Raw genomic sequence first — 57671 nt, 5'->3', positions numbered from 1 at the left:
CCAAGGCATTGTGATGATGCTGATCAGCGCGATGAATGCGATGCATCAACCACTCAAAGCCTTTCAGTGGAGCTTCATGCGCTTGTTTGTATTCACATTGCCTTTCGCTTGGATAGGCAGCCAAATTGATGGTATCGAAGGGTTGTTTATTGGCTTAGCCTTGGGGAACATCATGGGCGGTGTTTCGGGGTATTGCTTTGCACTTCGTGTTAGAGCTAAAACAGATGCGGGATGCGAGTAATCGAGATGCGAAAAGATGTAAGAGCAGATGCGAGATTCGGGTATCGAGATTCAAAGAGCTTGAGAACAGAAAGAGACTAGAAGAAGGAAGATGACATGGAAGAAACCATTTACAAAATGCTTTATGACGCACCGATTGGCAAGATGATCATTGTTAGTAATGGTGTGTCGCTTATTGAAATTGACCATGTAAATCACGAAGAGCTAATGACTAGCAATCCAGATGAGCTTTGCCTACTGGCGACAAAACAGTTAGATGAATACTTCGCAGGAAAACGTACAAGCTTTGATTTACCTTTAAATCCACAAGGCACTGATTTTCAGCTCAATGCATGGGCAGCTTTAACAACAATTCCATATGGGGAAACCATCAGTTACGGTGAACAAGCGAAAAGAATGGATACCCCAAAAGCCGTAAGAGCGGCGGGTGGTGCAAATGGCAAGAATCCATTTAGCGTCGTTGTTCCCTGCCATAGAGTCATCGGTGCGAATGGCACATTAACCGGCTATACCGGCGGCATGAACCGCAAAGAGTGGTTGTTGGATTTTGAGCGTTCGGTTTTGAAAACAAGATGAGAGTTGCGAGTGACGAGATACGAAAAGAAACAAAGAAGGATTTCTTTCTCTGCTGTTAGTCCTGTCACAACCCGTATCCCGATTCCCCGCCTTCGCCCCTTATCATTACACTTTTGACAACGTCATTCCCTGCGGCGAGGTACGAGCGTGATAGGAAATCTCTCTTTATGTAGAACACCGAATATGGCAAGTAATACGTTGCATGAGATTCCAGATATTTCGTTCCTCTATTCTGGAATGACGGGATAAGAAGGTAACGAGTAAACGAGAGTCGGGATACGAAATGCAAAGAAGAAATGATCTTTCTGCTTTAGGCTTTATCGCTTTTCGCCACTCGTTTACCCACATCCCGTACCTGCCCTTTATCATTACACTTTGGACAACGTCATTCCCTACAGTGATAGGGAATCTCTCTTTATGTAGAATACCGAATATGACAAGTAATACGAGGCATGAGATTCCAGGTATTTCGCTCCTCAATTCTGGAATGACGGGATAAGAAGGTAACAAGTAAACGAGGATCGGGATGCGAAAGGCAAAAAGGAATTCTCTTTCTGTTTTTGGCTTGATCGCTTTTCGATACTCGATTACTCGCATCCCGTATCTGCCCTCAAGCTCTTCGAATCTCGTCTACCCGCATCTCGCATCTGCTCTTAAGCTCTTCGAATCCCGTTTACTCGTATCTCGCATCTATAAAAAAGCCCGCACTTTGAAGTGCGGGCTTTCAAAATCATTAAAGCTCAACGTGAACCGCTGAGCCAAACAACTATTTAACTACTTAACGATCACGTCACCTGACATCTCAGCCGGAATTGCGATACCAGATAGAGAAAGCATCGTTGGTGCAAGGTCAGACAGCTTACCGCCTTCTTTGAACTCAACATCTTTGCTGCCTACATAGATAAGTGGAACAGGTAGGTTTGTGTGTGCTGTGTGGATGCCGCCCGTTTCTGGGTTTACCATCATTTCCGCGTTACCGTGGTCTGCAGTGATAAGCAGTTGACCATCCGCTTCTTTGATTGCTTCAACCACTTTGCCAAGACATTCGTCTAGCGACTCTACGGCTTTAACTGCTGCATCGTAAACGCCAGTGTGGCCAACCATGTCACAGTTAGGGAAGTTACAAACGATAGCGTCGTATTTGCCGCCTTTGATTGCTGCAACTAGCTTTTCAGTGAGCTCTGGTGCGCTCATTTCTGGCTGTAGGTCGTACGTAGCTACTTTTGGAGAAGCAACAAGCTGACGCTCTTCGCCTTCAAACTCGTCTTCTTTACCGCCGTTAAAGAAGAATGTCACGTGCGCGTATTTCTCTGTTTCAGAGATACGTAGCTGCGTTTTGCCTTCTTTAGATAACCATTCACCGTAGGTGTTCTCTAGAGAAGCCGGTGGGAATGCACAAAGAAGTGGGATGTCGGCTGCGTATTGAGTCAGCATCACGAAATCGATCGCTGGGAATACGTTGCGCTCAAAACCGTCGAAGCTAGGCACGAATGCACGTGTGATTTCACGAGCACGGTCAGCACGGTAGTTCATGAAGATAACCGCATCGCCATCAACGATAGCTGCTGATTCTTCACCTTCCGCTTTGATTTCAGTCGCTTTAACGAACTCATCGTTTTCGTCACGAGCGTAAGCCGCTTCTAGGCCAGCAACAGCTGTATCAAACGTGAAGTCACCTTTCGCTTGAGTAAGCAGGTCGTAAGATTCTTGAACGCGATCCCAGTTGTTATCACGGTCCATTGCGTAGTAACGACCAATAAGTGAAGCAACACGGCCTTTACCTAGCTTAGCGAATAGCGCTTGGAAACGTGCCAGTGTGTTTTCTGCGCTACGTGGCGGCGTATCACGACCGTCTAGGAATGCGTGTAGATAGATTTTCTCTGCGCCACGCTCTGCTGCCATTTCAACAGCTGCGTAGATGTGGTCTTCATGAGAGTGAACGCCACCTGGAGACATAAGGCCCATGATGTGAACCGCTTTGTCTGCTTTAACCGCTTTATCAACAGCATTCACTAGCGCTTCAGTTTGGCCGAACTCGCCGTCTGAAATTGACTTAGTAATACGAGTAAGATCTTGGTATACCACGCGACCCGCACCAATGTTGGTGTGACCCACTTCAGAGTTACCCATTTGGCCATCAGGTAGGCCTACATCTAAGCCAGAAGCCGAGATTAGCGTGTTAGGTTGGTTAGCAATAAGACCGTCTAATACAGGTGTATTAGCGTTCGCGATAGCGTTGTCTTGGTTGTCTTCACGGTAACCGTAACCGTCAAGGATCACTAGAGCCATTGGCTTCTTAGCTGACATAGGACTGACCTCGTTCAATTCAAAATAAATCGGTATAAAAACAAATTAGCGTAATTTTACTACAGTTTACAGTCAAAACTGTAGCGGAAGATCAAGAAAGAGCGCAGAAAAGAATATCTTATGTGAAAATAAATAACATTCTATAGGTTTTTGCGCAAGTCAATAGTTTGACTTGTAATTTCCGGATACAACAACATAAGTCAGTTAAAGTGGCCAATACACACTAACAAAATATACATTATTACTCTTTTAGAGTATCATTTAAACATTCAAATAATTAGTACAATTGGCTAGAGACTATAATGTTATTAGAGCTATCTTTCGTTGGCTTTTTTTCCTTTTCTTCACTATTTCTCATGCGTAAAGTCGCCAAAAGTATAGGCTTAGTTGACAAACCAAACGCTAGAAAACTGCATAGCGGTACTGTGCCGTTAGTTGGTGGGATTTCTATTTGCCTTTCTATAGGGCAGTTCATTGCCTCTAATCCAGATGTGATTACGCATAGTTACTTATTCTTAAGCTGTATATCAACTCTTGTTATAGTTGGCGCTCTTGATGATAAGTTTGATCTTAACTTCAAAATACGTTTATTGATTCAGGGTGCTCTCTCTATAGGGATGATGTACTTCGCTGATTTACGTCTACAAAACATTGGCGACATCTTCGGTATTGGCGCTATACATCTAGGAATATTAAGTCCATTTGTTACTATTTTAGCTGTAATTGGAGCTATAAATGCTTTCAATATGGTAGATGGCATTGACGGACTATTAGGCGGATTGTCAATCGTAACCTTCGCAGGAATTGCAGTGTTACTACAAGTTGAGAGCCAACATGGATTAGCATATTTATGCGTTGTCTTTATTGTTGCAATTGTCCCATATATACTAATGAACTTAGGGATATTAGGTCGGAAAAGAAAAGTATTCATGGGCGACGCTGGTAGCATGATGATTGGCTTCACTGTCATTTGGTTGCTGTTGGGGGCAAGTCAAGAAGAAAAATCTTTCCTAATGCGCCCCATTACCGCACTCTGGTTAATCGCTATCCCTTTGATGGATATGGCAGCTATAATGTTCAGAAGAATACGACGCGGTGACTCACCATTTAAACCTGATCGAGAGCATTTACATCATATATTCCAGCGCTTAGGATTTAGCCCACGCCAAACACTTGCAATAATATTTATTATTGCAAGTGTTTTTGCAGGTTTTGGAATATACGGTGAGTTATCAAAGATTGATGAGTCGATAATGTTTACGTTGTTCGTACTTTGTTTTTCAATCTATACAATCACAATCAGCTATATTTGGAGGATTACAAGTTGGTATCGAAAATTCCGAGGGATGCCTGAAAAAAGCTATTGATTAACTCTAAATGAAACAAGGTGTTTAGCCTTGTTTCATTATTAATGCCTTATGCCTAATCATTCTTATAAGTAAAACTTATCAAAGCTCCTCTATAGCATGAATGAGATTGTCAATATTATCATCCATCTGACTAAAATGCATAACCTTAGCTTTTGTAGAAGGGTTATTTAAGAATACATCTTCTACAAAATCACTCATAGTATTCAAGACCCTTCCGTATTTCCAATAAGTTGGGTAAAGTGAAGAGTCTATATTAGAATCAACTAAGAATACTGCTGGAACCTCATTAAACAATAGCATTTCAAAATATTGACTGCTGACATCACCTAAGTATAAGTCAGCACATTGTAAATAAAACCCATTTGTCAACCTATCAGAATTGGTATCGATATGAATATTATCAAATTCATAAAAGGATTGAGGAATATTAATATCGAAGAACTTATCTAAATTGACATGAGGGGCAAAGATCAAATTATAGTTATTATTCTCGACAAAAAACTTTATCACTTGATTAAAAAAAACAAAATAACTACTTAACCCGTCCCGATTGTCCCAATGAGGATTATAAATTACAGTAGGATTACTATTTTTAAATAAATCAGACTTTATTTTTTTATCTAAAAGATCAAGAGAATTTTTCTTCAAGTATATCTTATCATATACAGATATATTTTCATTGGCGTTAGTATGAGTCAAAAGTTCATTTCTAAAATTTAACTTAGGACTAACAATAAGATCAGCAGTCCAATCTTTACTATAAGGGTAATGATTAGAAATTACACCATGGAGAAGCCAAACCAGTTTAACACCGTATTGTTCTAGTACTACTCCACCTTTTAATTCGGTTGTCATAACAACATCGAAGTTGGAAAAAAAATTCATATTATTAGAATAAAAATCGTTAAATGATTCAGTCTGGCTACGTGTATTTCCATAAGAAGATGCACCGTATATACGCCTTACTAATGGTAATAAAAATTTTGGAAAATAATTAATCACCAAATACTTCAACTTAGATTTTCTATTTGGAGGAAGTGCAACAAAATCGACCATGTCAATAAAATGGCTATATTTCCCAAAGTGCTCTAAGACATAATCGCGCAATAGCTTCAGGTTAGTTTCATTATCACTGTATAACTTAACATCAAATTTTCTAGATTCTACACAATGGAAAAATAACGGTAAGAAATGATTATACTGAGCGATATTTGAACTAATTTCAAACGCAACTTTTTTCATAAATTAATTCCTGTAATGATTCAAAACTATAATCTAGGCGGTAACGAGATAAAGAATCATACGCTGCAAAAGTTGCCGCAAACCTAAAATCACGTTCGTTGTCTAGCTCTTTAATGATTTTCGATAGCGTATTAATATCACCAACAGGAAAAAGCGTTCCAAACTCACCATTCTTAAGTATCTCTCGAGGCCCAACAGGACAGTCTGAACTAATTACTGGAATATGATGAGACATGGCTTCTATTAGCACCATTCCAAAACCCTCACTTTTAGAGGATAGAATAAACGCACGTGAGTCACTAATTATTTTGCTTGGGTCTTGAATAAAACCAAGAAACTTTACTCTTTGACTACACTTTAACTCATATGCTAATTTAGTTAAAAATAACCTCGAGGGACCATCCCCTATTATATATAACGGAAATTGACTATCAGAGTCAGCATATGCACGAATCAACGTTTCAAAATCTTTATTTGACTCATCTAGGCGGCCGCAGGAAACATAATATTCAGATTCACTTGGTTTAACCGACTCTGAAATATTATTACTAACCACCTCGAAGGGGTTAGGAATGACAACTAGATTAGCATTATTTTTTGGATAGCGTTTTTCAAAATCTAGTTTGGAACAGCCTAAAGGAAATATAATCGAATCAAAATGTGAAAACCTTTTTTCAATAATGCGCCCCAAAAATCGCCTAACTCCCGAATCTAAAGACTGGATACTATTATGGAAAAATAGTATTTTCTTCCCATTGCACTTACTTGCTAAATGGATCGGAAGCAATTGATAACCATAAATTATCACATCAAAATCATGTTTGATTTTACCTATTTTAAACGCTCCCACATATAAATCGATTAAATACCTAATAAACATCAGGATTATTTTCTTTGGGAAGTTTAATTTTGATTTTGAAAGAAGTGATAATTTTGAAATAGCCTTACTTTTCAAAAAAAACATTCCACTAACTTTTAACTTTTTAAAATCTGCATTCTCATTACCTATTTCAACCTCATCGTCAAAAATCAGTGTTACGTCATAATACTCACATAACTTTTCAATATAAGTAATACTAACTTTCTCTACCCCACCAAAGCCATTAGACGATAAATAAAATGCAATCTTTTTCATAATTACAACAACTCTTTATTGTTTTCCATCTTATGATAGAAGTAAATAGCAAATAATAATGTATAGTATGGCTTTGCCATTAATATAACATCACCTTTATAATGAAAGATAAATGTCAAAAAGGATAAAAGTAAAAAAGCCATTATCCTACTTGATTGCTCAAGAAACAACTCCCTTGATAACATATAACTAAACACAACATTAAAAATATAAATAAATAAGCTAAATAGGCCGAAGAAAAGAAAATTCCTCATGTAGCCTGCATCAGTATCGCCATAATAATGAAAGCCATCACTTTGCATATACAGCCCATCACCAAGTAATAACTGTAAGTCTGATAACGGATAGTACATTACGGCTAAAACATCTGTTGAATTAGTCCTCACTTCACCGTATAAGTAATAATTATAAATAAATTCAAAAGTAAACTCCAACTGCTCTATAATTCTTGAGAAGTAATCTTGATTTGTAGATATCAACACCGAGAATATAAAGACAATTCCAAGAGCTAGTATTTGCATTCGACTAAATGTCTTCCTATTAAAAAACCAAAGGGCAATATAAGAGAAAAAAACACCAACTAAAACTGTTCTAGCTATTGTAAATGAAGAGAAAAAGATTATTAGTATTATGAATAAATATCTATAATTTCTATTTTTATTTTTCATAGATAAGTATAGAAAAAAAACTGAATATGTAATTGCTAGACCAAAATATATAACACCACTTACAGCCAACCCTCTCACACCATCATAACGAGCTGATGACTCAACAGATTCTACACTACGAAAGATGTCAAATACGCTTTTAATATCAGCACTAAACATTGAAGTGATAATAATAATAGCTTGTAAACTAAAAGCAAAAATCAAACTATCCATCAGTGAGATGTTATTTTTACTTAAGTGACAAGAATAAATATACGAAATTAAAATATATACAGGGAATTTAATAAGATGATTTACATATGATACATCTAAAGCTCCCGCTATAGATGTTCTTATAACTGCCCCACTCAATATAAGAATAAACAGTAAGATCAAAAAAACAAGATCATAGGTTAATTTCAAACGTAAATAATGTTCTAATTTCTTATACCTTAAAAAATCGATAATTATACAAATTATAGGTACAACAAATAAAGAAGGTAATTTAACTAATGGTAAAGGAAAATTAAAAACGAGTAAAAATGTTATTATACCATAAAGAATCATACTCTAATCAACTCTGATAATTGACTTAACGTCTTAGTGCGTACGCAATCACTGTAAAAATCAAGGTTTTTTTCCTTATCAATAATGGATTGAAAGGAGATCAATTTTTCTGATATTGGAAAAACTAGCGGTTTACACCCGAGCTGAATACCCATAATTAGTGCGTGCATTCGCCCGCTAATGACTATACCATAGTTATTCAAAATATTATTTAGAGTGTTAATATCCGAAGCTTCTTTTATATCAAGTTTCACTTTATACTTACCTAGAACATACTTAGAGAACAGCCTGCTCTCTACAAGGTCATCGTATGTTGTGTGAAATAACTCTACATCGTTTAGATCTATTTTATTTTCTTCCAAAAAGCCCAACCACTTTTCGAAATAGGCGTCTCTTGTCAATTTATCATTGTATGTATTGAAAACATAAAGTCCAGGTATTGCTACCCCAACAGTCTTAGTCCTTATTAAACTTCTTTCTCTTTCTTTTTTTTCAGTAAAAACCACATCTCCGGTTAAATATGATCTAACACCAAATTTGTTATCTAGTATTTCTTTTGTTTCATCATCTCTAACCAAAATTAAATCAGATTTTTTAAGTGAATAATTAAATAATCTTTCATCGAGTCTAGTAAATTTAGTGCCAGCCCCAACATTGAGATAAATACAAGTATAACCTAGTCTTTTAGCTATAAAAACCCAAAGAAAGGCAGCAATAGGAAAGTACGTGTTTGATAATACTAACTGCCCACCGCCAATAAAAAGATATTTTGAATCTGAAACATTTAAAGTTTGATGAATTCTCTTAACATTTAAAATGGTCCAAATCAACTTTAATGGTAATAACTGTTTAACTTTACTCTTTAATGAACCCTGCCCTTTTGTTTGCTTTCGATTTAATACGGATGAAGCTTTAGACGTATAATCATGGCAGCATACATCTATAAATCCGAGTTCTTTTAATAACTTATTTGCAGATTGAGCTATAGCTTGGTCACCTAAGTTATCAGAATAACATTTATTAACTAATATTGCTTTTTTAAATTTTCTCATTTTTAATCAACTATAGTCTATCTTTTATGGAATTGGAATTGATGAACATTAAATAAAAGTAATATAAGCCAACAATGGGGAAAAATGCAAACAAAGAGTGACACGTTAAAACCAACAAATTATGCAACCGCTCCCCTTCATCATATATAAATTCAAAACCAACTAGGCCTCTAACTAATGAAATAATCGCAGTGGAGATGAAAAATGGCGGTATGATGTAACGAAAAAGCCATGAATAAAAACTTCGATTATGATGTTTTCTAAAAACAATCACACCACCTAAGAATAAGTATATAAATGCCCCTAACAACCATGAAACTGAAGCTCCTAAAACACCATATGATTCTATTCCAAAATACATACAGAAAACAAAAAACAAAAATAGAAATAAATGGAATGTATTGTGTAGTTTCAAATCGCCTTGAGAGTGCTGGAGATAATAAAATGAGTTGACTACCAACATTAATATAGTTGCCAACAAATAGAAGATAATATATCTATTACTACCATCAATTATTAGACTATTCTCAAGCCAAATATAAATAATTTCATTTGAATATAATAATATAAATATCGACACAGGAGCGACGAATGCATAAACCTTTAATACTACATCATCAAAAACCTTATAATAGCTATTTATATTTTTACCATAAGATAGTGCTAATTTAGGAAGAATAGCTTGTGCTGCAGGGGTAATCAATAAATACATTGAATTGAACAACGTTGCTGCAAGAGTAAAGTAAGCAAATTCTTTTAATGATAGATATTTAGTCAAAAGTATTTTATCTATTTGGCTAATGCCAATCCATAACCAAGATGATAACGCAACAGTAACGGCAAATGTATATATACGCTTACCTTCTTTAAGACGATTCAAAGATAGCTTTCTATTGATAAATGGGAATAGCTTATTAGCCCCCAAAAGTAAAACAATGAACTCGACCAAAGACAAAAATAGTTGAAAGGTAAAGTAGTGGATAAGTGCATTATCACTTACATAGAGCAATGGAATAACTCCAACATACTTAGTAATTGACACTACTATATTTATAGTATTTAGCCTGACTAAATATTGACACCCAATGTATATACTCTTTAGTGGACCTGATAGCCATCTCAAACCAACTACAAGTCCAATTAAAGATGCACTATCATATAATACTGATTTATCAATTTCATTGTTATCTGGAAAAATTACACTTACTAACCCAGAAGGGAAAATTAAACTCACAGTAGAAATCACTAGACATATTACAAAAAAAACAATAAATATAGCTTTTAAATGAATAGAGACTAGTTCTGATTTATTTTTATCATCAACAGACAATGCAACCTGACGAGTAAATGTACTCGATATTCCAGCATCTAATACAACCATCAACGTTTGTATCAACATGTAAACTGATATTATGCCATAAGACTCGATCCCGATAATACTAATATAAACAGGTGCACAGACTAAAACCAATATCGTATTAATAAATTTAGATAGATAACTAGAGATTACATTATATTTAAATTTCAATGTAACCCACCCTTACCCTTTATTAATTACAATTAGTATCTTTCTCTTAATAAAGCTTAATTTTTCCTTGATTGAATGAATCTGGTATCTAAAAGACTCGACTAAGTTAAATGAAGTGCTCTCTCTTGCGAAATTCCGACAATGCTCTTTATAAGCATAGTATGAATTTAACCTTTCAACAGTCCTTAAACTATGACTAATATTAGTTGAATGTACTCGGTAAAAAGCTCTTGATTTATTAGTATATTTAATCGGCAATACAGACTTCATTTTTATATAATATAGCCACTCGCCATACAAATTATACCTTTCATCCCATCCGCCAATATCTTTAAAGCACGATGTTTTATGTAGCATACCCACCACACTAATAAAATTGTAAATACTAATTTGGAAGTCAATATCCTTAGTGTACTCAACCTGTAAATGGTCATCTCTTATTAGACCAAAAGTCTCTCCAATCTCATTTATTTCAATACTGTTACAATGAATTAAAGATTCCGATCCTGACGCTTCTGTTAACATACTATCCACATGTTCTTCAGGTAATAGATCATCATGCCCCAAATATATAAAATAATCTGATTCTATACTGTTAACACCTCTATTTATTGAAGTAGGAAGACCCGAGTTTACTTCATTTTTTATTAATCGTATTTTGTCAACAAAATGACTTTGGCATAAGTTATAGGTATCATCAGTACTACAATCATCAACGACAACAATCTCAATGTTTTTATATGATTGCTCTAAACAACTGTTTATCGTCTCGACAATATATTTACTTCCGTTATATGTTGGTATGATAATCCCAACTTTCTTTGAGCAACGATTATTATCTTTCACAAGACATCTCCTCTTTCAATGATGAAATAAAACAAGGGAATTTATAACCGACTTCGCTTATTATCCGATTATTATTTAATATGACTTTATTCGGCCTATTTACTTTTGTTTTTAAACCGTAGTCACCTAATGTTACGATATTTGTTCTTTTAATTATATCTTTCTTAAACCTAACTAATGTTAGGGCTAGTTTGTATGGCGAAAGAACAAGCTCTCCACAAACATCATAAACACCAACTTGCATTGGAGATTTAATTGCTAAATAGATGATATTTAAAAAATCATTTATAAATATGTAGTTAGTTTTAAAGTCACTAACCAAGTTAAGTTCACCATCACCTAAAACGACATCTAATATACCGCTTCTTTGGTTTTCCTGTGAATGGAATAATATAGGTGTAGGTCTTAATATAATATAGTTACTGTTAGTCTCTTTTATATAATTATCTGCTAATAACTTCACCGTCCCATAATAATTCAACGGTATTTCTCTATTGATATTATCACTACTTGTTGAATATACCATAGCACTAGAGATGTGTATAAATTTCACTCCTCTAGATTGACACTCAAAACTAACATTTTTAACTAAAGAATAGTTAACATCAAAACATAAACTAGGATTTTCCTCGCAATATTCAACGCCACTAATACCAATACAATTGATAACTACATTTGGCTTGACTTTTTCAACAGTCTCTTTAATAGAGGTTGAAGTTAATTCGTCCACTTTTAAGATAAAAGCTGTGCTTTTGTTCCTAGATGTGCCAAAAACAGATAGGTTATCTATTTTTGACAACCGTTTAAACAACCTTGCTCCCAATAAGCCTGTAGCTCCAAGAATTAAGACTTTCATATCTAAACCTCAAGAGCCAACTTTCTAAGGTACTCACCGTAATTTGTTTTATTCAACAACTCAGATGTTCTGAGCAAATCTTCTTTCTCTAACCACCCATTTCTCCAAGCAATCTCCTCTAAACAAGCAACCTTTAACCCTTGAATATTTTCAATCGTTTGTACAAAAGATGAAGCTTCATGGAGACTATCGTGTGTTCCTGTATCTAACCAAGCAAAACCACGTCCTAATAATTCGACATTTAGAGAGTCATCATTTAAATACATTTCGTTCAGCGTGGTAATTTCCAACTCCCCCCTCTCAGAGGGTTTGATTTTTTTTGCCATTTCAATAACACGATTATCGTAGAAATATAGTCCAGTTACTGCATAATTTGACTTCGGGCGTTTTGGTTTCTCTTCAATCGAAATGACACTCATATTCTGATCGAATTCAACAACACCGAACCTTTCGGGATCTTTTACTTGATAACCAAAAACAGTCGCGCCAACTTCGATTTTAGAAGCATCCCTTAAAATTTTTGAGAATGATTGACCATAAAATATATTGTCTCCTAGAATCAAGCATACTGAATCATTACCAATAAAGTCCTCTCCAATAATAAACGCTTGTGCTAAACCATCAGGCGTAGCTTGAACCTCATATTGCAAGTTAATACCATACTCACTTCCATTACCTAATAGACGCTGGAAACTGGCTTGATCTTCAGGTGTCGTAATTATTAAAATATCGCGTATACCAGCTAACATTAGAGTGGATATTGGGTAATAAATCATAGGTTTATCATAAACTGGCAACATCTGTTTTGATGTACCACGAGTTAATGGGTACAAACGAGTGCCTGAACCACCAGCAAGAACAATACCTTTCATTATTTTTCTCCTTGTTTAGTAACAACAGGAGGTATGCATACTCCCAAACGTTCACCGATATATGAACCATCTAACACGCGCGACCACCATTGTTTATTATCTAGATACCACTGAACAGTCTTACGAATACCCGATTCAAACGTTTCTTCAGGCTTCCAACCTAATTCGCGTTGAATTTTTGATGCATCAATAGCATAACGAACATCATGCCCAGGACGGTCAGTAACATAAGTAATTAAATCTGCGTATTTATTCACACCTTTAGGTTTAGTTGGTACCAATTCTTCAAGCAATCGGCAAATGATTTGCACTACTTCAATATTTGCTTTCTCATTATGTCCACCAATATTATAAGTTTCACCGACTTTCCCTTCAGTCAGTACTTTATATAAAGCTCGCGCATGATCTTCGACAAACAACCAATCTCGTACCTGCAGACCATTTCCATAGACAGGTAATGCTTTACCAGCCAAAGCGTTCAAAATCATCAGCGGAATGAGTTTTTCAGGAAAATGAAAAGGACCATAATTATTTGAGCAGTTGGTGATTAAAGCAGGTAAACCATAAGTACGCCCCCACGCACGAACCAAATGATCAGACGATGCCTTTGATGCTGAATATGGACTTGATGGTTCATATGACGTTGTTTCTGAAAATTGGTCATCAGTGCCTTCTAAGTCACCATATACCTCATCGGTAGAAATATGATGAAAACGAAACGCAGCCTTATCACGTTCAGACATTTCATTCCAATAAGTGCGAGTCGCCTCTAATAAGGTATACGTACCAACAATGTTTGTTTCGACAAATGCAGCAGGACCATCAATGGAACGATCTACATGCGATTCAGCGGCAAGATGCATCACCGCATCAGGCTGATACTGCGCAAAAATACGGTCAAGCTCCGTGCGATTACAAATATCAACCGCTTCAAATACATAACGAGCATTTGATTCAACTTCAGCAAGCGACTCTAAGTTACCTGCATACGTAAGACTATCAACATTTATGACTCTATTAGATGTATTCTTGATTATATGACGAATGACTGCAGAGCCGATAAAACCGGCACCGCCAGTAACTAGAATTTTCATAGTTTTCTCTGTGTTTTTGAACATAATCACGAACGTGAAGATGTGTATTATTTTTAGGTAAAAAATCACAACACATATTTAATACGATAGAATCTCAACTTCGACATTAAAACAGAGTAGTGATAGTGTGATGAACATTTCTATTTATGTGGAACTTATCAAATTTTCGCTATTTTTCCCTAGGGACTATGTACCCGCTTTATTGTAATAAGCCCTAGCAAATTCACCTAGAGTTCACCAGGCTGCGATTTATCTACACTAAACGTTTTAGAATGGCGTCAGTAAGAATTTAGCAAAAAATAGATAGACGATATTGTATTCCAAACTCAAAAGGCAGATTAGCTTTTATGATTAGTTGAATAAACATAATTATAATAGCCATAAGAGCTTGATGCTTTCTTCTCGATGGCGTTGAATATGACCCCCTTCACTGCAATGCCCGACTGTTTGAAACGGCTACGAGCCACGTCGATCTCTTTAACAGTATTTTGACCGTAACGAGCAACCATCAATACTGTACCAGAAAAAGCGCCGACAATACTTGGGTCGGTTACCGCGAGTACAGGTGGAGTATCAACGATCACCAAGTCATACTCTTTTGTTGCCCATGCCATTAACTCTGCAAAACGTGGATGCATTAGTAATTCAGATGGATTTGGTGGCACTTGACCGCGAGTAATAATGTCTAAGCTCTCGACAGATGTTGCTTTAACGAATTGAGCAAACTCTTGCTTTTGACTCAATATATCAGAAAGGCCATTATCCCACTCCACACCAAAACTTTGGTGTAGATAACCTTTACGCATATCGGCGTCAATAAGTAGAACCTTTTGGCCCGTTTTAGCTGCTACTGCGGCAAAATTTGTTGAGATAAAGGACTTACCAATACCCGGTGCTGGGCCAGAAATCATCAAAATGTTATTTTTCGCTTCGAGCATCGCAAAGTGCAAGCTAGTACGCAGACCACGCAGCGCTTCAACCGAAAGATCCGCTGGGTTAGATTCAGCAAGCAGGGTTTGAGTCCCCTTAATTTGTTGTTTCTTCGATTTAACGCGGTTGCTTAGCTCAATTTGTAAATCAGATTTTGGCACTGCTGCGTAAACAGGCAAGCCAATTTGCTCAATTTGGTCTGGACTTTCAACGCCACGGTGGAACGCTGCTTTCATCAACACAAACGCAACACTTAACATGCCACCCAGTACCGTAGCTAATATCACTATCAATGGTTTGCTAGGTTTTACTGCTCGCGGATAAGATTGAGCGTCATCTAAGATACGAACATTACCTACAGTACCAGCTTTAATAATACTCAGCTCTTGAACCTTGTTTAAAAGCTGGATATAAATTTGTTGGTTTACTTCTACATCACGAGTCATACGCAGCACTTCACGTTGAGTCTTAGGTAGTTTTTGCACTTGCTTGTTTAAACGCTCTTTTTCACTCAATAAGACACTTCTTTTGTCTAGTAAAGCTCGGTATGTAGGATGATCTTTCGTAAACTTTTGGCTAACTTCACTTTCTTTAAAAGTCAATTCATTTAACTGAGCTTCTAAACCAACCATAACTTTTAACGTGGACTGAGCTTCTAACCCTAAATCTATCGATTCATTCTCTTGACGGTAGTTGTTCAGCGTGTCTTCATAACCAGTTAACTCATATTTAATTCCCGGAAGGTGTTTTTCCAAGAAAGAGAGACTCTTTTCAGCTTCCGCGGAATTTCGTTTCACATTTTGTAAGAAATAAATCTGACTAATGTGGTTCAATATTTCGGAATTCAGCTGTTTATTTTCACCAGTAAAGCTCAACTTCAGAACCCCAGTCTGCTTACCTTGCTCAGATAAAGACAAAGATTGCTTCAGCCATTCGATCGCTTCTAATCGGCTACGTTTGCTAATCAAGAATTCAAAATCGTTATGCGATTCAAAACCAGCCACAAACAAGCTGTATTCGCCTGCAGTTGCTAGTTCACCCACTTTGCCTTGCAAAATAATACGTTTATCATCACGAATTAATCGGTAAGTACCTTTTTCGGAATCAACAATCTGAATCGTGTGAGAATATTCATTTGCATAGCTTGGTAACATAAAACGGCTCACCACAATGTGGTTGATGCCACCGGTTAAGCGTGCAAAACCTTTACCGACGATTGGTGCATAATTAGGAGACGTTACGGTGGTTAAATTGAATTTATCAACCGTTTCACCTAAGATCATACGAGATTTGATGATCTCCACTTCTGTCGTCGCAGAAGACTCTTGCGAGAACATGTCACCCATGTCACCAACCATTGATGAAATACCGCCAGAGCTCTTCTCTTCAATTTGAATCAGCGCATCGGCTTTGTATATTGGGGTTGAAAGCAGAGCAAACGCGATACCAAACACAGCAAATGCAAATGTGGTGAGCATGACCAGCCATTTAGCATCCAATAAGATACCAATCAATTTCCCTAAATCTATCTCATCAGAGTTATCTGCGTGTGATTGCTGAGATGGTTGTGTTGTCATCAGATTACTACTTCCTAAACTAGTATTTTGAAGAGAAGTTAGATGCGGCTTATATGCTTCTCTCTTATATGATTCTATTAATCGCTATGTCTCATAGCTTAACTGGATATTTTATCTATAGATTAACTACAATTTCTTAGCCCAAGCTTGCGCCGCTTCGTCAATCAACTTATAAGCGTGTTCAAACGCCTCACGACTTTGACGGTAAGGATCGGGAATGTCTTTATGATCAATCCACTGACCAAATAGCATGGTTTTACCACGAGCCTCCGGTGATATTTGAGTAAGCGCCTCTAAATGGCCTTTCTCCATCACCAAGATCAAGTCATACTGGGCACAAAGTTGCGGCGTAATTTGTTGAGACTGATGATTTTCAACATCTACCCCATTTTCTGCGGCAATTAAAATGGCGGTTTCATTGGCAGGTTTACCGATTAAACGACTTTTCTCGGCAGCAATACCGGCAGAGGCAACTTCTTTACTAGGAAGCAAGTTTTGTAAAACTCGCTCTCCCGTAGGGGAACGACAAATGTTACCAACGCAGACCACTAAAATTTTATTAAACATAACTGACTTCTGACTGTAATGGACTTATAAGCTGAGCGTACTCATAAACCGAATGCACTTCTAAAAATAAAAAATCAGGCCACACGTGAAGTGCGACCTGATTACTGTTCAATCTTAGCCTAAGGCCAATTACGAACACGTAACGCACCTTCGGTTAAATTATTAAATCCGGTAATGGTTGGTAGCAACTGCCCTACAACACGGTTCCAACGACTGATAGGAGCTGCTGTAACGTATACAATATCATAAGGTTTTAAGCCGAACTCGGTACCAATCACCAAAGCTGAAGCATCTTCTATGTTGAGCTGGTAGATATCCGCCATACGTTCTGATTTATTATCAGAAGTACGAATCACAAACACACCCGTTGCATCAGCAGTCAGTTCATTAATACCACCGACATTACTCAGGGCTTCCGTTAGGCTCATCCCCACTCTGTCAATCTTCAAGAGTTTCGGTTCCTTAACTTCACCCATCACGAATACTTTCTGCTTGTCGTTTCGAGGGACGTGAACAATATCACCTGCTTGCAGCAAGCGGTTTTGAGTTAGGTCGCCACGTTGCATCAAGCCGTAAAGAGAAAGGTTTTCTTCTACGCCATTGCGCGTTAACGAAACGTTACGCCAGTCGGCATCTTCAGACAAACCTCCTGAACGGTTCACGGCATCCAACAAAGTTAATGGTATATTGGTGATGGCTTGCTGGCCAGGTTTTGAGACCTCACCAGTAATATAGGTTTTCTTAGAGCGGAAAGCCGCGACGTTAACATCAACCTGGGGGCTTTCGATGTACTTAGCTAAGCGGTTTGCAATATCAGTACGAACTTCGCGTACGGTTTTACCAGCTACTTCAACGGTACCAATATACGGGTAGAAGATTGTGCCATCAGCATGAACCCAGTTACCCGCTTCGGTACTACTACGGTAAGAGCCAGCCGGAATAGTCAGTTCTGGGTGATCCCAGATCGTAATGTTTAAGATGTCACCGACACCCACTTGATATTCATACTTTGCAATATCAACATCTAACGTCGGGTTAGCTTGGGAAACAGATAAAGATTCATTTCGGTAACTCGATACTGATTGAGCTGTCAGTGGGTAAAGGTTAACCACATCAGAGATATCAGATTCTTGCTGTTCCTCTGAAGGCTGAATCACATTCTTGTTGCCAGTAGAAAGGTGAGTTCCTGGAGTAGTACACCCTGCAAGCAATGCAGGAAGGAGCGCTAAAAGGAGACGATTTTTATTAATCTTCATGTTAACCAAGTCATAGAAACGGAATGTGTCGTGGTATCCCAAAGGATCCCCCAAAGAAGCTAGAACAAATAATTTTATCAGCTACGCAGTGTTTAATAGAGTTAAGGAAGGCTATTAGAGTGATCTCACTTCCAATTTCACATAAAATAGGAACGCTACCGCCCCTTGATATTCCGCGACATCACACTGCGTAGTTATGTTGCTCCTATCTGGATGGGATTTGATTAGGAGTTTTCTGTCTAAAATGTAGTAAAAAGTGTGCTTGCATACGGTTAGTTTAATCCGTAAGCATTATCCACAAATTGTGGTTATTATCAACCTAGTTGAATGGTTTAAGGTTAAAGAGCTAAGAGCAGGTAAAGTCGTGACGGGATGCTTTTAGCTCCTCTCCTTTATCACAGCTATTGCTTGGTAGAAAATACCAACACAAGTGGAGACTGGGAACGGTTGGTAACACATAGATTAACATCCGACTCTAACTCACCTTTTGATGAACTCACCCATCACAAACGGACGGCGTTCAAGAGGGAGAACCAAAAGCTAGGCTCTTCGCAGGCTTAATTACTCTCACCTGCTTTAAAGCTCTTCAAGACTCGATTACCCGAATCTCTTTACTGCTTTTTCCCTGATCTTCGATACTCGAATCTCAATACTGTTCTTTTCCTCGCTCTTCGCATCCCGATTACTCGTTACCCGTATCTGCCTCTATATCTATTTCACACTACTCGGTCTTTGGAACCAAGGGGAGCGAGCATCGGTTTGATCGAACAAGTTGTACTGCTTATTCAATACTTGGCCGCCGTCACGCGTGATCGGTAACCAGGTGAAGCCAGCGCGGCTTGAGCTTGGTTTCACGGTAACGAGATCAAACGGAATCGACACGTAGAAGCCTTTGGTGTAGCTGCCTTCACCGTACTCTTCGGTTGTCATGTCGGTTAAGCTGACAAACGCACCGGCAATCACGCCGCTCTTGAATTGCTTAGAGAAATCGACACGAGTACCGATATCACCCGCCAGGAATTTACCGACGCCGACTTTCAGTAAGGTATCGCTCAAGAAGTCCCATTGTGGGGTGTAGTAACCGGTAATAAAGCCAGTGGTGCCTTTATCGATCACTTTGTACGTTCGGCTGCTGTCATCTGGGTTGACTTGGATCTCTTGATCAAACGTACCAAACCAACTCTCGGGGTCTCGTTGACTGATCGCGGTCATGTCCGCGCCAATCGCCCAGTTTTGGTTGAATGGACGATACAGGATTTCTCCACCCACACCCGCGAACATGCTCTCTAGGTAACCGCCGTAGGCTTGGGTGTAGACACCGCTGCCGTAGTCTTCAAACCAAGTCAGTTGTAAGCGATCTAAACGAACCGGATCGTCAACGTAAGAACGGAACAAAGTTCTTACTCTTGGCGTTTGGTCAGTGCCATCTGATGGAATTTCGTAATTAAACTTGTCGTAGTTATCGACTAAGTTAACGTAAAGAGAACCCGACAGTTCGACATTGTTTAACGCCCAGAACGAAGCATTGGTGTATAAGCCCAAACTGTATAAGTAGAAGTTTTCAGCCGAACCGAACGATTGAGCTAAGTTTGGTGAAATCGACACATCGAATCGTTCACGCCCATCATGATAAATAACGGATTTCTTACGCTCTAATTCGTGAGTATCGGTTGCATCACTGGTTTGAGCGTTGAGGTAACTGTTGTTCGCCGCCGCTTTGAACGCTTGTGCATTTACCGTTGTCTCGGTGAGTTCCAATGACTTATCGTTTTCGATGATTTTGTAGGTATCGATGTAACTCGGCACCGCGTTGGCGATCACGGTCGCACCTCGCTCAAGGGCGATGTCTCTGTCTCGGTACTTAACCTGAGTACCCTTTACCACAATACTGTTATCGTCGACCAAGATTTGCGCTTGTTCATAGCCAGCGATCGTTTCAAGCTCTTCCGCGAGGGCTGCCATGTCAATATCATCAACCGTCTCGACACCGCTTGGACGCAATTCTGCGGTTTCAGTATCTCGCCACACAGAATACATTTCATTGAAGTTAGTCGAGAGATCAAAGCCAAGAGTCAGACTATCACCTCGCTCGTAGCTCACTTTCGCTGAGCCCCAATCAGTGAAACGGTACACCGCACCCACGTTCCATGGCGTGTGCTGTGTCATGTCTACACCACCACGTACTACTGGGAAATCTTGAGAGTAATCGTTGCCATCGTACTCAAGCTTCAAGGTTAGCGGCTTATAAGGGGTTTGGTATTCAAAACCGCCATAAATTGCAGCATCGCCTTTAAACCAACGCTCAAAATCGACACTGCCGCCATTACCTTTATAGTCAGACGGGCGTTCACAATACTTGTCACTGGCTTTACACAGTGGGTTAGTGAAGTTGCCACTGGTGCCCATGTATCCCCAAGCCATGCCCAAGGTAAAATCAACAGGGCCAAAGCGCTTGGTTGCCGCGACAAATTCGCCATCAAACAATCCTGTACCACCGAAGTCACGCACACCTACCGACACTTCCGGCAAGTAGTACCCTTCTTCGATTAAACGCAGTTTAAAGTCGATGCCTTTATCTGTGTATTTAGTACAACCACTGAATGAGTTTTGTGAGCAGTCTTGGTCTGCGCCTCCGCTATAAAGCAGATCTTGTACTTGTGTATAACGAATGGTGGTTTCAAGCCAAGGCATCACCTGTAGGCTCACGTTATAAAAGTAATATTCGTTATTAAACGAGGCACTAAAGTTAAACTCGCCTTCTGGTGCCATTCGGCCTGTCGGCATTTGCATTAAGCCAACACCACCAAAGTTCATTTGCGACGTTCTGTATTCTGTGTCGTCGAATGATGATTTATCTGCTCGAATCGAAGCGGAATCAATGGTTGTTTCTGCACGAGCTGTTTCTGCAAATGCAAAGCCACTGTTGGTTATTAACAAAGCGCAGGTAACCGCTGTGCACACTGTCGATAGAGGGAATGATTTCTGTTTCAGCATTACAGGTCAACCTTATGACGTAGCAAATCGACAATATCTTGGTTCAACGTTGAGTATTCCGATGGCAAAGAGTAAAACGCCATAAATACGATGGCACCAGGTGCTAAATAAACTGGCTGTTCGTTCCAGTAAGCGTATTGAATGGTTTGCACCACGCCATCTGGCTGAACAACATACGTCACGCTTTTATCTGCGGATTCACCAATAAAGCCGTTCGGCAATGCATCGAGATAATCATTCAAGGTTCCATGCTCAATCAGATCCATTGTTACCGACTTTTTCATTACACCCATCAACTGAATGGACATTGGTCGTTGTGGCAAGTACAGAGAAAAGGCTTGAGTTTGACTGGCTGACGGCTTGTTAGTATGAGAACTTGAAACAAGCAGTGGATTCTTATCTGATTGAGAGATAACCGCATTACGGTCTAACTCAATAAAAATTCGATTGAGATATTGGAAAGAGGCTAATTGTTGGCGCACTAGGTTTGCTTCTGGCTCTTCTCTTGCGAAAGCTTCAAGCTGGTTCAGCACATTGCGCTTTTTTGTTTCGATATCTTTGTTAGCTTTGTTGACTTGGTTAGCTTCAGTAGCTTTATTAGATTCATTAGCTTGAGTATTGGTTTTATCAAACAGTTGAGCCGAAAGGGGGAAGTAACCAATACTGCCGCTAGCATTTTCGTTAGAGCTAGCGTTAGCGTCGTCTAATACCTGAAGTAATCTAACGTTAGCTTTATACTCAAGCGTTACACCTTGAAGGGGAAGCTCAACCGTTGTCTTAACCGAAGGCGTAACAACGTTAGATGCCGCTGAAGCGTTGCTAACAGTGCACAGAGAGAACAGCGCGCTCAAAGCTAACAAGTTTCTCATCATTAACAGAGCTCTCACTACTGGCAACCGACGTCCCGTCATTTTTGATGCGTGACCAATATAATTCATCATTTTAGTTCATTACCCTGTTCGTTAATTGCTTTGATAATGCTTAAGGACGGTTAACTCAAGCCTTGTCATATCAGGGCCTAAATACTGTATGGTTTTGACCACTTTGCCTTTACTGTCGACCCAATATTCGTTGGTTATGTCTTGCTCTAACATTGGGAAGTTAATTTTTTCTTGGAACTTCTTGGTATCGATAGACGCTAACGGTGTTTCGACCGTTTCATTCCCTGCATACGTTCGGGTGATATTTGCTTTATAGCCGAATCGATAGTTAGGTTGCCAGTCGTACACCGCTTGCCACTTTTGGGCACCCGGATTCGCTGACACATCAAACGCAGAAGAAGAGTCTGGTGACGAGCTGCTTGCAGACGAGAACGTATTTAACGGTTGGAATGCCAAACCTGAAAGGTTTTCGTAAGGAAGCAATAGCGTTTGTACGATACGTCCATTTTCAGTGACGATCATCGCTTTGTCAGAAGACATCCACTTTAACTGCTCTGCGCCCGTGTGAGGGTTTTCACCGACGTACGCCAAAACCATAAAGATTTTACCTTGATCGTTTACTTCCGCATAAATGCTGGAATAAGGTAAGGCTTGAATATATTCCTTTGACAGCCCAACATCGGAGCTTCCAAAAAAGGCTTCATCAAAAGTGGCATTAACGTCTTTGGCTTTTTGAGAACAAGCCGTTAATAAGAGAGCTGTAAAGAGTAGTAAGATCGTTTTATTCATGAAAATCAGAACCAAGTATGATGGTGGCATAAAAAAGCCACTTTACACATATATGTAAAGTGGCCTTTCAGCTCAAAGATTGATTACTTTTGAGCTGTCACTGTCGTTGCACCGCTTTCATTAGAAGCAACCGCGACTGCTGCCGCTGCCGCTACTGCCGCGGTGGTTACTGCTACGGTAGTTGCTGTGCCAGCTGCTGCTGCAGATGCACCTGCACCAGCTGCTGTACCACTACCTGAACCAGCACCCGCTGCCGCTGTAGTTTCAACTGCAAATGCAGCACCGGAGAAGCTAACTGCTAATGCAGCTGCTAGAGCCATCTTTTTCATAATGATTTCCATTAATATAAACGTTTATATGTAGAGGATGATTTTCACACCCTCAATCAGTTGCTCAGCTTAAACAACTGATTGATCATCATAGATAATAACCACAATCAAGTAAATGAGTAAATCATAAGCAATACCTTATAACCCCTTCTTGAGATAACGCTTTTTGCACTACAGTACCCTTCCTCTGTATTCTCCTATCCTTTCTCGCTATACTCCGACCTAGAGTTTTTCGCCCAATAACGAATAAGAGTTCAAGATATGCAAGAGTTAGTGCCATTTGTTCAAGAGAATATGATTTTAGCCATCGTATGGATCGGCTTGGTTGTTGCCATCATTGCGAACGTTATCAAGACATCAAACGCAGCTTACAAAGAGATCACGGCAGCACAAACCACACACATGATTAACCGTGAAAACGGTGTTGTGGTTGATATTCGTACTAAAGATGAGTTCAAAAAGGGCCATATTACTGACGCAGTTCACATTTTGCCGTCAGATATCAAAGCAAATAGCTTTGGTAGCCTTGAAAGCCACAAAGCCGACCCAATCATCGTAGTATGTAAGACAGGTCAAACAGCTCAAGAAAGCGCTAACCTACTGGTTAAAGCTGGTTTCGAAAACGTAAGCGTGCTGAAAAGCGGCTTAGTGGCTTGGAGCGAAGCTAACTTACCTTTGGTTAAAGGTAAGAAGTAGTTCAAAGCAAAAAGTAAGCTGACCTGATTACGCGAATATGACTTTAAGGTTTTGTTCGGCTGATATGACGAACGAAACCTAATTATAAATTTTTAAGGACAAGAAAATGGCTGAAGCAGCACAACAAGACGCACAACAAAACTTCGCAATCCAACGTATCTTCCTAAAAGACGTCTCTTTCGAAGCGCCAAACTCTCCAGACATGTTTCAAAAAGAGTGGAACCCAGATGTAAAACTGGACCTGGACACTCAAAGCCGTGAACTTGGCGAAGGCGTTTACGAAGTAATCCTACGTCTAACGGTTACAGTTAAGAACGCAGAAGACACTGCATTCCTTTGTGAAGTTCAACAAGGTGGTATCTTCTCTGCAAGCGAAATGGAAGCTGGTCAACTGGCTCATTGCCTAGGCGCATTCTGCCCGAACATCCTGTTCCCATACGCTCGTGAAACAATTTCTAGCCTAGTGGTTAAAGGTACGTTCCCACAACTGAACCTAGCTCCAGTAAACTTCGATGCTTTGTTCATGAACTACCTACAGAACCAAGCTCAACAAACTGAAGGCGAACAGGCTTAAGTCTCAAAGTAGAACTTAACTCTAACGTTTCAAGCGCTAGTTAGCTTTTAAATGCACATCGTAGCTTCTGCGATGTGCATTTTTTATTTACACTGTACTAAGATTGAAAGCTCTTCCTATTTTAGTGGAAAGCTTTTCCAGAACTCTTCGATTTCCCTCATTATTTTTAGGTGGAAGCATGACAGAAACAACTCGCCCGACGAACACGACAGACGCTTACGGCAAAGACAGCGCTTACGGCAAAGAGATCACTATGACAGTGATTGGCGCAGGTTCTTATGGAACATCTTTAGCGATATCTCTAGCGCGTAACGGTGCCAATGTTGTTCTTTGGGGACATGACCCTGTTCATATGAATCGCCTTGAATCAGAGCGTGCGAACAACGAGTTTCTACCAAATATAGAATTCCCAGAAAGTTTGATCATTGAATCTGACTTAGAAAAAGCAATAACTTCAAGCCGAGACCTTTTGCTTGTTGTCCCGAGCCACGTATTCGGCGTCGTGCTTAACAGCATTAAACCTTACTTAGCCTCAGACTCTCGCATCTGTTGGGCGACCAAAGGCTTAGAGCCTGAAACCGGTCGTTTACTTAAAGATGTCGCGCATGATGTGCTTGGTGATGGCTACTCACTAGCTGTTCTATCAGGGCCTACCTTCGCCAAAGAGTTAGCGATGGGCATGCCAACAGCAATTTCAGTGGCTTCACCTGATGAAGTTTTCCTAGAAGAGCTTCAAGAAAAAATTCACTGCGGTAAAACATTCCGCGTGTACGCAAACTCAGATTTCATTGGTATGCAGCTTGGCGGCGCAGTGAAGAATGTTATCGCAATTGGCGCAGGCATGTCGGATGGTATTGGCTTTGGTGCGAATGCACGTACCGCGCTTATCACTCGCGGTTTGGCTGAGATGAGTCGCTTGGGCGCAGCACTTGGTGCCCAGCCAGAAACCTTCATGGGCATGGCTGGATTAGGCGACCTAGTACTAACCTGTACTGATAACCAATCACGCAACCGTCGTTTTGGTTTAGCGCTTGGTGCAGGCAAAGATGTAGATACCGCACAAGAAGAAATTGGCCAAGTCGTTGAAGGTTATCGCAACACCAAAGAAGTTTGGTTATTATCAGAACGCATGGGTGTTGAGATGCCAATTGTTGAACAAATTTATCAAGTGTTGTATCAAGGGAAAGATGCAAACTTAGCAGCACAAGATCTACTTGCTCGAGACAAGAAGTCAGAAAGATAATAAGAGCAGATACGGGATATGGGTAACGCAAGAGCAGTAGAGAGATTCGGATAAACGAGATACGAAAGATTAAGAGCACATTCAAAGTTCGACGGATATGCTTTTCGTTACTCGCATCTCGCGACTCTAATCTGTTCTTCTAAGCTCACTCGTATCAGCCCCTTAAAAATAATGGATGGTAAAATGAAACACTGTGAACAACAAAAAGTTTGGCAATGCATTGTGAAGGAAGCTCGACAGCAGTCGGAGCAAGAGCCTATGCTTGCGAGTTTTTATCATGCCACGATCATCAACCATGAAAGTTTAGGCGCAGCCCTTAGCTACATCCTAGCAAACAAGCTAAAGACGGCTTCAATGCCTGCAATGGCAGTGCGTGAAGTGGTTGAACAAGCATTTAAGCAGGATCAATCTATTATCGATGCGGCCGCTTGTGATATTTGCGCGACGGTAAATCGAGATCCTGCGGTCGAGATGTACTCGATGCCTCTGCTTTATCTGAAAGGCTACCATGCTCTACAAGGCTACCGAGTGGCTAACTGGCTGTGGAAACAAGGTCGTATTGCACTTGCCACTTACCTACAAAACCAAATATCTGTCGCTTGCCAAGTTGATATTCACCCGGCGGCTCGTATCGGTAAAGCTATCATGCTCGACCACGCGACAGGCATTGTGATTGGTGAAACCGCTGTCGTTGAAAATGATGTATCTATCCTTCAAGACGTGACTCTTGGTGGTACGGGTAAAGAAGGCGGCGATCGTCACCCTAAGATCCGCGAAGGCGTGATGATTGGTGCAGGTGCTAAAATCCTCGGCAATATTGAAGTTGGCGAAGGTGCTAAGATTGGCTCTTGCTCTGTGGTTCTGCAAGCCGTACCACCTCATACAACAGTCGCTGGGGTTCCTGCAAAAATTGTCGGAAAACCGAAAACAGACAAGCCATCTTTAGACATGGACCAAGGGTTCAATGGTCGCTCGCAAAATTTCATCCATGGTGATGGAATTTAAGAGCAGATACGGGATGCGAGTATCGAGATGCGAAGAGCTTAAAAGCAGATTCGGGATGCGAGTAACCGAGATACGAAGAGCTTAAAAGCAAATGTGGATTCGATTCAGCGAAATTCGAAAAATTAAAAGCAGATGAATACAACCAAATGACGATAATGATGAAACAAATTCGAGCCATTAGCCGGACTCTTCTGATATCTGCTAGCCTTTGTGTTGCTCTTTTATCGACATCGTCATTTGCCGCCTCTCAGGGCGAACTGAAAGGTGTATCGAGCGAAATATCTCGCCAACAAAAAAATCTTTCCTCACAGCAGAAAAAACTCGACAACCTACAGGCAAACCTCAAGAAACAAGAGCTGTCCATTGTTTCGCTTGAAAAGGCGATTCTAGACAGTAAAAAGCAACTCAATACCGCTAATGCAAATATTGCCAACTTAGACACCAAGATTAAAGCGCTTACAGCTCAGAAAAAAGTTCATACCGACAAATTAGAACAACTGATTCAGACTTACTACATGACAAGCCGAGCTAAAGCTTCTTCTCACATTCTCAATACTGGTGTTGAAGAAGATCGCATCAGTCACTACTACCAACACCTTGCCAAAGCTCGCTCCGCAACAATTAAAACGATTGAACAGACGCAACTTGAATTAGAAGAGAGCCATAAACAGCGTCAACTCGAGCAGGAACAAATTGCGACCCTGTTAAAACAGCAAACAACAAAGCGCGATACGCTAGCCAAAACCCAAACACAACGTAAAAAAACCGTTGGCAGTATTAAAAAGAACATCTCGGGTGACAAAAATTACTTAGCAGAGCTTCAGCGAAATGAAACTCGCCTTAAAGCTGAAATAGCGAAAGCGGAGAAAGCGGCTCGCGAAAGACGTAACGCTGTTCCTATGGATGGTTTAGCTAAACGCAAAGGCAAACTACCTTGGCCGATCAAAGATAAAGTTCTACATAACTACGGTTCACGTCAAACGGGTCAAATTAACTGGAAAGGCATGGTGATCAACGCCAAGTACGGTCAGCAAGTAAAATCAGTTTACTCAGGCACGGTGGTATTTGCCGAGTATCTACGTGGTTATGGCTTAGTAGTACTGCTTGACCATGGTAAAGGCGACATGACGCTCTATGGCTTTAACCAAGCGCTTTTAAAGAAAGAAGGTGACAAAGTTAAAGCGGGTGAAGCCATCGCGCTTGCAGGTGACACTGGTGGTCAAACACGGCCATCGCTGTACTTTGAAATTCGTAGAAACAGCCAAGCTCAGAACCCGAAGAGTTGGTTGATTAGATAGAGAAGATTCGGGATTCGAGTAATCGAGATGCGAAGAACTTAAAGAGACGCCGGGTTCGAGTCACCTAAAAACGAAAAGCTTAAAACCGACACAAGGTCAGAGTAAAACGTGACATGAAAAACGCTAGCCTAGTTGCCGCTCTACCCTGCTTTTCGTTTACTCGAATCTGCTCTTTCCCGATCTTCATTACTCGTATATTTCTACTTTGAATTCAACGCCCTTACACCATCTTCCAGTAATGTCAGTTGCTCAAAACCTTGGGCAGTCGCAATAGGCTTCACAGTAGCTATCATCTGTAGCATACCTTGATGTACCACTTGCTCTGTAATTTGAGCTTTTGGAGACATCGCAGACTGATAAGCTAACCAGCCTGATGCGATCAAGTGAAGCGACGTTACCATCGACTTCATTTCCGCATCCGTTGCTTTGAGCAAGTTCAACTCAACAAAGGCTCTCATGATATCGACAAGGTTGGTTTGTAATCTTTCTTGTACTGCCATGTAATCAAGGTGGAGTTTTTCATCACGTGACAATATTTCAGGCAGATTCGCATAGAAAAATCGGTACTTCCACATCAGTGTGAAGATAGAATCTAAGTAGGTCTTTAGTAGCGTCAGGCTTTCTTGTTGGCCTTGAATTGGCGTGAACCTTTCAAGCAACTCTGTTGAATAGAGAGTGAAGATATCACGGACAATTTCTTGTTTGTTACGGAAGTGGTAGTAGAGGTTACCAGGGCTAATCTCGATATGCTCAGCAATATGATTGGTCGTAATACTGCGCTCGCCATGCTCATTAAAAAGCTCTAGAGCAGCGTAAACAATCTTGTCACGTGTTTTCATTAGTAATTAGTATCCCTATCCGTTTAGTGGTTCAGTATATCGCCACTAAACAGATAGATCGAGCTGTTAACATCTGGTCTAATTAGCAAGTGCTAAAATTCAACTGTAATCAATCACTGCCAAAGAGGTCTCGTGTGTAAACCTTATCTGCAACGTCTGCGATTTCTTCTACCATTCTGTTAGAAACAATCACATCTGATACGGCTTTGAACTCTTCTAGGTCAGAATAAACCTTCGAGTTAAAGAAATGCTCTTCTTCTAATACTGGTTCGAATACGACTACTTCGATACCTTTAGCTTTCAAGCGCTTCATGATTCCTTGAATCGACGACGCACGGAAGTTGTCCGAACCAGCCTTCATGATCAAACGATAAATACCGACAATTTTAGGCGAGCGCTTGATAATTGAATCAGCAATGAAGTCCTTACGAGTGCGGTTAGCATCGACAATGGCACCCACAATGTTGTTTGGTACATCTTGATAGTTAGCTAACAGCTGTTTGGTGTCTTTTGGTAAGCAGTAACCACCATAGCCAAATGAAGGGTTATTATAGTGATTACCAATTCGAGGGTCTAAACCAACGCCTTCAATGATCTGACGTGAGTCCAAACCATGCGCTTCCGCGTAAGAATCAAGCTCATTGAAATAAGAAACACGCATCGCTAGGTAGGTATTTGAGAACAGTTTTACCGCTTCTGCTTCTGTTGAGTTAGTAAACAAAACATCGATGTTCTCTTTTTCTGCGCCTTCAACCAGCAGATTCGCAAACACTTTAGCGCGCTCAGAGCACTCACCAACGATAATACGAGACGGGTGTAAATTATCGAATAAAGCCTTACCTTCGCGCAAAAACTCTGGTGAGAACATGACGTTTTCACAGTTTAGCTCTTGCTTAACGCGCTCAGTATAACCAACAGGCACCGTTGATTTGATCACCATGACAGCATTTGGATTGATATCCATGACGTCTTTAATGACCGATTCTACAGAACTGGTATCAAAATAATTATTTTTTGGATCATAATCGGTTGGAGTAGCAATGATGACAAACTCAGCATCTTTGTAAGCCGCTTTATCTGTTGTCGCTCTGAAATTCAGAACCTTACTTGATAGAAAGTGCTCAATCTCATTATCTACAATCGGTGACTGCTTATTATTCAGCATTGTCACTTTTTCATCGATGATATCTACCGCGACTACTTCATGATGTTGTGCTAACAGCATTGCGTTTGATAGACCTACATACCCAGTACCGGCTACTGCAATCTTCATGATAATACCTATAGTTTTGAGTAATTAACTCAACATAATTTATAACTTAGCTTGCCGTATCATACTCTGGTTGGGGAATTATTCCACTAGCCCGCTTTATCCATTTCTTGCTATACTCATGACAGTTTTGTATTCAAAAGAGTTAGAAATTATGATTATCGTAACTGGTGGTGCTGGCATGATTGGCAGCAATATTGTTAAGGCGCTAAATGAAGCGGGCCACAACGATATTCTGGTCGTCGACAACTTAAAAGATGGTAAGAAATTTAAGAACCTTGTAGACCTAGACATCACGGATTACATGGATCGTGATGATTTTTTAACTCAAGTTATGGCCGGTGATGATTTCGGTCATATTGAAGCTATTTTCCATGAAGGTGCATGCTCTGCTACCACTGAGTGGGATGGCAAATACATGATGCTTAACAACTATGAGTACTCAAAAGAGCTACTTCATTACTGTGTTGAGCGTGAAATTCCCTTCCTATATGCCTCTTCCGCTGCAACGTACGGTGAAACTGATACTTTCATTGAAGAGCGAGAATATGAAGGTGCATTGAATGTCTACGGCTACTCAAAACAGCAGTTTGATAACTACGTTCGTCGCCTAACCGCGGATGCCGAAGCGCATAACGAAACACTTCCACAAATCGTTGGCTTCCGTTACTTCAATGTTTATGGTCCACGCGAGCAACACAAAGGCAGCATGGCCTCAGTAGCATTTCACTTAAACAACCAAATGAATGCCGGTGAAAACCCTAAGTTGTTCGCAGGCAGCGAAACCTTCAAGCGTGACTTTGTGTATGTCGGTGATGTAGCAGCAGTAAACCTATGGTTCCTAGAAAACGGTGCTTCAGGTATTTTCAACCTAGGTACAGGTAACGCAGAATCTTTTGAAGAAGTCGCAAAAGCAGTAATCAAGTACCACGGCAAAGGTGAAATCGAAACGATTCCTTTCCCTGAACATTTGAAAGGCGCTTACCAAGAATTCACTCAAGCTGACTTAACGAAGCTTCGCAGTACTGGTTGCGATATCGAGTTTAGAACAGTGGCAGATGGTGTCGCTGAATACATGAAGCTCGTAAACGCATAGTTGTAAGCTTTATATTTCAGATTAAGACTAATAGTGCCCCCTACTTTTAGGGGGCACTATTGGAGAATCTAGTAAACATAATAATTCCCTGAGTGACCGATATAAAGTTAACTCTCTGATTTAAATAATGTAGTGAACGAATGACCACACAACGCAATGATTTTGATCCAAAAGCTTACAATCCTGAGTTTGAATGGGGATTTCTAGCACCTAAATACTGGGGCACTTGGATTGCTGTTCTGTTATCGTCTTTAGTCTGCTTCTTACCTAATAGCATTCGTTTAGCACTCGCTAAGTTTATGGCTAAACAAGCTGTAAAAATCAAGAATAAGGCTAACCGCCGAGCTCGCGTAAACCTTGAGATGTGCTTTCCCGAGCAATCTGTAGAACAACGCGAAGAAACTCTCTATCAGTCATACGTTACATCTATATCGTTTTTGATGGGATTTGCTTCACTGACACTCAAGAGTAAAACTTGGCTAGAGAACAACACTTCGATAAACGGCCTGAGTAACCTAACCGATATTACGGACAGCGGCGAGAATGTGATCTTGCTGGTACCACACACATGGGCTATCGATATCCCAGCGGTATTATTAGCATCACGTGACCTTCCGGTATCTGCGATGGCGAAAGCTCAGAAAAACAAACTCAGTGACTGGTTGATGCACCGACAGCGCGTGCAATATGGTGGTCGTGTTTATGATCGCAGTGGTGGTATCAAACCTTTCATCAAGTCAGTGCGTGATGGGTACCTTGGCTACTACCTCCCTGATGAAGATCTTGGCCGTGAGCACAGTGTCTTCGTTGACTTCTTCGCGACTCAAAAAGCAACAATTTCAGGTCTTGGTCGGCTATCGAAACTGAGTAAAGCTAAAATAGTTCCTTTGTTTGCTCAATACGATAGCAGTATTGGCCAATACACCTTGGACTTCTACCCTTCTCTACCCTTCCCAACAGGAAGTGAAGAAGAGGACGCACGCATGATGAATCAATGTATTGAAGATTACGTGAGTAAGAACCCAGAACAATATATGTGGATCTTAAGACTGCTTAAGACTCGTCCTGAAAACAATATCAACCCTTATAAATAATATGTTTCGAAAACTAATACAATTTATACACTTACTGCCACTTTACTGGGCTATTAGTGGTCTTTTCATTATTAACAACGGTGATAAGATCTTAGTTACGTTGATAATAATATCGTTAGTCACAAAATTAATATTTTGCCTTTTCGATGATAATGAGAACCTTGTTTTTAATTTCAACAATATGGTTGGGATAGTCTTCATATGTGCCATTTATGCTTCATTAAAGTACCACCAAACTGGATATAGTTCTTCCGAAATAAGAGTTCTAATCAGTACAGCTTTATACTCACTAATATCACTCCCTAAAAATATTCGTTACAAGTCATTAATATTTGTTATTACGTTGAGTTCTATATACATATCTTACCAAACTATAAATATAATCGAGATAAAAAATTTAAGTCGGATGAATCTCCCTTTAAATGCGATCCCTTACTCAAATTATACCGGTTTATTATCGATAATTGCTCTTTATCTAAGCTACACCAGCAAAAACAGGTTATTATCCGTACTATCAACTCTAAGCTTCATTCTTCTTAGTATTAATGTCATACTTATCGATACAAGAGGTACATGGCTTGCTTTGATCGCAGTATATATCACAATTATTTCTCTCATATTTATAAAAAAAAGAAACTGGAAACTTACTCTTATTAGCCTACTATTATTTACAACAGTCATTGCCTTGAGCTACCCCGTTATTGAAAGTAGAGTTGACCGCTCAATGAAGGAGGTTGAACTTCTTACAAAAGGGAATCTAAATTCATCATGGGGAATAAGGGTACAATTATGGACCGCTGGTTATGATATTATAAAAACTGAGAAGTCATGGTTAGGATTAGGTCAGACTAAACACCTAGAACTCATTCAGGAAATGTATAAAAAAGGTGACGTTAAAAAATCTCTCGCTAGGTTTGATAATAAGAACTTTCATAACAGCATTATAGACAGAACGGTAAAATATGGATTCATTGGTCTAATTTTATATATTGGAGTTTTGGTAATTCCATTTATTTATGGACTTAAAAACTTTAACTCTGACCATTCCTCACTACTGATAGTTATGCCAGTATTTATATTTGTAGCAGGACTTAGCTACGTGCCGCTGTCTCACCCTGGTACTTACTTTCTTTATTTACTAACGTCTATATTTTTAATTAATAAATTAAAAGCAGATAGGACGCACGCATGAATCTCTATGTTTGTTCTACACTAAGACACTTTTTATTTTCAATATCAAAATCTTGTTACCAACCAAGTGAACATTCTACTATTTTGTTTTTCTATGATTACCAAGGAATCGACAAGGACAAGATAAATAAAAACATTAAAAGTGAAAACATAGAAATAATATTAATCAGTCGAAAAGAACTAATTTTCAATTTAAAAAAGTCTTGGCTTGGAAAGTTAACATTATTCCTATCCATGAGAAACATACAGCCAAACGAACAATTAATAAAATTAGTATCCTATCAACTAATAAAATTAAAAATATTGAAGCCAAGTGATTTTAATAATTTATCCTTGTTTATTTTCAATGACAAAAACAAAGTTGCTCGCATTTTTAAGTTGTTAATAAAAAATTATGAAATTATAGAGGATGGAGTTGGGAATTATTATAAGATACCAAAGAAGGGGATAAGTAAATACTTAAACCCAATAAACCTTAAGGGCCTTAATACTTGGGTTATGGGGGAAAGCAAACGCTGTACTACTATCAATGTAGTGTGGCCAGAGAAGTTACCGATTTCAGTAAGAGAAAAAGGAAAAGCTATTGAATTTCTTGGGAAATCAGAAGGTTTACCATCAATAAACACTGTTTTTAAGTTCACTCCAAAATTAGTAAATGTTCAAAACAGTATCGTTATTATCGCTACTCAACCACTATCATCAAATCTTGCTAACATGCTTAAAGATGAAGATTACTTTTTCTATATACATCAATGTATAGCAAGATATATGGAGAGAGAAGGGAAGCCTTACTTTATAAAGCTTCATCCTAGTGAAGACATAAAGAATTATCTTCCTTATTTTGATGAAGATAAATTTCTTTCAGTCAAACACCCATTGGAATTAGAGCTTCTTAATAGCCCTAAGAAGGTGATTGTTGCTTCTATTAATTCAACAGCAGGGCTAGGGTTTGAACAATTTTGTGAAAGGCGAAAACTGATCAGAGATGAAGAAATGGGGCACTTTAACGAACAGATTATATCTTGGAAAGATAACCCTAGCATCTTAAAGGAACGTCTAGAGGAAGCCTTTAGCTTCCTCTAGAGTTTGTGGCTAGTAGTGCTTAAAATCTAAAGGGGTTCCAAATCTAAGATCTTGTGTTGCCTTGCTTCCCAAAACATCATCAAGGTATTTTGGCAATATGCCATTACCTGGACGGATTGAACGAACATGCTCTTCTGTAAATACTTCACCTTTCTTAATGTCTTTAACAACATAAAGTGAACGGCGATGACATTTAGTCTGTAGCTCTGCCTCTGTGCTTACAAAATTTGGAGCTCCTATAGCTTCAAAAGCCATAGTACAATTTGTTACTAGTGACTTTAGCTCTTCTTTTTCTAAAGAGAAAGCCGAATCAGGGCCACCATCTGCACGCGCAAGCGTGAAGTGCTTTTCGATCACACATGCTCCCAATGCTACAGCAGCAACCGATACACCAATATCCATAGTATGATCTGATAAGCCGACTTCTACTCCGAAAGCGTCACGCATAACAGCCATTGTAGAAATATTTGCTTGAGATGCTGGAGTTGGATAACCACTTGTGCAATGAAGAAGTACGATATTTAAAGCGCCTGCTCCTTTCGCTGCAGCAACCGCTTCTTCAATTTCAGCCAAATTCGCATTACCAGTCGACATAATCATCGGCTTACCAGTTTCAGCTACTTTGCGAATCAATGGTAAGTCAATTAGCTCAAATGATGCGATTTTATACGCAGGTGCGTTCAAACTTTCTAGGAAATCGACAGCTGTATGATCAAATGGAGAGCTAAAGATAGTGATCCCAAGCTTTTCTGCCTCATCAAACAGTATCTTATGCCACTCCCAAGGTGTATGCGCCTGCTCGTACAGGTCAAATAGTTTGGCACCATCCCATAAACCACCACGAATCATGAATTCTTCACTATCGTGATTAATTGTGATGGTATCCGCCGTATAAGTCTGCAATTTAACAGCATCTGCACCCGCATCTTTCGCTGCTTTAATTAATTCAATTGCGCGAGTGATATCACCATTATGGTTACCTGACATCTCCGCTATGATGTAAGGTTTATGACCCCTACCAATTTCTCTATCTGCTATCTTCATTATTTCCTACTTATTTGTCAGGTAACTTTCAATCTTTTTCAACGACTCCAACGTCGACATATCAGACGCTGGTATCGATATTTCGAACTGCTTTTCAACTTCCATTATTAACATCAAGTGTTTAAAAGAGTCCCATTCAGGGCAATTCGCCATGTCCGTCCCATCGTAATCAACCCGTTCACTATCAATAACCGAACGATAGATTTCCATGAGCTTCTCTTTGCTCGAATCTACAACCTCAAGTTTAATAGGCTGAAGGGATACTGGCATTGAGTTTACAGGATAAGCTTCAAGTAACTCAAACAAACCATGATTTGGATGGACAAGAAAAGCGACTCTACGACCATCAAATGCTCCATCGGCACGAGGAGCAACCACAAGTTTTGCACCAAAATCCTGCTCTGCAACTTTGATAGCTTTATCAATGTCCTGCACGGCATAACAAAGATGGTAAGCACCACCACCTGAACCTAGATGTCCAATAATCGGAGAATGGTCATCTAGTGGTGCAAGTATCTCTACCACTCCCATACCATTGAGCTCCACAAATGCATAGTACACTTGTTGTGCTGGGTTTTCTCCAGGTCCTCGAAGTAACTTAGCTCCGGGAATAGATAAAAAATCTTTCAATGTAGCAATCAAGTCTTTCGTCGTCACAGCATAGTGATCAACATGAAGTACACCTAAAGCTGAAAACATTGCATTCATATAAATTTCTCCTACGCCTTCCAATTTAGAGTCATTAGGTTAGGTTCCGACGGCAACGACTGCTCTGCTAAGTCGAATACCCACTGCTCTTTATCATCTGAAGCAAAGTGATTGTTCTTGTAAAGATCTCGAACTGGCATATTTTTTGAACTCGCAATAAAGCGACCAACCACAGAATTCAAGGAAGACTCACTCGCTAAAAGAATCAGCTTGCTCAATATGACATGTTCAATATCTCTCCCCATCACGCGGCATGACATCACGAAATTATCAATGATCCACTGGTTATCCTGTTTCACGATAACCAGTGCTGCGACGCCCTCATACTCTTTGGAGTATTTGTCTTTAGAGCGGACATGGATTACTTGATAATCAGAGGCCCTCATCCATTCACTCAATTGTTCTTTGCTATAGCGTGTTGTCGTTGTGTTGAATTGATTCGTTTTATTAAAGAGTTGATGTGTCCGCTCGAAGTTATCTGAATTCAATGCTTCTACACATATTTCCATTCCCAAACTTTTGATAAATGACGCTCGGTCAACAAATTCGGTCTGGGTATTCTGAATGTCCACTCTCTGTTTGTAGAGATCCGAACGTCGTTTATCAGATTCACTCACTTGCGCGACACAAAGTTCAGGAAGATTACAAAGGTACTGGGACCATTCAGCAGGATCTTCCGGTAGCTCAGGTACAAAAACGTCTGGTGCATTTCGGCGCACTTCAGCACGCTCTACAGGGTTATCATCGATGAAACAAAAAGATGATAAGCCAAGGTTTAACTCTTTACTTAATGCATGAATATTCTGTGATTTCGGTTCCCAATTTATTCGATGACTGACAAAATCTTTCGCTCTAAGACGCATCTCCGGATGGGTTTCAATTGCATCTAGCGCCACTTCCTCAGTATTCTTACTGCATATAGTCAGCAAAATACCTCTGGATTTTAGTGTGAGGAAGAGCGATTGAAGATCTTTGTAAATATTGCCTGGGTAGTCTCCCCCCAAGCTAATACCGTCTTTTCCATCGTCACCAATGATCCCTTTCCACAAGGTATTATCAAGATCAAGCACTAAGACTCGAGCAGAAAGTGCATTTGCCGCAAAAATAATACCAATTAATGCCTGGCTGTACGCTTCCAGAAATTGAATGGAAAACGGTGCTCTTGCCATATACCAATATTTATTCGAGAAACTTTGCCCAGCGCGCTTGATGATTTGAGTGTAAGGAATAACTTCAACCAAATTCTCGGTTTTCATCGTATAAAGCGTTTTATTCCATTCCTGAATTAACCTCTGAATTTTTGAGTCTGATAATTGTTCAGAAATCGAAAAAGGAAAGCCCTTCTGAATGGCAAAATCAGCAACAAATATCCGATTTCCTCGCTGAGCAATACTCTTGATAAATACAAGGTATTGCAACACACGTTGCTCTATTTGTAACAAGGACTCTTCTGTTGGCAATGTATAGATATCAGAAAAGAAGTCTTCAATTCGCTCAATAAAAACGTAACAAGAAGATACATCATTGATATCAATATTCTCAGAGTCCAGAAGATCCAACTGATACCGACCAAATTCCGCTGTCGCAATTTTATAAGGAAACTTAGTATATGCCTTAATATGCTTCGTTAAGGTATCTGACAAAAAGTCGGTATTATGAGATGCGAATAGGTACAACCGATGACGTTTATCTAGCTTGTTTTCTGGGTAAACATATTTCATGTAAACGACATTTTTTGCAGTGTCAGTCGCATCTACAGGAGTATCGCATTCTACAAAACCACTTTTTTGATGTAATTTCCACGCGAGCTGATTCTGTCTTAGTGATTCACAATACAACTCATGAACCTTTAATGTTTTACCCGCATAGTGAATTACAGCTTGTTCAAGCTCAAGCCAAATGGCTGTTTTCTCAGCTTGTTCAAGCGCACTGTTATTGAGGTAAAAACCCCACCATGCTGTCGCCTTATCTTGCTCCCATGAATAAATGGTCACTACACCTACTGGTTTCTCATCACGACAGAATATTAAAATCTGTCTTTGGTCCATTAGCATGGTTTTATCCCACCACGCAGAATGTTCAGTTTTAGAGATAATATGGTCAGTTAACATCACAGCACGCACATCAGCGTGATTGCGCCACCCTAACACTGCCCACTTATCGCCTTCTTGTGCAGGGCGGAGACTAAATGTTGTCATTTGTTGAAATCTCTTCTAGGTGTTCAACGACTCTTTCGCACCCTTTGCCATCAACGAGCTCACCGCAAATGGAAGATTGACTCAAGAGACGTTCTTTTTGAGAAATAAAACGCTGATATGCAAGCGCGTAATCTTGTGATGATAGCTCGGAGTTCAAGCCCAAATAGCAATGGCCGTCTATGTCATGTAAATCTTTAGCAAGCTGAGTTTGATTATCTGCGACCGAGCATACGATGCCAGGAAGGGCAAGCACACACCTTTCCCACGTTGTTGCACCGACTGCTCCAACATATAGGTAGGCGCCTGAGAAATAATCCATCATATTTTTCACTTGGACATGAAGGGTCACCCTAGTCTCATGTTCAGCACACAACGCTTCTAACTGTTGCTTGTGAGGGTTGTTCATCCCAATAATCACATCAAGATGATCACCACTATTTACACTCAATAGTCCGTGTAACGCTTTTGATGTTTCATTAGCCCAATCAATACCCCCGAAAAACAACACGACTTTTCTTTTAGACAAGCGCTGCGTATAGTTTGACAGATGCTTTCTACTTTCACGGAACTCATCTCTCAATAAAGCATATTTAGGGCCACACAGGCGCTTGGTTGAGTTGGGAAGGTAAGCATCATAGCGACTTTTACCTAAAGAGTAATAATTCTGATCCAGTAACATGTCTACATCATGAACTCTATCAGCCAAATCGTCGATTTGAAGCATATAGCAAGAGAGTGGCCTCAAAGCCACTTGAAAGCGCTCATCTAACGCGTAGTGATCGATTACCAACCAGTCCAACTTTGTTCGAGTTAGACCAGATAGATAATGAGATACGACATCTTGTACTTGTACAATCTCAGTTTGATAAGGGACTTCCAACCAATTACCATGAGCACAATGCGTGTTGTGAGTCTCCTCTCCGTCCGGCTCAGGTAAACTAATAACATTGAAACTCTCTTCAATGAAATTAATTAAGTTACCTCCCAATTTTCGACATATGAAAACGACTTGATGTCCATTGCTCTCTAACTTACGTGCAAGTGTGAGCATTCTGAATGCATGCCCCGTCCCCATCTTGAACGACGCATCAACGCGAATACCAATAAGCACCTATCTAACCTTTTAATGCTTGAGAAAGTAATAGAGCAAAATCCCAATCCTCAGGGGTATCAAGATCAACAACTCGTTTCCTAGAGATAGGATATGCAATTGCTTTATCTGAAAACATAGGGATCTTTTGACGGTAAGCGCTTGGTTTACTCCAATAAAATTGCCCTACATCATGATACCCGACCTCAAGATCCTGAGATCGGGTGTTGAAATATTCTGGTTGGAACATCTCAACACGTTGTCCTTGAGTCAACTTTACGCCTCTTTGTATTGGGAATGGAAACTCACAAACAGGGAAACAGTAATCAGCAGAGGGTGACTCTAGTAGCAACTTATAGGTATTGCGTATGTCGTTGACATCGATAAAGGGTGCGGTTGCGTATATACAACACAGGTATTCAATAGACTGCGACTGTTCTTCGTACCAATCAATAGCATGCAACAGAACGTCTGCCGTTGTGGCAAAATCATCCGAAACGTCTGCTGGACGCATAAACGGTACTTCTGCGCCATACTGCTCTGCGACTTCAGCAATTTCAGCGTCATCCGTTGATACGATGACCTTATCAAAGCATCCAGATGCCAATGCGGCTTCTATAGAGTACGCAATGATCGGTTTTCCGTTAAAATCTTTAATATTTTTTCGCGGGATGCGTTTACTCCCCCCGCGAGCTGGAATTATCGCTATTTTCATTACGCACCTTTTAGAATATCAGTTAATACGTCGACAACCGTATTCTGTTGAGCTTCCGTCATACCATGGAACATCGGCAGAGAAATCGCTTCGCGGTAGTACTGTTCGGATTCAGGGAACTCCCCTTCAGTGAAACCTAAGTCTTGATAATACGGCTGGGTATGTACTGGAATATAATGCAAATTCACACCGATACCACGCTCGCGTAGCGCATCAAAAACCTGTTGATGACTGAGTGAAATATCATCTAGTTTCAAACGAATCACGAACAAATGTAACCCTGAGTAGGTATCAGGAAGCTGATAAGGCAGAACAATTGGTAAATTCTCTAACTTAGTATAATAGCCTTGTGCTAATTCGTGACGAGCAGAAACAAACTCATTCAAGCGATTCATTTGGCTCACACCTAGTGCAGCTTGCAGCTCTGTCATACGATAATTAAATCCAAGGTCTATTTGTTGGTAATACCAACCGCCATGAGACTCACCACACATCAACTCTGGATCACGCGTAATACCGTGACTACGCAGCAGCGTCATTTTATCAGCTAACTCTTTCTGATTGGTTAACGCTGCGCCACCTTCCGCCGTTGTCACAATTTTCACGGGGTGAAAACTGAAAACAGTAATATCAGAATGTTCACAGTTACCAATTGGTTGATCATGATATTTACCACCAATAGCATGAGAAGCATCTTCAATGACTTTAAAGCCGTATTCTTTGGCTAGCTTAGCAATGGATTCCATATCACAAGGCTGTCCGCATAAATGTACTGGCACTACGATTTTTGGCAGCCTACCTTCAGCTTTTGCTTTGATGAGCTTCTCTTCAAGTCGCTTAGGGCACATGTTGTATGTGTCTGGGTCGATGTCGACAAAATCCACTTTTGCACCGCAATAAAGACCACAGTTTGCAGACGCAACAAAAGTAATAGGAGATGTCCAAAGCCAATCACCTTTGCCTAAACCCAAAGCAAGACAAGCAATATGTAGAGCGGAGGTTGCGCTATTCACTGCTAACGCATACTGAGCACCAGTATATTCTGTTAACGCTTTTTCAAACGCAGGAACTTGTGGTCCCTGAGTTAGGAAATCAGATTTAAGAACATCAACTACACTATCAATGTCTTGCTGACTGATATCTTGCTTGCCATATGGAATCACTGTTTTACTCACACTGTAAATTTAGGGTCAACATGTTCTTTGATTAGGTCGCGTAGACCTTCAATCGTTTCCCACTCAGTATTCGTACCTGAGTTGTACTTAAAACCGAACGGGACTTTTTCAGCTTTATGATGATTCATGTATTCATCTTCTGTGTATGTAAAAGATACCGACGGAAGAATCGCGTAATAACGCCCTAGGTCAATCGTATTAAGAGAGTCAGTATCCGTAATCATTTCTTCATGAAGCTTTTCACCAGGACGAATACCAACAACTTTAGTTGGCATACCAGGCGCAATCGCTTCTGCAATGTCTAATATTTTGTAAGATGGGATCTTGGGTACAAAAATTTCACCACCAATATGGTTCTCGATAGCGTACATCACCATGTTTACACCATCCTGAAGAGATATATTGAAACGAGTCATCTCTTCATGGGTAATTGGTAATACACCTTCTTCTTTCTTCTGCATAAAGAACGGAATAACTGAGCCTCGAGAGCCCATAACGTTGCCGTAACGAACAACACTAAAACGAATATCTTTAGAGCCACGAATATTATTAGCTGCTGCAAATAATTTATCAGAAGCTAACTTAGTTGCACCATATAGGTTAATCGGAGCACACGCTTTATCCGTAGATAGTGCTACTACATCTTTTACACCACACTGTAGTGCGGCATTAATTACATTTTCAGCCCCATCAATATTAGTACGAATACACTCGGTCGGATTGTATTCTGCTGTATCAACTTGCTTAATTGCCGCAGCATGAATAATTACATCAACACCTTCACAGGCTTGAATCATACGGTTACGATCACGCACATCACCGATGAAGAAACGTAATTGTGGGTAATCTTTTTGAGGATAGTTTTGCTTAATTTCAAACTGTTTTAGTTCATCACGAGAAAATATGATGATTTTCTTTACGTCTTGATAGCGCTCTAAAATCGTTTTAATGAACTGTTTACCAAATGAACCTGTGCCACCTGTAATCAATACTGTCTTATTGTTTAACATACTAAAATCTCTATTAATTCTTATCTAAATGCTTATTTTTTTTCAGCTTAGCTTCTTGCTCTAAGTACCACAGGCCTGCATACTTATTAAATGAGGATTGAGCAAAGTTCATCGCCATCAATAGACCACGACTACCGTCTAGAAACCCAAAACGGATAATATAAATTAAGAAAAATGTCCAAACTGAACGAAGAATTGCAAACGGAATCCCCAAACTCGGTTTACCTTTACTGTAGTACTTCTTCGTGGTTTCCCAACCATAAACACGACTCTTCTCCATAAGGTGATCAAAGCCACGTAATGAGTTATGCATCAAAAAACCTTTCTTTAAAGTAGAAACTTTTCCTTCAGTTTCTACATTGGCATGCACAACCACTTTAGTGATCGAAGCTCCATCACACTTAAAAAGACGTTTAGGGGCTCTAGACGATCGACCAAAGCGCATTTGTTTACCTAGAATCAGATTTCCCCAAGGGAGTTTAAAAGCAACTTCTTCTAGTTTGGGATCACTTAATTGATGCGTTATCTCTGATTTCATCTCTTCATCTAAGTACTCATCAGCATCGATTATTAAAGCCCAATCACACGTAGCCTGCTCAAAAGCCCTAGCTTTTTGGTAACCATCTCCCGGCCAATCTTCTGTAACCCAGATTTTATCTGTGTATTCTCGTGCTATTTCAACTGTTTTGTCCGTACTACCAGAATCATAAACAATTATTTCATCAGCAAAACCCTTTAGCGATTCGAAACAAGGTCGAATACGGTCTTCTTCGTTCTTGCAGATAATTAACGCTGATAATGTTCTCATTGAATCAATATACCTTTTTCATTGAGCTAGTTTGAATGACCTAGTAGACGTTCAAAATACTTTAAGTGTTCTGCAACTGTCACTTTAGAACTAAAATGACGCGCTAGCCTCTCTTTAGCAGCAATACCCATTTCAATGCTTTGCTGTTTATCTTGTGCGATATGATTAATTGCTTCGCCTAATGCCCGAGCGTCGGCGGTAGGTACAACAAAACCTGTCTGACCATCTTCTACAAGTTCTGGTGCTCCTCCAGTAGTAGTCACTACTGACGCCGTACCATTTGCCATCGCTTCAATTATAGTGCGCGGTAAACCTTCACCACTCACTGATGGCTGTACTTGAATATCTGACATTGCCATCAATGATGGGATGTCTTTACGATGACCAATATAATGAATTCTATCTGAGATCGGGCTATTTTTCATCTCATCAAAGTGAGGCTCATAGCCACTGCCTGCGAGCACAAGGTGAAAATTGGGAGTTGTAATATAGTTAGTAGCTTCGAGGAGGGTAGAAATCCCCTTACTAGGGCGAACGTGCGCAGCACAAAAGGCAACAACATCTGTCTGGCTCAATTCAAGCGACTCTCTAGAAGTTGGTTCGACTTGATACCACTCTAATTGATGTCCCTTATAAATAGTCACGACATTATCTTTGTTTTTCCAAACTCGCTTGATAACATCCTGTCGAACTGCCTCCGACACACATACTACGCCATCTACACGAGGATGCAGTTGAGTCAGATAAGCACTTGGATCATGTCGATACAAACCACCGGTTGTTCCTCGGTACGCAATCAGCTTCACCTTGAGACCAACGCATGCAAATGCGGCATTAGGTATAGTTTTTGAGTTAAAGGCGTAACATATGTCATATGCCCCACTCTTTAGTTCGCTTCTAATTCTCTTAATCGTATCAAAGCAAATTTTTCTTTTAGGATAACAGTCGATAACCTTGATGCCATTTTTTCGAAGCCTATCGACATATTCAGACTCCCCTTGGGTCATCACTGTCACGGAGTGACCTTGATTTGCAAGTTCTACAAATATTTCCGCTTCAGGGCGAATACTATTCCAAGCATGTAGATACGATGCACAAACTAATATTTTCATTATTCAGCCCTAGAATTTCCAATAGTTTAATGATTTACGGATTTTAAAGTTACGAATCCAATTTTTTGGCTTGTTATCTTGCCAGCCGCTTTCTAGCACATCAGTAATAGCACTCAGAACTCTCGCTGAGGATTGCCCATCTAAATATGGCGTTATTGACGGGCCGTAATTAGCGATAGCGTTATCTCTAGTTTCATCAGCTAGCATTGCTTGCTTAATAGCTGATTCTAACTGTTCAGCCTGAGCAATATTAATGAAGCTTGCTTGAGGGTCTCGATTATTTACCGTGACAACAGGCTTATTGAGCAACAAGAATTCCTGAAATATCGATGAGTTGTCACACACCATAACATCAGCACGATGTTGCATTTCAATCACTCGGTCATTGTCGAAGAACAGAAGATTATCGCCCTCTAACGCCTGATATTTTGCCCGTGTCTCTTGCTTCATTTTAGGGTGTAATGTCACCAACCATTGCCATTGACTCAGTTGGCTAAGGCGCTTTAATTCTTCATAAACCAACTCAGCACACGATAAGCTTGGCGAAAAAGTGGAAGCAAATAGAATTTGAGGTCTCTCAAAATGGTTCTCACCAGCTTGATAATTAAACAAACTATCTAGCTTCAGCCATCCAGTCTCTTTTACTTGAAAATAGCCGCGCTGTTTAGCTAGTGGTTCCAATGAGCTCGTTCTTTCATGGCCTTCTGTGCAATACAAATCAAATAGACCACGCTCAGGGTATAAGTTCCCTCGTTTGCTCTCGTTCAAACCATGAAATACTTGTACCTTCACCCCTGGAATAAACGCTGGAACACGATCTCCGGGCACTAGAACAGCTGAAGGGTTAAAAGAGACAGCTTCAGCTAAAGATACGCTTTGTTCATGCTCTAGTAAAAGATGTTCAGAAGCCTCGTCACCAACAAGCAACCACTTAACCTCATGGCCGAGCTGCTTCGCGTAATCATAGAATGGGCGAAGAATAGCAAATGAATAATTTTGCTCGACGTAGAGCAAGAAACGATAAGTTTGATCGGTTTGCATAAGCGATGAGATAAAATTCACCATGTCCGTTTGAAAGCGCAACTAAGCATTTAATTATAACGCTCTTTACTTTCGAGATTGAAGAAAATACTCTTCTGAATATTGATTTTACCTTCTGGTGTCACTGTTCTTATGCTTATACGACTTATCTATACTCTCATATTGTCATTAGCTTCTCCGCTACTGCTGTATGGGCTTTATAAGAGTAAACCAGGAAAGCCAAGTTTTGGTCAGCGTTGGAAAGAGCATTTCGGGATCACGCCGCAAACTCAAGGTAAGAATCCTATCTGGATTCATGCCGTGTCGGTGGGTGAATCTATTGCCGCCGTACCGATCATCAAGCAACTGAAGCGACGAAATCCAAACCAAGCTATCATTGTTACCACAACGACCAGCACAGGTGCTGAGCAAATAAATAAGATCAGTGATTTAGTCGAGCACCGCTACATGCCGATTGATTTTGCTTGGTGTGTACGAGGCTTCTTGAAAACTGTTCAGCCTAAACAGATGCTAATCATGGAAACAGAATTATGGCCAAACACACTGCACTGTGTCGCGAAAGCTAGGATTCCTATTTCAGTACTCAACGCTCGCCTATCTGAGCGATCGTGCCAACGCTATGCAAAATTCCAATCCGTCTTTAACCTTCTAGCGAAAAACCTTTCTCAAGTACTCTGCCAATACCCAAGTGATGCTGAGCGTTTTATACGATTAGGGTTAGATAAAGCATCGGTGCATGTGACTGGGTCGATCAAGTTTGATATTGAAGTTTCAGCAGAACAAGTATCAAAAGGCAAAGCGTTACGTGAACAAATTGGCTTTGAACGCTGTGTATGGATAGCTGCAAGCACTCATCAAGGCGAAGATGAAATTATCTTAGACGCTCATAAACAGCTCCTTAAAGACAATCCTAATACCTTGCTGATGATTGTGCCTCGTCACCCAGAGAGATTTAACCAAGTGTCTGAGCTAGCTCAAGAGCACGGCTTCAAGACTATCACTCGAACAAGTCAGCAACCAATCACCTCTGATGTTGAAGTATATATTGCGGATACGATGGGAGAAATGTTGGTATTACTCGGCGGATCTGATGTGTGCTTTATGGGAGGAAGTCTTGTGGGCGATAAGGTAGGTGGCCACAATCTTCTAGAGCCGGCGGCCCTGCAGTTACCTTTACTCAATGGCCCTAGCTATTTTAACTTCAGCGAGATCACAGACAAGCTACTGGAGGCCAATGCCGTGGTTATTTGTCAAGATAGCTGTGACATTGCAAGCCAACTCAGAGAGCTGTTCACCCAACCTAAATTACGTAAAGATAAAGGCTTAGCGGCTTATCAAGTTGTTGAGCAGAACCGAGGAGCGTTGGATAAAACCTTGGCATACATTCTTAACTGATAGCTATTAACCTTGATAGCCCTTTAACATAGGCTCCCAATCCGACTCTTGCCATTGAATCTGGCGCTTGTTCACTTCTTTTAAGAACGAGCGCTTTAAGCGATTCAAGTTACCTTCTTTCCAGTCCTCACCCGCTTGTTGACCACACTTGTCAAAGTCAATAATCCATACATTTTGCGAATCATCAAGAAGGATATTATGGATATTGAGATCTGTGTGATTAACCCCAGCATCGTGCATTTTGCGTATCTGGCGGCCAATCTTTTGATAAACATCCGCATCTATCGGATCAGAAACCAAGACATCAACCAGATCTTTGGCATTGGGAATTCGTTCAGACATTAAGTCCGCTCGATAAAGTAGTCCGCTTCTAATTGCTCGAGCAGCAATGGGCTTCGGTACATTCACACCTGCGTTTGCCAATACCTTGAGAACATTAAGCTCCATCGCACAGCGCGTGCTTTCCCAATCAGAAAAACGATATTGGTCTTCGACTAGCTTCCCAAACAATCCGCCACGGCGATAATGGCGCAATGCGGCCTGTATTCCATCAAGCTGAATGAACCATGTGGTACCACGACCTTGAGCACTCCCTGAAATAGCTTCACGTTTTCGCCAGTATTCAGCCTCGAAGATCTGAGCGATATCATCCTCTGGTACCTGAGCCAGAAGTTCAGGGTCGTACCAAATTGTTTGGTTCTTGGTGCTAATCGTTTCCATCTATGAGGCCTTTGGGTCGCTTTTCGTCATTGCTATTTTACAACTAATGCGAGTATCTGCATAATTCTGATGTTATTCACTTTTTTCGGGCACTTTATGTCACTGTTCTCAACTGCACCTCAATCTCTTTGCATACTTCGCCTCTCCGCGATTGGTGATGTTTGTCATGCTATCTCTGTGGTTCAAGCCATCCAGAAGCAGTGGCCTGAAACGAAAATTACTTGGATCACAGGTAAAATAGAAGCCATGCTGATCGGCGATCTACCCGGCATTGAGGTTATTATTTTCGATAAGAAACAAGGCTTCAAAGGAATGCGTGAATTATGGCACCAGCTATCTGATCGTAAATTTGATGCTCTTCTGCATATGCAAGCCGCACTCAGAGCCAGCGTGCTATCTTGGGGGATAAAGGCGAAGTGCAAAGTGGGATTTGGCAAAAACCGAACTCGTGAAATGCAATCACTCTTTACTAATCGCCATCTGCCTATTTCAGACAAATTTCATGTTTTAGATAACTTTGCCGAATTTGCTCGCTACATTGGTGTACCCTTCGATAAGCCTCAATGGAATATCCCTTTAACACCTGAAGATGAACAATTAGCAATCAGCACTATGGCAGACAAACCGACTTTGGTTATCTCCCCTGCTGCTAGCAAAGATTCTCGCAACTGGCTAACAGAGCGGTACGCAGCTATTGCTGACTATGCTGTCGAACAAGACATGCAAGTGGTGTTATGTGGTTCTCCGGCACCAAGAGAAGTTAATCTGGGTAACGACATCGAAAAATTATGCCAGTCGCCAATTACTAACTTGATTGGCAAAACGAATTTGAAGCAACTGACTGCCGTACTGAAACATGCAACGGTTGTTTTGGCACCTGATACCGGCCCAGCCCACCTGGCGACCACACAGTCGACCCCAGTAATCGGCTTATACGCACACAGCGATCCTCGTAGAACAGGACCTTACAATGATCTCGATATCGTAGTGAGTGTTTATCAACAGCATGTAGAAGCACAACAAGGTAAGCCAGTCGCAGACCTTCCATGGGGAACCCGTGCGAAGGGCGATGACTTGATGAAAGACATCACGCTCGACATGGTAAAGCAGACACTCGACAAAGCCTTAAACTCTATTAAAACACCAAGCAAGGACAGCTAATATGACCACACACGTTATCTACCCAGGAACTTTCGATCCGGTCACCAATGGGCACCTTGATATTATCGTTCGTGCCGCTAGCATGTTTGACCATATCACTGTAGGAGTTGCAGCGAGTCCAAGTAAAAAAACCATGTTTGAATTAAATGAACGAGTTGAGCTACTACGTGATGCGGTGGCTAACCTGTCTAATGTATCTGTTGAAGGATTTTCGGGGTTACTTGTAGATTTTGCCAAACAACAAAAAGCAAACGTGTTGGTGCGCGGTCTGAGAACAACCATGGATTTCGAGTACGAGTTTGGACTAACTAGCATGTATCGCAAACTTCTGCCCGGCCTTGAAAGTGTATTTTTAACGCCTTCAGAGGAGTATGCATTCCTCTCTTCGACTATAGTTCGAGAAGTCGCTATACACGGTGGGGATATAAGTCAGTTTGTTCCACAAAAAGTAGCAGACGAAATAAAGCTCAAAACAGCCAAGTAATTCCCTTTACCTACCCCGAAAAAAAAATAGCGCTCATTGAGCGCTATTTTTAATTCAAAGCCATCAATTATTACAGCGAGTAGTAGGCTTTATACCAATCCGCGAAAGCTTTCGCTCCTTCTTGGATCTTAACTTGAGGCTTGTAGCCAACAGCTTCAAACAGATCTTCCGTATCAGCATAAGTCGCGTACACATCACCTGGTTGCATTGCCATGAAGTTCTTTTTCGCTTCAACACCTAAAGCACCTTCTAATGCTTCAATGTAATCCATTAATTTAACCGGGCTACCATGACCGATGTTAAATACGCGATATGGTGCAGAACTGGTTGCAGGTGAGCCTTGCTCCACAGTCCAATCTGGCTGCTTAGCTGGAATACGGTCTTGAACACGAATAATACCTTCAACGATATCATCGATATAAGTGAAGTCGCGCATCATGTCGCCATTGTTATAAATGTCGATCTCTTTGCCCGCAACGATTAAGTTCGCAAACTTGAACATCGCCATATCAGGGCGACTCCAAGGGCCGTAAACAGTAAAGAAACGTAGACCGGTCGTCGGTACGTCATATAAATGAGAATAGGTATGCGCCATTAACTCATTCGACTTCTTGGTCGCTGCATACAGTGAGATCGGGTGATCAACACTGTCTGCTGTATGGAATGGCATTTTTTGATTCAAGCCATAAACTGAGCTTGATGAAGCATAAACGAGGTGTTCAACCTTGTTATGGCGACAACCTTCAAGAATAGCTAAGTGGCCAACAAGATTGCTGTCAGCATACGCCATTGGGTTATCAATTGAGTAACGAACGCCAGCTTGCGCTGCTAAATGAATCACACGGTCAAACTTTTGCTCAGCAAACAGCGTTGCCATGCCCTCTCTATCAGCAAGATCCAGCTCGATAAAGGTTAGGTTTTCATGCTCAATGCGCTTTAGGCGATCATGTTTCAAAGAGACTTCATAGTAGTCATTCAAGTTATCAATGCCGACAACCTTATGTCCTGCTGCACATAGTCTCTCTGAAACTGCAGAGCCAATAAAACCGGCAACGCCAGTTACTAAATATTTCATTCTACTATTCTCAATTTATATCATTAGTGTAATTGTAGCTAATAGCCTGCCTACCTACTAGCTTAAAAAAGTGAACATAGGTTCAGTTTTTCTATACCTGACATTGAGAGCAAAAAAACGTATTCCTTTGTCCGATTTTTTGCTCTTCAAGTTTCTCACCACAACTCGGGCACTTTTCTCCCGCTTTCCCATAGACTTGCAGTTCTTGAGCGAAGTATCCGGGCTTACCATCCGCTTGGGCGAAGTCTTTGAGTGTGGTGCCGCCTTGTTTGATGGCGGTAGCGAGTACTTGTTTGATCTCTCTGGTCAACAAGACCCATTCTTCCTTTGTTACTTTGCTTGCGGGGCGCAAAGGATGAATTCGTGAAGAAAACAGCGCTTCATTGGCGTAGATATTACCCACACCGACCACTACTTTGTTGTCCATAATGAACTGTTTGACGACAACCTTACGCTTTTCTGCTTTCTCAGCAATGTAATCTGCGTTGAAGTCGTCAGTTAATGGCTCAGGACCAGAACCAAGTAATACAGTGTGTATTTCATCAGGCGCCGACCATAACCACGCTCCGAAGCGACGCGGATCGTTGTAACGCAATATCTTGCCATTGGTTAGCTTAAGATCCACGTGATCGTGTTTTGTTGGCGGGAAATCGGCATCTAAAACGCGCAGTGAACCAGACATACCAAGATGAACAATCGCTGTGCCTGTATCGGTTTCAATCAATAGATACTTAGCTCGGCGTGAGATAGAGCGAATCACCTGTCCTTCTAGTCGCTTAAGCTCTTGTGGGATATCCCAGCGCAGCTTAGGTGTTCGAAAAGTCAGGGATTTAATCTTCTCACCGACTAAATGAGGCGAGATCCCCATGCGGCTTACTTCAACTTCGGGTAATTCAGGCATAGTTAGTCGTCCGATTTAGGTGATTTTTCTGATATAGATAGCTTGCCTGCTTTAAAGAGATGGTCTGATTTAAATGAATCTTCTGAGCCAAAGCTTGGAAACAAGTAACTCTCTTCAATAGACACCGCCAACCACTGATCATTCCAGTTTTTTAGCAACCAAAACTCAGCAAGTTGATAATAGGTAATACGCTGGGGCTCTTCTTGGTCTTGATACCAAACTTCAATGGTATGTGGCGTATTAAGCTGAGGAGTAAGGTCAGTATAAGTTTGTGAGTCGACTTCCGTGCCTACTAGCTGTTGCCAGCGTTGCGATAACTCTTGGGCACTCACACTTTGCTCTGAGACAGACTCTTTCATTTGATAAACCCAATGACCGTCTTCTTGCACTACCGACCACTTAGCAAAGTGTAAGGCTTGAAGCTCTGCTGTTGGGTTTAAAAGATAAGGATAAGGGCTGCTCGCCTGAAGTTCAGGCTCAGGTTCGATAAGGTACGTTTTGATCAATGTTGGAAGGTTTAACACGCCAATAAAAGCGATCACGCTTAACATGAGTATGTTGTTCCATCGACGTCCACGATATCTCATCTAATTCTGCTCATCTAACCTATTGAGTGTTCAGTATATCGTGAAAATGGCGACACATTCTATGCTGAGCAATTTTCTATCATAGAAGCCCATCGGCAAGTGTAACGTATACCAGTTAGATGCCAAATTGAACCAATAATACTTACCCCTATCAAAAACACAGAGTCTTCTCGAAAAAGCTTAAGCTTCTCAAAAAAACGTAGGCTTATCAAAATACTGGGGCTTCCCAAATTTTTGACATAAAAAAACCCAGCTATAAGCTGGGTTTTTAATTTATTCTTCTATAAAAGAAGAGACAAAGGGGCTATCAATTACTTGATTTTAGCTTCTTTGTACATAACGTGCTGGCGAACTACTGGATCAAACTTTTTGATCTCAAATTTGCCTGGCATGTTACGCTTGTTCTTGTCAGTTGTGTAGAAGTGACCAGTTCCAGCAGAAGATACTAGACGGATTTTCTCACGAATGCCTTTAGCCATTGCTTAATTCCTCTTAAACGTTTTCGCCACGTGCACGGATATCAACAAGAACAGCATCGATGCCTTTCTTATCAATAATACGCATGCCTTTAGCAGTTAGACGTAGTTTAACAAAACGTTTTTCGCTCTCTACCCAGAAACGGTGAGTTTGTAGGTTCGGCAGAAAACGACGCTTGGTAGCATTGCGTGCGTGTGAACGGTTGTTACCCGTTACTGGACGCTTACCAGTTACTTGACATACTCGGGACATGAATGTCTCTCCAAATCGTTTCAGCTCGATATCAACCTTGGTGGCCGAACCTCTCTATCAATTCTGAAAATAGAGGTAAAAACCATAATGGAAAATCCATTCAAGGCTATCAAAGGTCGCGTATTATACTAACTTGACATGCATTGCTCAAGACCCGAACAGATCCTTTTTAAGGATTTCGTGATCTTTTTTTGAACAGGGCAGCTATTTGAGTAATCAGAGCTGATTTAAGGTTCTAAAATGTGGGCGGAATGATAGCAGATTTAACGCAACTAACAACCTAAAATGTGATTCAAATCCATCCACGCTCTGCAAAAGAGATAACTTCGCCATCTCCAACGACAAAATGGTCGAGAATTCGGATGTCTACTAGCGACAATGCATCGGTTAATCTACGTGTAATTCGCCTATCTGCTTGGCTTGGCTCTGCGACACCAGAAGGATGGTTGTGCGCTAGGATTAATGCTGCTGCATTATGATGGAGTGCCCGTTTAACCACTTCTCTCGGGTATACCGATGCTGCATCGATGGTTCCTTCAAACATAACTTCATCCTTTATTACTCTGTTTTGGTTATCTAGGAACAATATATAGAAGGCTTCTCGCTGGCGGTCGCGCAACATACTCGAAAGATACAACTTGGTATGACTTGGACTGGTTAATGCGTCCCCTCGAGATAAAGTCTCCGCTAAATAACGTTGCGTCATCTCCAAAACTGCCTGTAATTGGACATATTTGGCCTGTCCCATCCCTTTATGAGCACAGAACTCGGTCTCGGTTGCTGAAAAAAGATGACGAAGCGAGCCAAAATCTTTGATCAGCTTGTCAGATAACTCTAAAACGTTCATCCCTTGTGTGCCGGTTCGAAGAAATATCGCTAACAACTCCGCATCACTTAAAGAGTCTGGCCCTCGACTCAGTAGTTTTTCTCTTGGCATCGACTCAACAGGCATCTTACTTATAGGCATATAAAAGCTATTTAGGGTCATGAATACGACCCGTCAGCTTAATGAACTTGCCACCAGGGATCCTTTGATAAAGAGAAAAGGAAACGAGTCGCTAGCAAAAACGTGTAATTGATAAGTTTGATAACACCAATTTGATGAGCATCAAGTCTGTTCGAATTCTGCTTCTAGGCACTAATCCTTTGTTCTGATATCGTAAGTCCCAGAGAAATTAAGGAACAGAATCATGCAAACATTGGTTAATCAACTGAGTAACGCTGACCAACAAGGCCTAGCTGGAAAAAAAATCCTCCTTGGCATTAGTGGTGGTATTGCTGCGTATAAATGTGCCGAACTGACTCGACGCTTAATTGAACGAGGGGCGCAGGTACAAGTCGTGATGACGAATGCAGCCAAGGAGTTCATTACTCCTCTCACCATGCAAGCCGTCTCTGGAAGGCCAGTGTCTGATAGTTTGCTTGATCCTGCTGCTGAAGCTTCCATGGGGCACATCGAACTGGCGAAATGGGCTGACCTAGTCTTATTAGCACCCGCGACCGCAGATCTGATTGCGCGCATGACCGCAGGCATGGGGAACGACCTACTGACCACTTTGGTTTTAGCAACCGATGCGCCAGTTGCGGTATCCCCAGCAATGAACCAACAAATGTACAGCAACCCTGCTACTCAAGAGAACATCGCCACACTAAAACGTCGTGGCTGTGAGATCTGGGGGCCCGCTGCTGGCGAACAGGCCTGTGGTGATGTCGGTATGGGTCGCATGCTCGAGCCAATGCAGCTTGTGCATCGTTGTGAAGACTTCTTCCAACCTAAGCCGCTTGCTGGCCGCTCTGTGTTAATCACTGCTGGCCCAACTCGTGAAGCCATCGACCCTGTGCGTTACATTACTAACCACAGCTCAGGCAAGATGGGCTATGCACTGGCTGAAGCGGCCGCTAAACAAGGCGCAACGGTAACTCTAATCAGCGGCCCTGTATCACTAGCAACGCCAAACAAGGTTAATCGCATTGATGTCGACAGCGCACAACAGATGTTTGATGCCGTTAGCGCTAACGCCGCTCAGCACGATATTTTCATCAGCTGCGCTGCGGTTGCCGATTACCGCCCTGAGACCATTGCAGACCAGAAGCTTAAAAAAGTGGATGGTAAAGATGACATGACCATTCAAATGGTTAAGAACCCAGACATTGTCGCTTCTGTAGCCTCAATGACCGAAGGTCGTCCATTTACCGTAGGCTTCGCAGCGGAAACTCAAGATGTTGAGAAATATGCTCGTGGCAAACTGGAACGAAAGAACCTCGACATGATTTGCGCCAATGACGTTTCTGTCGAAGGCCAAGGCTTCAATAGTAGTAGCAATGAATTGCACCTTTATTGGAAAGGCGGTGATAAATCTTTGCCACTTGATAGCAAAGATACCCTTGGTTTCCAGATCCTCGCTCAGATCCAACAACTTATTGTCGAATAAATACACGATTTCGCTCTGACAATGTGCTGACACCTCTCGATTCTGTTGACCTAGGTCTTACAAAACTAGGAACAGAATTGAATGGTGTTTATAATCCTGCTTCACTCAATCCTCATCTTTAGGAAAGGAAGTAAATAGATGGCTGGTACTCGAAAATCAAACCGTCGTGAAGAAATCCTGCAAGCGCTGGCACAAATGTTGGAATCGACCGAAGGTGCTTCTCGTATCACAACGGTAAAGTTGGCCAAGCAAGTCGGCGTATCTGAAGCGGCGCTCTACCGCCACTTCCCAAGTAAAGCACGCATGTTTGAAGGCCTAATCGAGTTCATTGAAGAAGCGTTGATGTCTCGAATCAACCGCATTCTAGATGAAGAGAAAGACACACTTGAGCGTATCCGCTTAGTCATGCAGCTTATCTTGGTCTTTTCTGAGCGTAACCCTGGATTGACTCGTATTTTATCGGGTCATGCTCTAATGTTTGAAAATGAGCGTCTGCGTGAACGAATCAATCAGCTTTTTGAGCGTATTGAAACTCAGCTTCGCCAAATCCTACGTGAAAGAAAACTTCGTGAAGGGAAATCGTTCCCGGTTGACGAGAAAATCTTAGCGGCTCAACTGCTCGGTCAGGTTGAAGGCAGTCTGAATCGATTTGTTCGCTCTGATTTCAAATATCAACCAACCGAAAATTTTGATGCTTACTGGGCACTGCTGAGCGCTCAAATTAAGTAAACCCAACCTTAAGTGATGGTTATGACGACGAAAACTTCTCCGGAAAACAGCACCGCACAACACGTTCTTACTAAGCCACCTTTTACCTTGGCTTTGCTCCACCCTAAACATTGGGGAGTTTGGTTCGGTTTTGGGTTACTGGCGTTTCTCGTTAACGTTCTACCTTACCGTGTACTACTGCTGTTAGGCCGTTCATTAGGCTCTCTTGGCGCTCGTTATGGCAAAAAACGGGTCGCTGTGGCAACACGTAACTTGGAACTTGCCTTCCCAGATAAGCCTGCAGACGAAGTCGCGGCTATGGTCAGTGAAAACTTTAAAAATACCGGCATGGCACTGATCGAAACCGGTATTACCTGGTTTTGGCCGACGTGGCGTTTCAAAAGAATCCTAGTGGATAAAGACACCCAAACGTTGCGTACACACAAAGCCAACGGTAAAGGCGTTCTTCTATGTTGTGTGCATGCCTTGAACCTAGAGATCACCGCACGAGCAATGGCGGTACTTGGTATTTCAGGTTTAGGTGTTTATCGCCCGCACAACAACCCAGCTTATGAATTCATTCAATACCGTGGCCGTACTCAAAATGGCAATCGGCTGATTCACCGTAAAGATGTGAAGCGTATGATTCGAATCCTGCGTCAGGGTGAGATCCTTTTCTACCTACCGGATCATGATTACGGTCGTAACAAGTCTGTGTTTGTGCCTTTCTTCGCAGTAGAAGATGCATGTACCACAACAGGCACCAGTATTCTGGCTTACACTAGCCGATGTGCACTTGTTCCGGGTTCAGGTTTTAGAAATGCCAACGGCAAATATGAAATCATGGCTGATGAGTCAATCGAAGAAAACTATCCGCAGAAAGATGAGAAAGCGGCTGCCGCGTATATGAACAGCTATCTTGAGAAGATTATCTTACGAGCGCCAGAGCAATGGATGTGGCTGCACAAACGCTTCAAAACCATGGAAGATCCAGAAGTTGAACGCGGCATTCGTTACAAATAAAGTAGCCGTTATAAATAGAGTAGCCGCTACAAATAAGCGTCTATCTTCAGATAAGAATGCAGCTCAGCCTCACAAGATTTAAGTAAAAAAGGCCCGAAAGATTTTCATCTCTCGGGCCTTTCTCTTTTTGAAATTCTAAACCTAGGGATCTAAACCATTAGGTTAAGAACTTCAGGCATTAGATACCATATTGAGCGCGGTACGCTTTTACAGATTCTAGATGTGCTGCGTCGGTGCCTTTCTCTTCAAGGAAAGTAACCAAGTCAGTCAGGCTAACGATTGAGATAATCGCACAACCGAAGTCACGCTCTACTTCTTGAATCGCAGACAACTCGCCTTTGCCCTTCTCTTGGCGGTCAATCGCAACCAACACACCCGCTAAGTCAGCGCCGTTTGCTTGGATGATTTCCATCGACTCACGGATCGCTGTACCAGCAGTGATCACGTCATCAACTAACATGATACGACCTTCAAGTTCGCTACCCACTAGGTTGCCACCTTCACCGTGGTT

55 protein-coding genes (2 of these 55 cut by a window edge) are annotated in these 57671 nt (G+C 40.9%); 18 read left to right on the top strand and 37 right to left on the bottom strand.

The features are described from left to right. On the top strand, positions 1-241 hold the 3' end of the coding sequence (locus tag OW495_RS12430) for an MATE family efflux transporter (RefSeq protein ID WP_102544060.1). It extends 1103 nt beyond the left edge of the window; the window shows 241 of its 1344 coding nt (coding positions 1104-1344); its start codon lies beyond the left edge, outside the window; it ends in the stop codon at positions 239-241. 95 nt (positions 242-336) lie between these two features. Then, the gene (locus OW495_RS12425) at positions 337-816 is read left to right on the top strand and encodes a methylated-DNA--[protein]-cysteine S-methyltransferase (protein ID WP_102544059.1); all 480 of its coding nucleotides are present in this window, start codon (positions 337-339) and stop codon (positions 814-816) included. 774 nt (positions 817-1590) lie between these two features. On the opposite strand, the gene gpmM is transcribed toward OW495_RS12425, so the two are convergent. Beyond that, on the bottom strand, positions 1591-3123 hold the full coding sequence (gene gpmM / locus OW495_RS12420; protein WP_102544058.1) for a 2,3-bisphosphoglycerate-independent phosphoglycerate mutase: 1533 nt from the start codon (positions 3121-3123) through the stop codon (positions 1591-1593). Between the two features lie 302 nt (positions 3124-3425). Here gpmM and wecA point away from each other — a divergent pair, with 302 nt between their 5' ends. After that, positions 3426-4490 (top strand): UDP-N-acetylglucosamine--undecaprenyl-phosphate N-acetylglucosaminephosphotransferase, encoded by a 1065-nt coding sequence (wecA, locus tag OW495_RS12415; RefSeq protein WP_102544057.1) that lies wholly within the window; start codon positions 3426-3428, stop codon positions 4488-4490. Positions 4491-4571: 81 nt separating this feature from the next. Here wecA and OW495_RS12410 read toward each other — a convergent pair whose 3' ends face one another. The 16 genes from OW495_RS12410 to OW495_RS12335 form a co-directional block, all read right to left on the bottom strand. Beyond that, positions 4572-5735 (bottom strand): hypothetical protein, encoded by a 1164-nt coding sequence (locus OW495_RS12410; RefSeq protein WP_289886795.1) that lies wholly within the window; start codon positions 5733-5735, stop codon positions 4572-4574. Beyond that, complete coding sequence (locus OW495_RS12405; RefSeq protein WP_102544316.1) at positions 5716-6870, bottom strand: glycosyltransferase; 1155 nt, start codon at positions 6868-6870, stop codon at positions 5716-5718. Before OW495_RS12405 ends, OW495_RS12410 begins: the two co-directional genes overlap by 20 nt. Before the next feature lie 2 nt (positions 6871-6872). Further along, positions 6873-8084: a hypothetical protein gene (locus tag OW495_RS12400; RefSeq protein ID WP_289886790.1), complete on the bottom strand. Its 1212-nt coding sequence runs from the start codon at positions 8082-8084 to the stop codon at positions 6873-6875. Continuing rightward, the gene (locus OW495_RS12395; RefSeq protein ID WP_102541683.1) at positions 8081-9136 is read right to left on the bottom strand and encodes a polysaccharide pyruvyl transferase family protein; all 1056 of its coding nucleotides are present in this window, start codon (positions 9134-9136) and stop codon (positions 8081-8083) included. Before OW495_RS12395 ends, OW495_RS12400 begins: the two co-directional genes overlap by 4 nt. 10 nt (positions 9137-9146) lie before the next feature. Beyond that, the gene (locus OW495_RS12390; protein WP_102541684.1) at positions 9147-10664 is read right to left on the bottom strand and encodes an oligosaccharide flippase family protein; all 1518 of its coding nucleotides are present in this window, start codon (positions 10662-10664) and stop codon (positions 9147-9149) included. A gap of 12 nt (positions 10665-10676) precedes the next feature. After that, complete coding sequence (locus OW495_RS12385) at positions 10677-11510, bottom strand: glycosyltransferase family 2 protein (RefSeq protein ID WP_102541685.1); 834 nt, start codon at positions 11508-11510, stop codon at positions 10677-10679. Then, positions 11500-12366, bottom strand: coding sequence for a sugar nucleotide-binding protein (locus OW495_RS12380; protein WP_102541686.1), 867 nt, complete (start codon positions 12364-12366; stop codon positions 11500-11502). Before OW495_RS12380 ends, OW495_RS12385 begins: the two co-directional genes overlap by 11 nt. A gap of 2 nt (positions 12367-12368) precedes the next feature. After that, the gene (gene rfbA, locus OW495_RS12375; RefSeq protein WP_102541687.1) at positions 12369-13238 is read right to left on the bottom strand and encodes a glucose-1-phosphate thymidylyltransferase RfbA; all 870 of its coding nucleotides are present in this window, start codon (positions 13236-13238) and stop codon (positions 12369-12371) included. Next, positions 13238-14332 carry a dTDP-glucose 4,6-dehydratase gene (gene rfbB / locus OW495_RS12370; RefSeq protein ID WP_289886781.1) on the bottom strand — a complete coding sequence of 365 codons (1095 nt, stop codon included), beginning with the start codon at positions 14330-14332 and terminating at the stop codon, positions 13238-13240. Before rfbB ends, rfbA begins: the two co-directional genes overlap by 1 nt. A gap of 338 nt (positions 14333-14670) precedes the next feature. Next, positions 14671-16839, bottom strand: coding sequence for a polysaccharide biosynthesis tyrosine autokinase (locus tag OW495_RS12365; protein WP_289886780.1), 2169 nt, complete (start codon positions 16837-16839; stop codon positions 14671-14673). Between the two features lie 126 nt (positions 16840-16965). Next, positions 16966-17406, bottom strand: a complete 441-nt coding sequence (locus OW495_RS12360) for a low molecular weight protein-tyrosine-phosphatase (RefSeq protein ID WP_102541690.1) — start codon at positions 17404-17406, stop codon at positions 16966-16968. Positions 17407-17525: 119 nt separating this feature from the next. Then, entirely contained in the window at positions 17526-18662 is a 1137-nt protein-coding gene (locus tag OW495_RS12355; RefSeq protein ID WP_102541691.1) for a polysaccharide export protein, read from the bottom strand. A 711-nt stretch (positions 18663-19373) separates the two neighbouring features. Then, complete coding sequence (locus tag OW495_RS12350) at positions 19374-21656, bottom strand: YjbH domain-containing protein (RefSeq protein ID WP_102541692.1); 2283 nt, start codon at positions 21654-21656, stop codon at positions 19374-19376. After that, positions 21656-22597, bottom strand: a complete 942-nt coding sequence (locus OW495_RS12345; RefSeq protein WP_102541693.1) for a capsule biosynthesis GfcC family protein — start codon at positions 22595-22597, stop codon at positions 21656-21658. Before OW495_RS12345 ends, OW495_RS12350 begins: the two co-directional genes overlap by 1 nt. 21 nt (positions 22598-22618) lie before the next feature. Further along, on the bottom strand, positions 22619-23326 hold the full coding sequence (locus tag OW495_RS12340; RefSeq protein ID WP_102541755.1) for a YjbF family lipoprotein: 708 nt from the start codon (positions 23324-23326) through the stop codon (positions 22619-22621). Positions 23327-23409: 83 nt separating this feature from the next. Continuing rightward, complete coding sequence (locus OW495_RS12335) at positions 23410-23655, bottom strand: hypothetical protein (RefSeq protein WP_102541694.1); 246 nt, start codon at positions 23653-23655, stop codon at positions 23410-23412. Positions 23656-23916: 261 nt separating this feature from the next. Here OW495_RS12335 and OW495_RS12330 point away from each other — a divergent pair, with 261 nt between their 5' ends. The 5 genes from OW495_RS12330 to OW495_RS12310 all read left to right on the top strand — a co-directional run bounded on the left by OW495_RS12330 (position 23917) and on the right by OW495_RS12310 (position 28471). Next, positions 23917-24351 (top strand): rhodanese-like domain-containing protein, encoded by a 435-nt coding sequence (locus OW495_RS12330; protein WP_016786319.1) that lies wholly within the window; start codon positions 23917-23919, stop codon positions 24349-24351. Between the two features lie 106 nt (positions 24352-24457). Further along, positions 24458-24925, top strand: a complete 468-nt coding sequence (gene secB, locus OW495_RS12325) for a protein-export chaperone SecB (RefSeq protein ID WP_061023745.1) — start codon at positions 24458-24460, stop codon at positions 24923-24925. Positions 24926-25103: 178 nt separating this feature from the next. Next, a complete protein-coding gene (gpsA, locus tag OW495_RS12320) occupies positions 25104-26168 on the top strand; it encodes an NAD(P)H-dependent glycerol-3-phosphate dehydrogenase (RefSeq protein WP_289886771.1) in 1065 nt (354 codons plus the stop codon). Between the two features lie 183 nt (positions 26169-26351). After that, positions 26352-27173 carry a serine O-acetyltransferase gene (gene cysE / locus OW495_RS12315; protein WP_009847961.1) on the top strand — a complete coding sequence of 274 codons (822 nt, stop codon included), beginning with the start codon at positions 26352-26354 and terminating at the stop codon, positions 27171-27173. A gap of 146 nt (positions 27174-27319) precedes the next feature. After that, entirely contained in the window at positions 27320-28471 is a 1152-nt protein-coding gene (locus OW495_RS12310; RefSeq protein WP_102541696.1) for a peptidoglycan DD-metalloendopeptidase family protein, read from the top strand. A gap of 200 nt (positions 28472-28671) precedes the next feature. On the opposite strand, the gene OW495_RS12305 is transcribed toward OW495_RS12310, so the two are convergent. Both OW495_RS12305 and OW495_RS12300 read right to left on the bottom strand, forming a co-directional pair. Next, positions 28672-29310, bottom strand: coding sequence for a TetR/AcrR family transcriptional regulator (locus OW495_RS12305; RefSeq protein WP_065106098.1), 639 nt, complete (start codon positions 29308-29310; stop codon positions 28672-28674). A 109-nt stretch (positions 29311-29419) separates the two neighbouring features. Further along, the gene (locus OW495_RS12300) at positions 29420-30583 is read right to left on the bottom strand and encodes a nucleotide sugar dehydrogenase (protein ID WP_102541697.1); all 1164 of its coding nucleotides are present in this window, start codon (positions 30581-30583) and stop codon (positions 29420-29422) included. 151 nt (positions 30584-30734) lie between these two features. Between OW495_RS12300 and rfaD the strand changes: the two genes are divergently transcribed. The 4 genes from rfaD (at position 30735) to OW495_RS12280 (ending at position 35044) form a co-directional block, all read left to right on the top strand. Then, a complete protein-coding gene (gene rfaD / locus OW495_RS12295; RefSeq protein ID WP_099167217.1) occupies positions 30735-31676 on the top strand; it encodes an ADP-glyceromanno-heptose 6-epimerase in 942 nt (313 codons plus the stop codon). 140 nt (positions 31677-31816) lie between these two features. Next, positions 31817-32770 carry a lauroyl-Kdo(2)-lipid IV(A) myristoyltransferase gene (gene lpxM / locus OW495_RS12290; protein WP_076667721.1) on the top strand — a complete coding sequence of 318 codons (954 nt, stop codon included), beginning with the start codon at positions 31817-31819 and terminating at the stop codon, positions 32768-32770. Between the two features lie 406 nt (positions 32771-33176). Beyond that, a complete protein-coding gene (locus OW495_RS12285) occupies positions 33177-33962 on the top strand; it encodes an O-antigen ligase family protein (protein WP_229634206.1) in 786 nt (261 codons plus the stop codon). Beyond that, entirely contained in the window at positions 33959-35044 is a 1086-nt protein-coding gene (locus tag OW495_RS12280) for a polysialyltransferase family glycosyltransferase (RefSeq protein WP_076667717.1), read from the top strand. Before OW495_RS12285 ends, OW495_RS12280 begins: the two co-directional genes overlap by 4 nt. Positions 35045-35053: 9 nt before the next feature. Here the strand turns inward: OW495_RS12280 and pseI are convergent, their stop codons facing one another. Genes pseI through OW495_RS12230 form a run of 10 tightly spaced genes read right to left on the bottom strand, consistent with a single transcriptional unit; the run spans position 35054 to position 45945 of the window. Then, a complete protein-coding gene (gene pseI, locus OW495_RS12275) occupies positions 35054-36088 on the bottom strand; it encodes a pseudaminic acid synthase (RefSeq protein ID WP_076667716.1) in 1035 nt (344 codons plus the stop codon). 6 nt (positions 36089-36094) lie between these two features. Next, positions 36095-36796, bottom strand: a complete 702-nt coding sequence (locus OW495_RS12270) for a VOC family protein (protein ID WP_289886752.1) — start codon at positions 36794-36796, stop codon at positions 36095-36097. Positions 36797-36807: 11 nt separating this feature from the next. After that, the gene (gene pseH, locus OW495_RS12265; RefSeq protein ID WP_076667714.1) at positions 36808-38994 is read right to left on the bottom strand and encodes a UDP-4-amino-4,6-dideoxy-N-acetyl-beta-L-altrosamine N-acetyltransferase; all 2187 of its coding nucleotides are present in this window, start codon (positions 38992-38994) and stop codon (positions 36808-36810) included. Further along, positions 38981-40105: a UDP-2,4-diacetamido-2,4,6-trideoxy-beta-L-altropyranose hydrolase gene (gene pseG, locus OW495_RS12260; RefSeq protein ID WP_076667713.1), complete on the bottom strand. Its 1125-nt coding sequence runs from the start codon at positions 40103-40105 to the stop codon at positions 38981-38983. Before pseG ends, pseH begins: the two co-directional genes overlap by 14 nt. A 4-nt stretch (positions 40106-40109) precedes the next feature. Next, entirely contained in the window at positions 40110-40799 is a 690-nt protein-coding gene (pseF, locus tag OW495_RS12255) for a pseudaminic acid cytidylyltransferase (protein WP_099167216.1), read from the bottom strand. Beyond that, positions 40799-41974 carry a UDP-4-amino-4,6-dideoxy-N-acetyl-beta-L-altrosamine transaminase gene (pseC, locus tag OW495_RS12250; RefSeq protein ID WP_099167215.1) on the bottom strand — a complete coding sequence of 392 codons (1176 nt, stop codon included), beginning with the start codon at positions 41972-41974 and terminating at the stop codon, positions 40799-40801. Before pseC ends, pseF begins: the two co-directional genes overlap by 1 nt. Continuing rightward, the gene (gene pseB / locus OW495_RS12245) at positions 41971-42984 is read right to left on the bottom strand and encodes a UDP-N-acetylglucosamine 4,6-dehydratase (inverting) (protein WP_050619734.1); all 1014 of its coding nucleotides are present in this window, start codon (positions 42982-42984) and stop codon (positions 41971-41973) included. Before pseB ends, pseC begins: the two co-directional genes overlap by 4 nt. A gap of 13 nt (positions 42985-42997) precedes the next feature. Continuing rightward, entirely contained in the window at positions 42998-43792 is a 795-nt protein-coding gene (locus tag OW495_RS12240; protein WP_076667708.1) for a glycosyltransferase family 2 protein, read from the bottom strand. Positions 43793-43818: 26 nt separating this feature from the next. Then, on the bottom strand, positions 43819-44904 hold the full coding sequence (locus tag OW495_RS12235) for a glycosyltransferase family 4 protein (RefSeq protein WP_099167214.1): 1086 nt from the start codon (positions 44902-44904) through the stop codon (positions 43819-43821). 9 nt (positions 44905-44913) lie between these two features. After that, positions 44914-45945: a UDP-N-acetylglucosamine 2-epimerase gene (locus OW495_RS12230; RefSeq protein WP_099167213.1), complete on the bottom strand. Its 1032-nt coding sequence runs from the start codon at positions 45943-45945 to the stop codon at positions 44914-44916. 132 nt (positions 45946-46077) lie between these two features. Here OW495_RS12230 and waaA point away from each other — a divergent pair, with 132 nt between their 5' ends. After that, complete coding sequence (waaA, locus tag OW495_RS12225; protein WP_102514284.1) at positions 46078-47340, top strand: lipid IV(A) 3-deoxy-D-manno-octulosonic acid transferase; 1263 nt, start codon at positions 46078-46080, stop codon at positions 47338-47340. 6 nt (positions 47341-47346) lie between these two features. Here waaA and OW495_RS12220 read toward each other — a convergent pair whose 3' ends face one another. Beyond that, a complete protein-coding gene (locus tag OW495_RS12220; RefSeq protein ID WP_102514283.1) occupies positions 47347-48060 on the bottom strand; it encodes a 3-deoxy-D-manno-octulosonic acid kinase in 714 nt (237 codons plus the stop codon). A 96-nt stretch (positions 48061-48156) separates the two neighbouring features. On the opposite strand from OW495_RS12220, the gene OW495_RS12215 reads away from it, so the two are divergent. After that, positions 48157-49221: a glycosyltransferase family 9 protein gene (locus OW495_RS12215; protein ID WP_102514282.1), complete on the top strand. Its 1065-nt coding sequence runs from the start codon at positions 48157-48159 to the stop codon at positions 49219-49221. A 1-nt stretch (position 49222) separates the two neighbouring features. Then, positions 49223-49705 carry a pantetheine-phosphate adenylyltransferase gene (gene coaD / locus OW495_RS12210; protein WP_102514281.1) on the top strand — a complete coding sequence of 161 codons (483 nt, stop codon included), beginning with the start codon at positions 49223-49225 and terminating at the stop codon, positions 49703-49705. A gap of 70 nt (positions 49706-49775) precedes the next feature. On the opposite strand, the gene OW495_RS12205 is transcribed toward coaD, so the two are convergent. The 6 genes from OW495_RS12205 to radC all read right to left on the bottom strand — a co-directional run bounded on the left by OW495_RS12205 (position 49776) and on the right by radC (position 53964). Next, positions 49776-50780 (bottom strand): NAD-dependent epimerase, encoded by a 1005-nt coding sequence (locus OW495_RS12205; protein ID WP_102514280.1) that lies wholly within the window; start codon positions 50778-50780, stop codon positions 49776-49778. Between the two features lie 91 nt (positions 50781-50871). After that, a complete protein-coding gene (gene mutM / locus OW495_RS12200; RefSeq protein ID WP_102514279.1) occupies positions 50872-51681 on the bottom strand; it encodes a bifunctional DNA-formamidopyrimidine glycosylase/DNA-(apurinic or apyrimidinic site) lyase in 810 nt (269 codons plus the stop codon). Between the two features lie 2 nt (positions 51682-51683). Then, positions 51684-52232, bottom strand: a complete 549-nt coding sequence (locus OW495_RS12195) for a hypothetical protein (protein WP_102514278.1) — start codon at positions 52230-52232, stop codon at positions 51684-51686. A 347-nt stretch (positions 52233-52579) separates the two neighbouring features. Further along, positions 52580-52747, bottom strand: a complete 168-nt coding sequence (gene rpmG / locus OW495_RS12190; protein ID WP_002535344.1) for a 50S ribosomal protein L33 — start codon at positions 52745-52747, stop codon at positions 52580-52582. Between the two features lie 13 nt (positions 52748-52760). Then, positions 52761-52997 carry a 50S ribosomal protein L28 gene (rpmB, locus tag OW495_RS12185; protein WP_004728407.1) on the bottom strand — a complete coding sequence of 79 codons (237 nt, stop codon included), beginning with the start codon at positions 52995-52997 and terminating at the stop codon, positions 52761-52763. A 292-nt stretch (positions 52998-53289) separates the two neighbouring features. Beyond that, the gene (gene radC / locus OW495_RS12180) at positions 53290-53964 is read right to left on the bottom strand and encodes a DNA repair protein RadC (protein ID WP_102514277.1); all 675 of its coding nucleotides are present in this window, start codon (positions 53962-53964) and stop codon (positions 53290-53292) included. A 223-nt stretch (positions 53965-54187) separates the two neighbouring features. Here radC and coaBC point away from each other — a divergent pair, with 223 nt between their 5' ends. The 3 genes from coaBC to lpxL all read left to right on the top strand — a co-directional run bounded on the left by coaBC (position 54188) and on the right by lpxL (position 57160). Beyond that, on the top strand, positions 54188-55429 hold the full coding sequence (coaBC, locus tag OW495_RS12175) for a bifunctional phosphopantothenoylcysteine decarboxylase/phosphopantothenate--cysteine ligase CoaBC (RefSeq protein ID WP_102514276.1): 1242 nt from the start codon (positions 54188-54190) through the stop codon (positions 55427-55429). A gap of 138 nt (positions 55430-55567) precedes the next feature. Continuing rightward, positions 55568-56158, top strand: a complete 591-nt coding sequence (gene slmA, locus OW495_RS12170; RefSeq protein ID WP_016768952.1) for a nucleoid occlusion factor SlmA — start codon at positions 55568-55570, stop codon at positions 56156-56158. Positions 56159-56179: 21 nt separating this feature from the next. Beyond that, positions 56180-57160, top strand: coding sequence for an LpxL/LpxP family Kdo(2)-lipid IV(A) lauroyl/palmitoleoyl acyltransferase (gene lpxL, locus OW495_RS12165; RefSeq protein WP_102361575.1), 981 nt, complete (start codon positions 56180-56182; stop codon positions 57158-57160). Between the two features lie 178 nt (positions 57161-57338). Here the strand turns inward: lpxL and pyrE are convergent, their stop codons facing one another. Continuing rightward, positions 57339-57671 carry the 3' portion of an orotate phosphoribosyltransferase gene (gene pyrE, locus OW495_RS12160; RefSeq protein WP_004735727.1) on the bottom strand. The gene runs 309 nt beyond the window's last position, so 333 of the gene's 642 nt are visible here — the last part of the coding sequence; the start codon falls outside the window, past its right edge — the gene reads right to left on this strand; its stop codon occupies positions 57339-57341.

The sequence above is a fragment of the Vibrio sp. 14N.309.X.WAT.E.F5 genome (assembly GCF_030397615.1).
Lineage (GTDB): Bacteria > Pseudomonadota > Gammaproteobacteria > Enterobacterales > Vibrionaceae > Vibrio > Vibrio lentus.
This window is presented reverse-complemented; position numbering and strand designations above follow the sequence as displayed.

What these genes read in the sequence shown, in the direction of transcription:
- OW495_RS12270 (WP_289886752.1), bottom strand. Translation starts at nt 36,796, where the DNA reads ATGAATGCAATGTTTTCAGCTTTAGGTGTACTTCATGTTGATCACTAT.
- coaD (WP_102514281.1), top strand. Translation starts at nt 49,223, where the DNA reads ATGACCACACACGTTATCTACCCAGGAACTTTCGATCCGGTCACCAAT.
- OW495_RS12300 (WP_102541697.1), bottom strand. Translation starts at nt 30,583, where the DNA reads ATGAAGATTGCAGTAGCCGGTACTGGGTATGTAGGTCTATCAAACGCA.
- OW495_RS12205 (WP_102514280.1), bottom strand. Translation starts at nt 50,780, where the DNA reads ATGAAATATTTAGTAACTGGCGTTGCCGGTTTTATTGGCTCTGCAGTT.
- pseI (WP_076667716.1), bottom strand. Translation starts at nt 36,088, where the DNA reads ATGAAGATAGCAGATAGAGAAATTGGTAGGGGTCATAAACCTTACATC.
- OW495_RS12350 (WP_102541692.1), bottom strand. Translation starts at nt 21,656, where the DNA reads ATGCTGAAACAGAAATCATTCCCTCTATCGACAGTGTGCACAGCGGTT.
- rfaD (WP_099167217.1), top strand. Translation starts at nt 30,735, where the DNA reads ATGATTATCGTAACTGGTGGTGCTGGCATGATTGGCAGCAATATTGTT.
- OW495_RS12365 (WP_289886780.1), bottom strand. Translation starts at nt 16,839, where the DNA reads ATGACAACACAACCATCTCAGCAATCACACGCAGATAACTCTGATGAG.
- OW495_RS12340 (WP_102541755.1), bottom strand. Translation starts at nt 23,326, where the DNA reads ATGAATAAAACGATCTTACTACTCTTTACAGCTCTCTTATTAACGGCT.
- OW495_RS12280 (WP_076667717.1), top strand. Translation starts at nt 33,959, where the DNA reads ATGAATCTCTATGTTTGTTCTACACTAAGACACTTTTTATTTTCAATA.
- OW495_RS12220 (WP_102514283.1), bottom strand. Translation starts at nt 48,060, where the DNA reads ATGGAAACGATTAGCACCAAGAACCAAACAATTTGGTACGACCCTGAA.
- secB (WP_061023745.1), top strand. Translation starts at nt 24,458, where the DNA reads ATGGCTGAAGCAGCACAACAAGACGCACAACAAAACTTCGCAATCCAA.
- OW495_RS12380 (WP_102541686.1), bottom strand. Translation starts at nt 12,366, where the DNA reads ATGAAAGTCTTAATTCTTGGAGCTACAGGCTTATTGGGAGCAAGGTTG.
- OW495_RS12235 (WP_099167214.1), bottom strand. Translation starts at nt 44,904, where the DNA reads ATGAAAATATTAGTTTGTGCATCGTATCTACATGCTTGGAATAGTATT.
- gpsA (WP_289886771.1), top strand. Translation starts at nt 25,104, where the DNA reads ATGACAGAAACAACTCGCCCGACGAACACGACAGACGCTTACGGCAAA.
- OW495_RS12195 (WP_102514278.1), bottom strand. Translation starts at nt 52,232, where the DNA reads ATGTTAAGCGTGATCGCTTTTATTGGCGTGTTAAACCTTCCAACATTG.
- OW495_RS12335 (WP_102541694.1), bottom strand. Translation starts at nt 23,655, where the DNA reads ATGAAAAAGATGGCTCTAGCAGCTGCATTAGCAGTTAGCTTCTCCGGT.
- OW495_RS12395 (WP_102541683.1), bottom strand. Translation starts at nt 9,136, where the DNA reads ATGAGAAAATTTAAAAAAGCAATATTAGTTAATAAATGTTATTCTGAT.
- slmA (WP_016768952.1), top strand. Translation starts at nt 55,568, where the DNA reads ATGGCTGGTACTCGAAAATCAAACCGTCGTGAAGAAATCCTGCAAGCG.
- lpxL (WP_102361575.1), top strand. Translation starts at nt 56,180, where the DNA reads ATGACGACGAAAACTTCTCCGGAAAACAGCACCGCACAACACGTTCTT.
- radC (WP_102514277.1), bottom strand. Translation starts at nt 53,964, where the DNA reads ATGCCTATAAGTAAGATGCCTGTTGAGTCGATGCCAAGAGAAAAACTA.
- OW495_RS12355 (WP_102541691.1), bottom strand. Translation starts at nt 18,662, where the DNA reads ATGAAGATTAATAAAAATCGTCTCCTTTTAGCGCTCCTTCCTGCATTG.
- OW495_RS12405 (WP_102544316.1), bottom strand. Translation starts at nt 6,870, where the DNA reads ATGAAAAAGATTGCATTTTATTTATCGTCTAATGGCTTTGGTGGGGTA.
- OW495_RS12400 (WP_289886790.1), bottom strand. Translation starts at nt 8,084, where the DNA reads ATGATTCTTTATGGTATAATAACATTTTTACTCGTTTTTAATTTTCCT.
- rfbB (WP_289886781.1), bottom strand. Translation starts at nt 14,332, where the DNA reads ATGAAAATTCTAGTTACTGGCGGTGCCGGTTTTATCGGCTCTGCAGTC.
- rpmG (WP_002535344.1), bottom strand. Translation starts at nt 52,747, where the DNA reads ATGGCTAAAGGCATTCGTGAGAAAATCCGTCTAGTATCTTCTGCTGGA.
- pseF (WP_099167216.1), bottom strand. Translation starts at nt 40,799, where the DNA reads ATGAAAATAGCGATAATTCCAGCTCGCGGGGGGAGTAAACGCATCCCG.
- OW495_RS12305 (WP_065106098.1), bottom strand. Translation starts at nt 29,310, where the DNA reads ATGAAAACACGTGACAAGATTGTTTACGCTGCTCTAGAGCTTTTTAAT.
- lpxM (WP_076667721.1), top strand. Translation starts at nt 31,817, where the DNA reads ATGACCACACAACGCAATGATTTTGATCCAAAAGCTTACAATCCTGAG.
- OW495_RS12285 (WP_229634206.1), top strand. Translation starts at nt 33,177, where the DNA reads ATGAATCTCCCTTTAAATGCGATCCCTTACTCAAATTATACCGGTTTA.
- coaBC (WP_102514276.1), top strand. Translation starts at nt 54,188, where the DNA reads ATGCAAACATTGGTTAATCAACTGAGTAACGCTGACCAACAAGGCCTA.
- OW495_RS12410 (WP_289886795.1), bottom strand. Translation starts at nt 5,735, where the DNA reads ATGAAAAAAGTTGCGTTTGAAATTAGTTCAAATATCGCTCAGTATAAT.
- rfbA (WP_102541687.1), bottom strand. Translation starts at nt 13,238, where the DNA reads ATGAAAGGTATTGTTCTTGCTGGTGGTTCAGGCACTCGTTTGTACCCA.
- gpmM (WP_102544058.1), bottom strand. Translation starts at nt 3,123, where the DNA reads ATGTCAGCTAAGAAGCCAATGGCTCTAGTGATCCTTGACGGTTACGGT.
- pseB (WP_050619734.1), bottom strand. Translation starts at nt 42,984, where the DNA reads ATGTTAAACAATAAGACAGTATTGATTACAGGTGGCACAGGTTCATTT.
- rpmB (WP_004728407.1), bottom strand. Translation starts at nt 52,997, where the DNA reads ATGTCCCGAGTATGTCAAGTAACTGGTAAGCGTCCAGTAACGGGTAAC.
- waaA (WP_102514284.1), top strand. Translation starts at nt 46,078, where the DNA reads ATGCTTATACGACTTATCTATACTCTCATATTGTCATTAGCTTCTCCG.
- OW495_RS12230 (WP_099167213.1), bottom strand. Translation starts at nt 45,945, where the DNA reads ATGCAAACCGATCAAACTTATCGTTTCTTGCTCTACGTCGAGCAAAAT.
- pseH (WP_076667714.1), bottom strand. Translation starts at nt 38,994, where the DNA reads ATGACAACATTTAGTCTCCGCCCTGCACAAGAAGGCGATAAGTGGGCA.
- OW495_RS12240 (WP_076667708.1), bottom strand. Translation starts at nt 43,792, where the DNA reads ATGAGAACATTATCAGCGTTAATTATCTGCAAGAACGAAGAAGACCGT.
- cysE (WP_009847961.1), top strand. Translation starts at nt 26,352, where the DNA reads ATGAAACACTGTGAACAACAAAAAGTTTGGCAATGCATTGTGAAGGAA.
- OW495_RS12360 (WP_102541690.1), bottom strand. Translation starts at nt 17,406, where the DNA reads ATGTTTAATAAAATTTTAGTGGTCTGCGTTGGTAACATTTGTCGTTCC.
- mutM (WP_102514279.1), bottom strand. Translation starts at nt 51,681, where the DNA reads ATGCCTGAATTACCCGAAGTTGAAGTAAGCCGCATGGGGATCTCGCCT.
- wecA (WP_102544057.1), top strand. Translation starts at nt 3,426, where the DNA reads ATGTTATTAGAGCTATCTTTCGTTGGCTTTTTTTCCTTTTCTTCACTA.
- OW495_RS12425 (WP_102544059.1), top strand. Translation starts at nt 337, where the DNA reads ATGGAAGAAACCATTTACAAAATGCTTTATGACGCACCGATTGGCAAG.
- OW495_RS12345 (WP_102541693.1), bottom strand. Translation starts at nt 22,597, where the DNA reads ATGATGAATTATATTGGTCACGCATCAAAAATGACGGGACGTCGGTTG.
- OW495_RS12310 (WP_102541696.1), top strand. Translation starts at nt 27,320, where the DNA reads ATGACGATAATGATGAAACAAATTCGAGCCATTAGCCGGACTCTTCTG.
- OW495_RS12330 (WP_016786319.1), top strand. Translation starts at nt 23,917, where the DNA reads ATGCAAGAGTTAGTGCCATTTGTTCAAGAGAATATGATTTTAGCCATC.
- OW495_RS12215 (WP_102514282.1), top strand. Translation starts at nt 48,157, where the DNA reads ATGTCACTGTTCTCAACTGCACCTCAATCTCTTTGCATACTTCGCCTC.